The following is a 57,671-nucleotide window of genomic DNA, read 5'->3' on the forward strand; positions in this document are numbered from 1 at the left end:
CATCATTGTTCATGTCAAACAACAATCCTGCCCAACTCCAATCAGTGGCATCAACGCCGCTATAATAGGCGACTTCTGAAAATGAGCCATTACCGTTATTTAGTTGTAGTGTATTTTGTATGTATTGCTGATAAAAATCCTTACTCTGTTTTAATTTATAAACATTGTATCCTTCGAACTCCATTACCGCCTTTACGCGTTTGTCTTCTTCCGGCAACATATCCGTAATAAAAATCTCAACATTGCCATCATTATTGATATCGGCCATATCCACTCCCATTGCGGATAACGATAAGTGGGAAGTCCATTTCTTGATTTCTTCCCTGAAAGTTCCATCTTGATTGTTTATGTATAAATAATCCCTTTCATAAAAATCATTGGAGACATAAATGTCAGGATATAGGTCTTTGTTCAGGTCAGTTATGACTACGCCCAGCCCAAAACCGATAAGGCTGCCATAGATTCCTGCTTTTTCGCTGACATCAACGAATTTTCCATTATCATTTCTCAATAGCATGTCGCCAACACCTTTAAAAATATCCGGAACACCCTCCCAATCCTGAGCCCTAACTTCTCGTTGTTCTGCATAGCCTAAGCTGCTCACCGGGATATTGCTATTGTTCAAGATATATGCATCAAGGTCCCCATCCTTGTCGTAGTCAAAAAAAGTGGCATGTGTAGAAAAGCCTGTTTTAGCTAAGTTGTATTCATTTGCTTTTTCAGTAAATGTCAAGTCCCCATTATTAATATAAAGGTCATTATCATGATTGTTACCTTTCATGTTTCCGGCATTACTGACATAAATATCCAAAAGGCCATCCTGATTAATATCGACCATGGCGACACCGGTAGACCATGGTTTGTTGCCTACGACACCTGCTGCCAAAGAGATGTCCTCGAATTTAAGATTGCCTTTATTCAGATATAGTTTGTTGTCTCCCATATTGGCGGTCATGTAAATATCCACGAGACCATCATTATTGATATCGCCAATTGCAACTCCGCCCCCGTTATAAAAATTGCGGTATTTGAAGATGTTGAAATCTTTCTGATTTTTCACTTCATTTATAAAATCAATTCCAGTTTTCTCAGAGGAAAGTAATGAGAATAGTTTATCGTCCTTACTGTCCTTACCTGGATCCACTTTTGCCTTAGTGGTACAAGAAACATATAAAAAAAGTAATATTAAAAAGCTTACTACTTTAAGGATTTTTTGTTTTGTCATGTTTGTTATTTGCGCTTTTTAAACAAATTATTTTTTGTATTCAAAAGTATTTTAATGACCAATTATATTAATATTTATATTCTAAATATTGAAGTTTTTATATACGGTCTGATTTCATTAAAATTATGGGTTAAAATCCAATGAATTCTTATTTAGGACATTTCGTAAATTTACTGTTCTTAAGGTTTTTATCCTACTTGAAAAGGGGCTAATTTGGTGTGAAATCCCAATATTTAACTCATTGTGTCAACCAAGTATCAGAGTTATGGAACCTGATGCATACCCAGTTAAATAAAACATTGGAAGCGAAAATCCTTAGGCTATCGATGAATGTTGATCATTTGTTCATAGTACATAACGGATCGTTGAAAATCAGTCTTTTTCCAAAAGTGATTTTTAAAAATCGTGTAGCGTTCTTTTGACACCGACTTATCAAAGTATTCTAAGTTATAAAAATCGATCGATGCCAAGAACAAAGAAAAGGCTCGATGGTTTTCGATTGAAGGAAAGCTATACATGCAGGGTGGTCATAAGCAAAAAAACCCCGACGCTAAACGTCAGGGTTTTATTATTGTAATGGATAAATACTAATACCCTGGGTTTTGTACTAAGTTTGGATTGGCTAGTACATCAGCAGTTGGTATGGGAAATATCTCTAAATGTGCGTCACCAGCATCTTTAAGATTCCATGCACGCAAGTATTGACCGAATCTAATAAGGTCTTGCCTTCTTGCCAATTCTTGGTATAATTCTCTACCTCTTTCTGCCAATAATTCTGCCTCACCGGCTGAAGCTAAATCTTCAGCTCCTCTTAAACTTCTTAGGTCGTTGATCATTGTTGTTACATCACTTCCCATTCTATACATAGCCTCGGCTTTCATTAGGTAGGCATCAGCATATCGATATCTAATAAGGTGTCTTCTGCTAGCTCCCCCTTCTTCATTAGGGTGATATTTTAACATTCTTATTCCAGAAGTTTCCAATAGGGCATTATCTCCGGGAGCTGTATACTCTGTTTTCTCAACTTCTCTAGTAAAGACCAAAGGAACACTACCTACTTCTGCTCTTGCGGTCAACGGTGTTCCGTCTTGTTCATATTGTTGGCCAATTAGGAAGCCATACCCAATACCAAGATTATCCGCATTTGCCGTTGTGGCATCTGGCACCCATCCTCTTCGTTCTTCTTGTCCGTCACCTACATAATTGGTATTAGGATCCCCTTCAAACGAATCATAGAATTCTGAGAGCGTAGCAAAACCATTCCAACCACCACCAGTATTGTCGGGGGAGTTAAGGTTGTAATGTAGTGTATGCCACATAGATGGCCCTACATCAGCAGGGGACCACCAAATAGTTTCTACATCATTACTAGGTCTAAAGATGTCAAAGAAGTCTCCAGCAGCTGCTAGTGTATAGTTATCTGCGGTAATTTCATCTACTGCGTTAATGACAACTTGCATATCTGTATCTTCTGGGGATGATCCTAAATAGATATGTTTGTTTAAATAGAGTTTGGCCAATAACAGGTTTGCTGCAGCCTTGGTAGGTGCTGATTTTAAACCAATAGCATCGCCGGCAGTCACTGCAGGAAGATCTACTAGTGCAGCATTCAGGTCTGCTGTTATAAAATCTATCGCAGCTTGCCCAGTTAACACCTCTGGAATTTCACTATTGGGTAAATCAACATCCCTAAAAGGGACTTGTCTCCACATATCCAGTATCCAAGTCATAGCCCAAGCTCTATAAAACCTTGCTTCAGCCTTTAACTCAGTTACGTCGCCACCGGCAGTACTTACACTTTTCTCATTAATAACACGGGTAGCATTAATAGTTATACTGTTAAGCTCCTGCCAAGGTTTAACTATATCCGCAAGTTCCTCGTTCCATGTCTGTTTATGTATAGACAACCACCTGCCATTATCACCCCAATCGGTTCCTCTGGTAGGCACCATGTATTCATCTGAAGAAACTTCATTCAAAGCAAAAAGGCCTTCTTGATTTGCAAGATTTCCTCCAGCAATAATGTTAGAAATATTTGCAACCTCACCTTCAACATTGGCAACACCTGCAAAACCCTCGCTAATCAACGAGTCTGTCCCTTCTATTTCCAAATCGGTACAAGAAAAAATCAAGACGATTGGGAGCGTTAGACACATATAATTTACTATTTTTTTCATAATTGTTTTTTTGTTTTTTAAAAGGTAACGTTTAATCCAAAACTAAATGTTCTTGGTCTTGGGTAGGAAAGATAATCTATCGCAGCAGATGGTAATCCATTTGCAGGGATGTCAGAAGTACTAACCTCTGGGTCTAACCCACTATAATCAGTGATTAAAAACAGGTTCTGTCCAATGGCGCTTAAACGCATACTTTTGAACATTCCCGCTCCGCTTAAAGGCACATTGTAGGAAATCGATGCCGTTTGAAGTCTGACAAAGTCTCCTTTTTCCAAGAAGAAGGTACTTGGGTTCGTTGCGGATAAGATAATCCCATTGTCAACAACACTTTTTAAATTATTCCTATTTCCTATCTGAGGCGATGCAAAAAGTGCATTAGCCGTATTATTATATACATAAAAGCCAAATTGACCTGAGAAAAACAAGGAAGCATCCCAGTTCTTGTAATTTACACTAGTAGATAATCCACTAATGATTTTTGGGAGCCCGGATTTATCCAGTATGGTAGGATTGGCATCTACATTGTAATTTTCATCTACCAAACGAAGGTTATAGGTATACAATGGCTTTCCGTCTGTTAAGACTTGGGAAGTACTACCAGAAAGACCTTGGCCGTATAAATTACCCGCTTGTATATTCGGACCATTGTAGTCGGTAAGTTCATTTTCGTTGTACGAGATATTAAAATTAGCATTCCAGTTGAGATTTTCAGATGCTATAATATCATAATCCAGCCCCAATTCTATACCTTGATTTACGATAGTACCATCAACGTTTTGGAAAACGAAAGGGGAAGTGGCTGGCTGCACTGCGGGTAGATTTAAAAGGATATCCGTTGTCTCTTTTCTATATACATCGATATTCGCGGTAAAGCGGTCATTGCCGAAACCAAAGTCAATACCGAAACCATATTGTGCAGTCTCTTCCCATTTAAGATCGGGGTTCGCAAAAGCAACCTCGGAGGTAGCAGGTTCAGACAGTAGGGAACCGGCATCAATTCCTAGCTGTTTCCATCTTGTTCTGTTGACAAAATTACCATAGCCAAGACCATCTTGGTTACCGGTAATACCCCAGCTTAGTCTTAGCTTAAGGGTAGAAAAAACTTCTTCATTTATAAAATCTTCCTGATTTAGTTTCCATGCAAAAGCCGCAGACGGAAAATATCCATATTGGTTATTGCTACCAAATTTTGAAGAACCATCAGCCCTAAAGGTGGCCGTAAACAAGTATTTATCATACAGCGTGTAATTCATTCTTCCAAAAAACGATTGTAACTCGTCTGTATTGTCAAAGGTATCTACTGAAAAGGCATCGATTGGAATATTAGGTAAACTTTCTGTGTTTTGGTTAATATTCGGAAACAGTCCCAATGTTCTGAATTGATCTCCAGCAGCCGTATCGTCTTGGAAGGTTCCTATTCCATAACCTTGGTAATTGCTTGCAAGATTTTGGGTGGCATCATAGGTTTGTTCAGTAGAACTTACGATTCTGTTTAAATCAGATGATCCATAGCCTTGCCCCAGAATATTTTGACCACTTCTATTGAAATCTTGAAAAGAATAACCTACAAGCAAGTCCAAATTGGAATTTTCAAATTGTTTCTTGTAGTTCACTGTGATCTCCATCAAATTGTTTTGGGTATCCAGATTACTGACTGCTGACTTTCCATTATTCTCAGCACCATTATCAAATGCAAGAATTTGAGGGCCTACAACTTGGCCCCTTGTGGATTCTGATGTGTCAACTCCTAAATTTAGTTTTGCAGAAAGTTCGTCTGTAAAGGAATAATCGAAAGATATATTCCCAAGAAATCTATCCGTATGGGTGTTGTCGTCGTAATAGGCCAAAAGGTTTGCTGGATTTCTGTCCGGTGCAGCACTAGAATTTGCATTTGCATTCCTCGTAGGATTGGAGTAATAGGCGGCAGCTAATAAATCCCCGGTACTTCCTGATGTTCTACTAATGAAAGGAGCATGGTCATTTATTCTTGAAATAGTTGTTTGCACACCAACCTTTAACTTGTCATCAAAGAATCTCTGGTTCCAATTGATCCTGCCCGTGACACGTTCTAAATCTGTGTTTTCAATAATACCAAATTGTTTGGAATATCCGAAGGTAGCCCTAATGTTTCCAGATCCGTAATTTCTGGAATAAGACAAGTTATTGTCCGTTGATGCACTAGTCCTGAATAAAAAGTCTTGCCAATCGGTTGCACCACCGAGGTTAGCACCACCTGCGGCAATGAATTCTTGCGTCGTTAAAAGGTCATAACGGTCTGCAGCCTTAGAAATATTCAAGGTGCTGGAAAAGCCCCATTGTCCATCTGTTCCACCACCTTTTCCGGATTTTGTTGTAATAACCACAACACCGTTCGCTCCTCTAGAACCGTAAATGGCAGTAGCGGAGGCGTCCTTAAGAATACTCATGCTTTCAATGTCACTGGGGTTCAAGAAATTCAACGGGTTTTTAGAGCCACTGGTTCCGGCTCCAACATCCGCACCACTTGCGGAAACACTTTCATTGGAAACAGGAACACCATCAATGACAAACAATGGGCTGTTATTACCTCTAACCGATCCAGTACCTCTTATTCTCAGCGCTATACCTGCACCAGGTTCACCACTGGACTGTGATATCTGGACTCCGGAGGTTTTACCTTGAATCAACTGTTCAGGTGAGGAAATAACACCTTGGTTGAAATCTTTGGAGGTAACTGAGGAAACAGAGCCGGTTGCATCTTTGACCGTAGTCGTTCCATAACCGATTATTATGACCTCTTCCAATGCCTGGGCATCTTCAGCGAGCGTAACAACGATATTGGTTTGTCCGTTTACAGCTATTTCCGTAGTACTGAACCCTACATAGCTAATGACCAAAGTGGCATTTTCACCAACGTTGATGGTGAAATTACCATCAAAATCGGTTTGGGTTCCGTTTGTTGTCCCTTTTTCGACAACACTTGCCCCTGGTAAGGGACCATTGGCATCCGAAACTGTTCCGGATACCTCCTGAGCCTGTGCCCATCCAAAGCAAATAAATGCCCCGACAAGCAGTAAGCTGCGAAGTAATGTAATCTTCATAAAGAATTGATTTAAGTTGAGTTAATTATAATCTAGTTTCTAAATATATATAAATAAATGTTAAAAAACGGTTGTAGGAAATTCAAAACAGTACGAAAACGTTTTCGTGTTGATAACTTTAATTATTTGTGATAATACTAAAAATGGACTTAGAGGAGTGGGGATAAAATAAATATAGTTTTAAAAAAATAGGGATATCCAATCTTGATTCAAATATATGCATTTTATTTTTGTGGGTAATATATAGGTTTTAGTACCAAAAATACCTTAACTTTCATACGGGAAATTTTGTAATTAATTTCGGTGGATACCATAAAATGAGGGCATTTCAGTATGAAAAGGAAGATGACATTAAAAAACATTGCCCGGGAGTTGGGTGTTTCGATATCCACAGTTTCGAAGGCCCTAAAAAACAGTAATGAAATAGGTGCTGAAACGATAGAGAGGGTTCAGGCTTTTGCAAAATTGTACAATTATAGGCCCAATAATCTTGCTATTAGCCTAAAAAATAAACGAACCAATAATATCGGGGTGATCATACCGGATATTGTACATTATTTTTTCACTACGGTATTCAGGGGTATAGAGCAGTATTCAAAAAAGCATGGATATAATGTTATTGCTTGTGTTACTGATGAATCCCTTGAAAGGGAGGTTGTTAATATGGAAATGTTGGCAAATGGTAGTGTAGACGGTTTTATAATGGCCTTATCCGCGGAGACACAAAAAAAGAATCATTTTGATCATTTAAAACGGATCAATGAATTGGAAATTCCTTTGGTTTTATTTGATCGAGTGACCGATGAAATTGAATGTGATAAGGTTTTGATCAATGACCGGGAAGCCGCTTATAATGCTGTCATGAAATTTATCGAAAACGGTAGAAGAAAGATTGCCTTGATTACTACCGAGGATTATTTCAGTGTTAGTCAAGGGCGTGAGGCAGGCTACAGACAAGCTCTTGAATCATTCGGATTGCCTGTGGACGAGGCCCTTATTCTAAAATTGCCTTTTATGGATTTGGATGAAATCCTTATCAATACTTTTTTCGATTCACAAGATATCGATGCCGTTTTGTGTGTGAATGAAATTTTCGCTATCCATTCTATGAATCTCGTTCAGAAAAAGGGCGTCAATGTACCTGAAGAAATGGAATTTATAGGTTTTACCGATGGTATTTTGTCTAAATACGCAAAACCGGGTCTTACATCCATGGCGCAGCACGGATTTCAGATGGGTGAGATTGCTGCAAAAATGCTGATTGATAGGATCCAAAGTGGGCTTAGTGAAAAGGAAGAACCCTGCCGAACCGAGATTATTGAATCTACCCTAATAGAAAGGGAATCCACCATAAATGCAATTCCCGTTTTATAGAGGCAAAAAGAAGGGCGTTTTGCCCTTCTTGATTAACAAATTTGGGATATGAAAGCCTTATTCTACTTCAATGATCATTGAGCTCATGGCCTTGATCCGTATTTTTTTGGCCCCATTGAACTCAGTACCATATAAAATATCCTTTCCGGTAAGTTGATCACCAAGAATTTCTTGATAGGGTTTAAGGTCCAATTCCATGTCTTTGTTGTTCTTGTTTAAAATAATCATGACCTTTTGATTGTCATCATATCGGAACAGTACATAAATCTCATCTTGGTTTTTAGGGGCAAAATGCATCAATTTACCATGATGGATGACAGGTGAATTCTTTCTCCAAGTCATCAACTTTTGAACGAACTGCTGTGCTTCTTTCTCTTTTGGGGATAACCCTTTTCCCGTAAAGGCATTTACTTTGTCTTTATTCCATCCACCGGGAAAATCGGACCGAATGATTCCATGGTCTTCGGTACCGGGGTTTTTCATCAATATTTCAGTACCGTAATAAATTTGTGGTATACCGCGAACCGTGGCAATATAAGTCAGGGCCAATTTGTATTTGTCAAAATCCTCGTTCAATTGGGTGAAGATCCTGCTCATATCATGGTTATCAGGAAAAACCACTAGGTTATTGGGTTCGGGATATAGATAATCCTGCCCTAGGGTTTCGTAAAGGTCTGTCCAGGATGAGGCCCACGTTTTTTCTTTGTTCAATGAAGTAACCAAGGCATTTTGTAATGGAAAATCCATAAGACTCTTTAAATAAGAAGTATAGCCATTGTGGTTTTTCTTTCCTTTTTGCCAATAGGAAACTATGGTTGGCCGTGTCACCCATTCTTCCCCCACAATATTGAAATTGGGATATTCATCCATCACCGCTTTGGTCCAGTCGCTCATGAAATACATGTCGGGATAGGGGTAAGTATCCATTCGAATACCGGAAATACCGGAATACTCAATCCACCAAAGCGTGTTCTGTATCAGGTATTTGGCCATCGATTCGTTGCGTTGGTTCAAATCGGGCATACTAGGCACGAACCATCCATCGAAGAATTGTTTATAATCCATTTTGGATGCATAGGGATCTAGGATAACGGTCTTTTTATGATTGGTCTCAGTATATTCTGGCCATTGGTTGATCCAGTCCTCGGATGGTAGGTCTTGCATCCACCAATGATCCAATCCACAATGGTTGGCAATCATATCCATAATGACCTTCATACCTTTGTCACTAGCTGTTTTACATAACGATTTAAAGGATTCATTACTGCCATACCTGGGGTCTACCTTATAAAAATCAGTGGTAGAATAACCGTGGTAACTATAGGTTTCCATATCATTTTCCAAGATAGGGTTGATCCAAATGGCAGTGAAACCCAAATTTTTGATATAGTCAAGGTTTTCTACGATGCCTTGTACATCACCACCATGTCTTCCACCTTTAAAAGAACGGTTCGCTTTTTCTTTCAATCCATCTACATTGTCATTTGAAGGGTCTCCATTGACGAATCTATCCGGGGTAATCAGGTAAATGGCATCTGAGGAATTAAAACCTGCTACATTTTTGCTTTCCGGATCTCTTTTCAATAATGGGTAGGAGTGAATTACGGGTTCGGCTTCATTTTTAGTAAATCGGATAGTAAGGTTTCCAGGTCGTGCATTCCCATCGATCTTCAAATCTAAAAACAGGTAATTTTTGTTCGGTACCTGTTTGATTTGTTTTAAGGTAACCCCCTTGTATTCATCCAATGAAACGGAATAGGAGGCTATTTCCTGTCCATAAACGAGCAACTCTATTTCATTGTATTGCATTCCGATCCACCAATTGGGTGGTTCAACACGATCTATGGGTTGCTGGGCAAGGCCTATGGAACACTGCAGAAGGCCTATTGAAATAAAAAATAGGATTCTTTTCATCTGTTTTGGATTGTATTAAAAAATGAAAGTACTCTAGAAAATCAATTCACTTTAAATTGGAATATTTCAGAGTTTGATGAATTACCGGAGGCATCTTTTGTTGTCACTTTCCAATAGTAAACCTTTCCGGATATGGCCTCAAAATCAATGCCGCTCGAGGTGGTGTTTCCTAATAAGGTTGATGGCGGATTGTTTTCATCAATATAGATGTCATAAGAATCAATATCGTTATCAACATCACTACCTTCCCAACTTAAGGTAATACTCCCCGCATCAATACTTGAGCCCATGGTGGGGTAAATGACATCTGCGGGAAATGGGGCGTAATTCTCTACGGCCGGTCCTGCGTTATAGAATTTCCAGAGGTTGCTTTCGGCAGTTTCATCGGTGTCGTCCGCTTTGGAGGTAACCGACCAAGAATAAGGGGTTCCCCGCATAAGGGTAATCACGAGTTCGTTTGTACTGGCACTCAAGTTTTGGGAAGTGTTGGTGTCCAAATTTCGGAGATTAACGGTATATGAATCCGTATTTTCAGAAGCATTCCATAAGAAGGTTACGCTACTTTCAGTGTCGGAAATAATGGTACCCTCAATACATTCCGTATTATTCTCAGGAAATATCAATGTGGCAGCCTCTGGGGGAGAAACAATCACAGGGTCTGGGTTGTCATCATTGCCATCGCCTCCGCATGAAATTAAAATACCAATGAGGATTACTGGGAGTATATATTTTACGGTTTTCATCATTTTACGATTTTGTAGTGATAGGTTTTTTGTGCGGTATGTATTTTCAAAACATACAATCCGTTAGGAATGTTCGATACATCGATTTGTACCTGACCGTTGTTAACGTAATGATCCGATGTGGAAATCTGTCGGCCCGAAAGGGTATAGATCTCGACATTTACAGAAGGGTCACTTATGTTTCCAAGTTCTAAATACAACAAACTGTCAGTTACCGGATTGGGATGTACCGATATTTCATTTGCCAAGACAATGGTTTCTTCATAGAAACCTTGGCAATCGTAATCGGTTGAAACACGTATGGTGTTTGTTTGGGCTTCCAAATTCAAGGTAATTTCATTTTGGGAAGTGGTGAAGGATTCCCCATTGAGATTAATGGTATAAACTTTACCGCCTTTTAAGCTCAAGGAAACCTTGCCTGTATTGGTATTTACCTTGGAACTCACTGATAAGTCCTCTGGCTCGGTAATCGACAAATCGTAACATTGCTCGTAATCCGTTTGCCCCTCAATGGTTATGCATAGGGTGTAATCACCAGCGGAAAGTCCTGAAAACTCCGTTGCCGAGGTAAATGCATTTGTAGCATCGGATGTTCCGGAAAGGGTTGCCGAATAGTTGTAATTTTCTTTGGCCGCGATTGTTATACTTCCGTTATTACTGGAACGGCATGTTTCGCTGCTCGATTTAATACTGAAATTATCTACTGCTAAGGAAAATATTTCACAACCATTGACATCAACGGTTGCCCCAAAAGGGGTGTCCGCACAAAGGTCATCGGTATTGGGGACACCATCGGCATCCAGATCGTCGGGATCAATTAATGCGAGACTGGGATTATCCGCAAAAACGATGAATTCCCCAGGTTGAAGTGCAATAGTGCTGGTAGTATTGGTTACTTCCCTGGGGTCATTATTTTTCAATAGATTATACCAAGTTCCCGTTTCTTGAAAATCGGGAACGATCTCTTGTGATGTAACACCAAAATTCCCAACAATGGTAACGTATTTGATTTCATCACCTGTAGCGGTGTTGTCTGTTAGGTGAATGGTTTTTAGTCCAGTTGCTGCATTCACATCCAACGAAAAGTCGGAGGTTTCAAAAATGGGTTCTTTCAATTTTAATGCAATCAGATCTTGCCATGTTTCATAGATAGCAAAGCGGTCGGGCTCATTGGTGTATTCCCAAAGAATCGGTTTGTTCCCCGTTCTACCACCTTCCTCAATAGATATGTCATAACCCAATTCGCCAAATTGCCAGATCATTTTTGGTCCGGGAACCGTAAAAAAGAAAGCTCCTGCGGTCTGCATTCTACTCAAGGCAGTACTTTCATCAGTGACATCATAGGAACCCTCGGAATTACCGTAAAGTAGGTTTTTATACATAAGACGTTCCTCATCATGGCTTTCCATATAGGATACGACTGAAGGTTGGTCAAAACCTTTTGAAACATAGGAAACATTGGAAAAATCGGATTTGCTACTTTCGTTGTAACCCATGGTAGCCTCGTTATAGGGATCGGACATTTTGTTCCATAAAAGGATGCCCTTGCCTTCATCAACCCTATAATTGGCCCATTGTTCTTCTTCCTCGATTTGTCCCAAATGTTCAAAAATCACATAAAAATCCTCGTCGGAAGCCCATTGGTTGTCCGCATAGCCCTTTAACACCTCGACTCTATCTGCCTGTGGGCTATTGGTGCAACTATCGTCTGATGAGGTGCAATTTTGTGTAAAACCTTTGGTAAGGTCCCAACGCATTCCATCAATCTTGAATTCCTCGATCCAATAGGTCACGGTTCGGTTTACATAATCTTTTGTGGCCTGTTGTTGATGGTTGAAATCGTTGAAGACACTATAGGAATGGGTAGCGGTGGCATTAAAGAACGGATTGTCTGCCGATGCCTGTCCGCCAGTGCCCCCATTATCGGTATTCCACATGCGGTAATACGGATTTTGACCAGTAGCGTGATTATAGACCACATCCAAGATTACGGCCATACCTCGGGAATGGCATTCGTCTATAAATGATTTAAAGGCCTCTTTGGTGCCGTAATATTTGTCCAGCGCCATATGGAATGAAGGATTATACCCCCAACTCTCATTACCATCAAATTCACTTACAGGCATTAGTTCAATGGCGTTGATGCCTAATTCCTCCAAATAGTCCAGTCTGTTTTTTACCGCATCGAAAGAATGTAGTGCATCAAAATCACGTAACAAAATCTCATAAACAACCAAATCTTCTTTTGCCGGTGGGGTAAAGTCCGTTGTTTGCCATGTATAGTCTGTTTCATCGGTTCTTAAAACGGTAATCGCTTCGGTTTGACCGGACGGATAGGTAGGCAGGTCAGGATACGTAGTGTCTGTTATATATGCATCATTTCCATAACCGTCAAGAATCAAAGTAGCGTATGGGTCGGCAATGTTGATGTCGAATTCAACCAAATATTGGTATAGATGGTTGTAATTTGGTGTAAGTCCCGTCAATTCAATCCAAAAACGATCTTGGGACGAATCTTTTTTCATCAGATAAGCATTGTCTATCGTCCAATCGTTAAAATCCCCAATGACGTGCACAAATTCCTTTCCTGGTGCATAGAGGACCAAGGTAGCCTTGGTTGGGTCACTTTCGTTAAAATTGATGCCGTCCAAAAGTCCATCGGGAAGGGCTTCTTCCGTAACTGTTGGACTAACGGCCAATGTAAAGTTTTCTGTAAGGGTTTCCGTGCCATTGGCAACGGTCAATTCAAAATTGGTGGTTGAATTTACGGTATAATCAAATGAATATGTTGTTGCCGAAGTAACGGAATTGTCGACCATAGAGCCGTTAGCGGTTAGAACAAAACTTGAATTTGCTGATGCCGTTGCTTCGATGGTAAAATCTGTTCCGCCGGAAACAATGGTTGTTGTTTGGGTAGGGGCTGTCAATACCAATTGGTAACCTCCCACCTCTTTGGTGAAATCCTGTGTTTTTTTATCTCCTGTACCATCTTTGGCCTTTACGAGCATTCCAATTTGGGAAATACCGGTAGCGCCATAAAAGGTTGAGGGAATCATGGTGTAACTATAGGTGCCGTCACCATTGTCGGTCATTTTTTGGGTGTCATCGGAGCTTGTCCACGAACCATTGGTTGGGGAATCTGCTTGGTTTCCATTGCTGTCTGCATACCATGCCCATAAATATACATCAGATACACTCCATGCCGTAAGGTCTAATCCGGAAACCGTAATGGTTATTTCGTCGTTTTCGGTAAACGTTGTGGGTGTTGTGGAAAAAACACCATTTTGAACTTGGGCAAAACCGAAGTTCAGGGAAAGCGTAAACAGAATTAAAGCGTATAACTTTTTCATGTTTTGTAGTTAATGATTCGAATAATGGTAAAAACCCAATTTTTTAATACCTAGGGAAAATAAGGTAAAAAGGGCTGTGTTGAACAGCCCTTTTTTTAAAAATTAAATTTGAGACTTACTATTTGGCAGTAAGTGTGTATGTTAAATCATTGAAATTGATAGAGATGTCGTACACACCTGCTGTAACGATAATATTATTGTCGGATTCTTGATCCAAGATACCATCGCTATTAAAATCACCATAGTCACCACCCCAGTCATCGTTTATACGAAATTTCATGTCACCATCAAGCAAGGTAATATCCTTCAAATCCCATTTGCCTGGGTTTGAAAAATCAGGGACAAACTTTACGTCTGGCCCGTCCCAACCATTTGGTGCGGCTGAGCCCACTACGCCCCAGATTTCGGTTTCTTCAATTGAATATTCAAGTGTGTTGAAGTTAACGGTGACTAAATAATATCCTGCTGTTACAGCGATATTATTCTCATTTTCCGTATCTAAAATACCATCTCCTGTTAAGTCACCATAATTAATATTGGGATCGTCCCAACTATCGTTCATTCTGATTTTCATCTCCCCATCTACGAGTTGAACAACGGTTTTAAACGTATTTGTTGTATAGTCATATGATAACTTTACATCGGGTCCATCCCAAGCATTTGGGGTTGCAGATCCTACTAGCCCCCAATAAAATTCTTCAATACTATAGGAATTATCATTTAAATTGATAGTTATCTTATATGTTCCAGCAGTAACATCAATATTATTATCATTCTCTGTATCTAGAATGCCATCTCCTGTTAAATCTCCATAATTAATATTAGGATCATCCCAACTATTATTTTGACGGAATTTAATTTGCCCATCAATTAAAGAAGCATACGCTACTATAATATTATTCTCATTAGTAGTGTAAAAAGGAACATCTGGCCCATCCCAAGCGTTTGGTGCGGCAGATCCAACGATACCCCAATCAGAAATTTCTATTTCGGAAGAACCACTGGTCTCTTCCAATATTGAAATATTCAAGGTCATAACATCGGAATAAGAATCAACGGCATCTGCACCTTCACCCGAACCAGCAAAGGCCCTAGCCCTAAAATACACTTGACCACTGTCACCGGCCTCCAAACCTAAAAGAGTGGCAAGATTGTTTAAATCTGACACTTTTACCTCAGCATTGGTTACGCTTAAAGTTCCTGAATCATATTCAGTTGTTGCATCATATGCAGCAAAAGTATTGTCGATAGACCCTTGTAATTGGTAGTTGATTTCAGTCTGTACACCAAAATCAACATTATTCCAGACGAATCTTTCAGCTACATTATCCATGGTGCCTGTGGATATCAAATACTCATCGGCGGCTGAAAAAGAGAATGCAACATTTTCTGAGGCCTGTGATAGTGTAAATTTAGGTACTACATCATCATTGTCACAGGAGCTAATAAGCCATGCCCCTAATATGAAGGGCAGAATTTTAAAGAAGTTTTTTATAATAGTTTTCATAGTATGTACTGTTTAGTTATTTTTTAGAAACCAGGATTTTGATTTAAGTTAGGGTTTGCTTCCAAGGCCGATAATGGGATAGGGAATAGGTTGTAATAATCGGGGATGGAAGTTCCCTGTGCGGTGTTTCCTTTCCATGGCCATACATAAGAATTGCCTGTGAATTTTCCAAAACGGATTAGGTCTGTTCTTCTTTGCCCTTCCAAATTCAGTTCCCTAGCGCGTTCATCAAGAATAAAATCGAGGGTTAATTCGGATGATCCAATGGCATTGGCATTAGAGCGTTCTCTAACTGCATTCACATAGTTCAGTGCTTGGGCGGCATCCCCGCCAGCCGCGCCGCGCAATACACATTCCGCATAAATCAAGTAGGCATCGGCCAATCTGTAAAGTGGAAAATCGGTACTTGAAAAAGTAGTCGCAGGAAGTGTTGTTGAAAATCCTGAATTGCGAAACTTTACTGAAGGATAACCGTCTGACCATGCTTTATAGTCGGCCATTTCATAGTTGTGCCCTTCGGTCCAGAAAAGTTCGCCCCTATCGTCATTATCATCGTATAATCCGTACCAAGCTTTGGTGGCCCTATGGCCAGACCAGCCTTCCGCGGCTCCAAAGTTTATAATAGGCATTGTTTCTGTGCCCATACTTCCGTTTACGATATAGGTCGTGTTCCCATAACTCTGACTGGTTTCGGAATCTGCGATTAAAGTGAAAATAATTTCAGGTGAAGCGTCATTGTCCCCTGAAAAATTACTTACAAAATCTGGGGCTAAGGTATAACCGCCTTCATCGATTACCTTTTTGATAAAGGTCAAAGCCTCACTGTATTTATCTTCACCTATATACACTTCGGCATTGAGGTATAGTTTTGCCAATAACATTTGAACGGCGGCTTTGTTGGCCCGGCCATAGATTTTAGTGTTAGACATCAGTGCTTCAGCCTCTAGTAGGTCATTTTCGACGAAAGTGAAAAGTTCTGCTCTGGTAGCTTCAGGTAAAGGGGCGGAAACCCCAATTTCATTCTCAGTCACCAAAACACCTTTACCGAAAGTATCGATGAGATAATAATAGGCGAGTCCTCGTAAAAATTTCACTTCCCCAACTACTTGATCTTGGCCATCAATGCTTACCGAACTTAAAACAGACAATAGGTTATTGGCTTGTGGTATGGTATAATAGATCCTATTATACATATATCCAAAAAACTTATTGTTTTCATCCCAATTGGAAGTAGTGGTCAATTGGTCCAAGCCATCATCGCCCCAACGGTTTTTCATGCCATCTGCAGTAAAATCCTGTAGATTGACGATTCCTCTTAAAAATGGGGATTCCCCAGTGTCACCGCTGATGTCCCCACTACTAGGGCCATCTGGGCCAGAGAGTGCAAAAGAAGCATATAAACGGGATAAAATTCCTGAAACCGCATCGGGATCATTAGCTAATAAGTCGTCTAACGACTGTTCTACCAAAGGTTCTGTGTTCAAATCATCAGTACACCCTTGAACGCTTGCTAGTATGCAAAAAAGAATTAATATTATTTTCTTCATAGTAATTTATATTAAAAGTCCACGCTTAAACCAAGGGTGAATGACCGTGGTCTAGGATAAAAATTGTTATCTATTGCATTAAAGTTCTCAGGGTCCTGACCGCTGTAGTTGGTAATGATAAACGGATTGTTTACAGCACCGTAAACCCGCATTGAAGTGTTTTTCACGATGTCGTCCAAACGATAGCCCAATACGATATTCTCACACCTTAGGAATGTCGCGTCTTCCAGAAAATAATCTGAAAAGGGAACATTGCCCTGTATGTCTACAAAATTGTAATTGGCTGCTCCTGAGTAAAAATCCAAGACATTACTCAAGCTGTTTGAGTTGTTTGGAACGGCCTTGTCGATCCATCCTGAAGTCAATCGTCTGGAATTATAGACCTGTCCGCCGATTTGGCCTCTAAAACTGGTGCTTAAATCGAACTTATTGTAATTGAAGTTAAACCCGAAACCAAAGGTCCAGTTAGGTCGTAAAGGCTCGAAGTATCGGTCATCATTATCGGTTACGCCATCCCCATTAAAATCAGCAAACGCTCCGTGGATAGGATTACCGGCCGTATCATACAATTGCCTGAAAACCCAAGCGGAATAAGGTTGGTAACCCACAGTGTGGTACCCTATGTTAACCCCTGTTCCTGTAGGGATTCCTGAACCGTCAGCAGAAATCCGGGTAACATCCTGAAGATTTGTGACCTCGGCCCTACTATACGAAAGGTTGGAGTAGAATTCCAGATTCGTACTTTCATTACTTAAGAGGGTGGCATTTAAGATTACCTCAAAACCTTTACTTTCGGTTTCCCCAACATTTTTAACAAATGAATCCGTTAGCCCTTGACCCGGCGCTACAGGTACTTTTGCAAGTAGGTCGGAAGTTTCCCTATAGAAAACATCGAAAGAACCATTGATCAATCGGTTTTCGAAAAGTCCAAAATCTATCCCAGCGTTATACGTGGTGGTTTTCTCCCAAGTCAAGTCTTCATTGAAAGGCTTGGCAGAATAAAGTGCAACGCCTTGGAGGTATTGTCCGGTACTGGAACCAGCTTCAAATAATGGAACCGAAGGATAGAAACCTACCGCTCCTGTAATGTCCTGTTGTCCGGTTTTACCCCAACCTAATCGCAATTTAAGGTCGTTAATCACTTGGGAATCTTTTAGGAAATCCTCTTCATTCACTTTCCATGCCAAAGCTGCTGCAGGAAAGTATCCCCATCTATTGTCTTCGCTGAACAAAGAAGAACCATCGGCCCTAAAGGAAACCGTTACCAAATATTTATCCAATAGATTCAGATTGGTTCTACCAAAGTAAGACTGCAGATTAAGTTCATTAAAATAACGGTTGTTCGGGTTTTGCGCATCGATCTGCAATTCGCGAATTCCCGTGTCGTTATTGTAGCGATATTCTTCTTTGTTGCCATCATTCCTGAAATTTTGATAGGAATATCCTCCTTGAACATCAAAGTTGGTCAAGAATCCTTCTTCATATCGTTTTGCATAGACCAAATAAGCATCCATGGTCTGGTTGGTTATACTTTGGTTTTCCCTATAGTTGACCCCGGGATTGAAAACATAATTGGAGTTGATGTCATTATTCGAGGAGTCAAACTTATAAGTCGCCAAGGAATTATCGGAATAAGACTCCTCAATATCCGCTGTTGAAGCTTCAAGACCTAAGTTAAGTACAGCCCGAAGTTCTGGAAGAAAGTGCATTTTATAGTCGAATTCAACGTTACCAAGGATTTTCTGTACCTTTTCAGGACGTGTTCTTTGTAACAGTAATGCCAACGGGTTCCATTGACCATCAAGTAATAATCGAGTGGGATTATCAACATCATCCAAAATGGTGTTTTGATAAAAACCTCCAAAACGATTATCGGGGGAATTATCATAAATAGGTTTTGTGGGGTCCATGTTAACAGCACCTCCCAAGGCACCACCTTCATCAACTGCATTTTTCTCAGAGCTGATACCTTTCGCGTTGATATCAATCTTTAAATGATCGTCGAAAAAAGTAGGTGTAAATTTAACAGAGGCGGTATACCGTTCATAATCATTGGTTTTTACCAATCCTTCGGTGTTGTTGTAGCCAAATGAGAATCTAGTTGGTATTTTATCAAATAGATTGGCCCTAGCACTAAAGTTGTGGTCCGATGAGACTGCAGCCCTATAAATGGCATCTTGCCAGTCTGTGTTAGCGGTTCCCAATAAACCGGAATATGTAGGGTGATATTCATTGATGAATTTGGAATACGTTGGCCCATCCATTAAATCAATTTTACTACTAACTGTACTTATGGTAGTATTTGATGAAAAGTTGAACTTAGGACCTCCTGAAGTACCTTTTTTGGTCGTAATGATAATAACCCCGTTTGAAGCCCTTGAACCATAAATGGCAGCTGCTGATGCATCCTTAAGGATGGAAAAGCTGTCAACGTCATTCGGGTTGATCATGGAAAATGGGTTATTGACCCCAGCCGGATTGGTGTTGTCTATGGGTACTCCATCAATTACGATAAGTGGACTATTGTTCGCGCTTAGCGAAGCCCCACCCCTTATTCGAATATTGGGAGCGGCATCTGGCGAACCCCCTGAACTTGTAATTCGTACACCGGCTGCCTTACCGGTCAAAAGTTGGTCGGTACTAACAATGGCACCTTTGTTGAAATCTTCCGAGGTTACCGCTGTTAATGAACCAGTTGCATCCTTAACGGTTGTGGTACCATATCCTATGACCACAACTTCATCCAATTGCGCCCTGTCCTCTTCCATTACAAGGTCTAGATTAGGACCCGTAACTGGAATATCCACGGTTTTGTATCCGATGTAGGAGAATTGCAATACCGCACCATCGTCTACGGTAAGGGTGTAATAGCCGTCAAAATCGGTCGTAGATCCAGTAGATGTTCCTACGACTACTATACTGACACCGGGTAAGGGGCCTCCAGTTACCTGGTCGGTCACATTACCAGTTACGGTGGTCTGTGCAAAAATCCCTATGGGAATCATAAACACGGCCAGTAAGAGGCACTGTTTGATTTTTTTCATAGAACGTTTCTTAAATTAGTTTTAATTAGATTTGAACTTTAATTTTACTCCTCACTACGAAATTATGTAAATTTTATGTTAATTACCCTTCAGCTCAATGTTTGCGGGCTATTACAACGTTTTCGGGTTGATAACTTTTTAGTTATTTTTGTAGTATTGACAAAAACGGACGCTTTTAAACGTCATTTGTTTATTTTAACCACTTTACTTTTGACAAACCCATATTGTTTATGAAGCCGAAAATGACCTTGAAAAGAATAGCCAAAGAATTGGGTGTGTCTATTTCCACAGTTTCAAAAGCCCTGCATGATAATAAGGAGATAAGCCAGGAGAACCGTGACAAAATCCAAGCTTTTGCCAAGTTCTATAACTATCGTCCCAATAACATCGCCCTAAGTCTAAAGAACAAAAAGACAAAGACCATTGGGTTGATCATTCCTGAAATAGTGCATAATTTTTTTGCAAAGGTCATCAGCGGTATTGAGCATGTGGCCAAATTAAAAGGGTATAATGTACTTATAGCGGTTACTAATGAATCCTTTGATAAAGAGGTCATCAATATGGAGTTGTTGGTGCACAGCAATATTGATGGTTTTATCATGTCCTTATCAAAAGAAACCTTGTTAAATCGGGATAAACACCATTTGCAAGAAACCATCAACCAAGGAATCCCTATTGTAATGTTCGACCGGGTAGTTGATGATATCGATTGTGATAAGGTTATTGTTGACGATTTGGAAGGGGCCAAGATTGCAACACAAAAGCTTATTGATACGGGCTGTAAAAAAATTCTATTAATTACGACCGAAGATTTTATTAATATAGGAAAGTTAAGAACACAGGGGTATTTAGAGGTTTTAAGGGAGAATAATATAAAGCAAGACCCAAGTATTATTTATCGGGTCAGTGATATGGGCAATCTTGAAAGGAAACAGGAAGCCATTGAAGAGGACATCAATAAAATATTCGACAAGGTTAGTGGTATTGACGGAATTTTTGCCGTTAACGAGATTTATGCCATTACGGCATTGAATGTTGCGCGTCAAAGAGGACTTCGGGTGCCGGAAGATTTGTCGGTAGTCAGTTTTTCAGACGGCATCCTTTCCCAGCATTCACGGCCAAGTCTTACCACCATTAGCCAGCACGGATTTAAAATTGGGGAGGAGGCCGCTACCTTATTAATAGATAGGTTGAGTCATGAGGATGAAGAGAAGGAATTTAGGACCAAAATTATAAAAACTGAGCTTATTGAAAGGGATTCAACTAGATAGAGTATTGGAAATCAAAAAAAACTTTTTACTTTTGGCCCAATCAAAACTTTAATTTTACTTCTCAACTATAATAAGTTTTGAATAGGCTTTTGGTAATTTTAACTGGTAAATTCTTTTTGACCAATAGTTTTAATATTTCAGGCATACTATTCAATCGTTAGGACATTTTTTCATTCCATGTGGTTCTAAATGGAATGTCACTTGTCTTTTTCATTACGCAAAAATTAAAAATGAAGAAAAAAGGATTTATTTTCGATTTGGATGGCGTTATTGTCGATACCGCCAAATACCATTATCTGGCATGGAAGAAGCTTGCCAATGAATTAGGGTTTGAATTTACGGAGGACCAGAATGAAATGTTCAAAGGGGTAAGCCGAAAACGTTGCCTGGAGATTTTATTGGAAATCGGTGGGGTAAAAGCCACGCAGGAACAATTTGATGCCTGGATGGTGGAGAAAAATGAGGACTATCTAACTTATATCGATAAAATGGATGCCTCTGAGGTTTTGCCTGATGTCCCTAAAATCCTAAACTTCCTTAAAGAGAATGAAGTGCCTATAGCCCTAGGGTCTGCGAGCAAAAATGCAAAGCCCATTTTGGAAAAGGTGGGGTTGTTGCATTATTTTGATTATCTCGTTGATGGAAACAGTGTGACCAAGGCTAAACCGGATCCAGAGGTTTTTCTTATTGCCGCCCAAAAATTGGGGGTCGATCCCAAGGATTGTATCGTTTTTGAGGATGCCGTTGCAGGCATTCAGGCAGCTAATAGTGCTGACATGACCAGTATTGGTATTGGTGATGCGGGTATCTTGGCGGATGCGGATTATAATTTTAAGGATTTCACTGAAATCGATTTGGGTTTTATAAAAAAAATTATTGAAAAGTAGATGAATCAAGAATATATTAAAGCGGACAATTGGTCGATCATAGAAGAAGGTTTTGACCAAGAAACGGTAAAGTCATCAGAAAGCCTTTTTAGTCTGGGTAATGGGGCGATGGGGCAAAGGGCCAACTTTGAGGAACGGTATTCCGGTCCTACTTTTCAAGGCAGTTATATCGCAGGGGTCTATTATCCCGATAAGACCCGTGTAGGTTGGTGGAAAAATGGGTATCCCGAGTATTTTGCCAAGGTGTTGAACGCCCCGAATTGGATAGGAATCGATGTCCTTGTCAATAAGGAACCGTTGGATTTGTTTACCTGTACATCAGTCGATGACTTCCGTCGGGAACTGAATATGAAAGAAGGTTGGTACAAGCGTAGCTTTAAGGCCACCCTCCCCAATACGATAAGGATTCAGGTTGAAATCACCCGGTTTTTAAGCCTTGAGTTGGATGAAATTGGAGCGATCGATTACGCTATAAGTCCATTGGATCAAGATGCCGAAATCACTTTTATACCTTATTTGGACAGTGGTATTACCAACGAGGATAGTAACTGGGATGATAAGTTCTGGAATACGACCTCAGTAGATTCCAAAGGTGATAGGGCCTATATCCAAGCCCATACCATGAAGACCGATTTTAAGACATGTACCTTCATGGGGGCGGAATTGCACCTTGATGGGAAAAAAGTAAATATCGATCCCGAGGTCTCCCAAAAGGAAACCTGGATCGGGCATGCCTATACCCAAGGGGTAAAGCAAGGTGAGAGGCTAACACTGATTAAGTTTGGAGGGTACACCGTATCCCGAAACCATAAAGCGGATACCTTGGTAGACGCCGCAGATATGGTATTGGATAAAGCCTTTGAATTAGGTTTTGAAGCTTTGTTTCAAAGTCAGAAAAAAGCTTGGGCAGCCATTTGGCATATGAGTGATATAACCATTGAAGGCGATGTGAAGGCCCAACAGGGTATTCGTTTCAATATATTCCACCTGAACCAAACCTATTTAGGTACCGATTCCCGATTGAATATAGGTCCCAAAGGATTTACAGGGGAAAAATACGGAGGAAGTACCTATTGGGATACCGAAGCCTACTGTATTCCTTTTTATATGGCGACCAAGAATCAAGAGGTTGCCAGGAATTTATTGAAATATCGTTACGATCATTTAGAGAAGGCTATCGAAAATGCCCAGAAGTTGGGATTTGAAAAGGGGGCAGCCCTTTACCCTATGGTGACCATGAATGGTGAGGAGTGTCACAATGAATGGGAAATCACTTTCGAGGAAATCCATAGGAATGGAGCCATTGCCTTCGCGATTTTCAATTATTATCGTTTTACGGGGGATTATTCCTATATCCCGGAAATGGGGTTGGAGGTCTTGATCGGGATTGCCCGATTTTGGTACCAACGTGCCAATTATTCGGAGGCCAAGGAAAAGTATGTCATTCTCGGGGTAACGGGTCCGAACGAATATGAGAACAACGTGAACAACAACTGGTACACGAACTATTTGGCAAAATGGTGTATCGATTATACGGTGGAGCAGTTGCATAAGGTCAAAGATGGGTATCCTGAGGATTATCAGCGTATTAAAGGTCATACCCAATTGACCACGATGGAAACCGATAAATGGGAGGAAGTCGCTAAAAATATGTATTTCCCTTATTCAGAGAAGTATGGGGTTTACTTGCAGCAGGATGGCTTTTTGGACAAAGAGCTGATTCCGGTGGAACAATTGGATAAATTGGAACGACCGATTAACCAGAAGTGGAGTTGGGACCGTATTCTAAGGTCCCCTTATATAAAACAGGCCGATGTGCTTCAGGGTTTTTATTTCTTTGAAGATCATTTTACCTTGGAGGAACTGGAGAAACATTTTGATTTTTACGAATCCTTTACCGTTCATGAATCGTCACTTTCTCCCTGTGTTCACAGTATCCAAGCCGCTAAATTAGATCGTATGGATCAAGCCTATCGGTTTTATCTCAGAACGTCAAGGTTAGATCTCGATGATTATAACAAGGAAGTTGAGGAAGGACTCCATATTACATCAATGGCAGGTACTTGGATGAGTATTGTTGAAGGCTTCGGGGGACTGCGGGTCATTGATGATAAATTATCCTTTACCCCAAGAATCCCTAAGGAATGGGAATCCTATTCCTTTAAAATAAACTTTAGAAATAGGGTCATTAAGGTTACCGTATCGGAAGGTGAAACCAAATTTAAATTGGAAGGAAACGAGCAAATGTCCATACGATACAAGGGGAAACGACTCGAATTGAATCCTAATGAGGAAATTTCGGCTTAAATGAACAATTCCAGCATCTTTAGCGCCATGCTTGTGATCCTCATGATTCAAGGGTGCGCCAAACAAAATGAAAACAAACAAATGGTAGCCAAAAAAAAAGTTAGAAAAGAAGTTGTTTATCAGGTATTTACACGGCTTTTTGGCAATACGAATACAACCAACAAACCTTGGGGAACCATAGAAGAGAATGGTGTTGGCAAGTTTTCTGACTTCTCGGAAAAGGCATTGAAGGAAATCAAGGATCTTGGGGTAACCTATATTTGGTATACCGGTGTGCCACACCACGATGTGATCACTGATTACAGTGCCTACGGAATTTCTAATGATGATCCCGATATTGTAAAGGGAAGGGCAGGTTCGCCCTATGCCGTTAAGGACTATTACAATGTGAATCCCGATTTGGCCGATAATCCCAAAAACCGATTGGCAGAGTTTAAGGCATTGATCGATAGAAGCCATAAGGCCGGACTCAAAGTGCTTATCGATATTGTTCCGAACCATGTGGCCCGTAATTACGAAGGAAAATCAACACCCGACGGTCTGGAACCCTTCGGTGCTTCGGATGATACTTCGGTTGAGTATAAAAGGGATAATAATTTCTATTACATTCCCAATGAGGCCTTTAAGGTCCCGGAATGGCAAAATGGTTATTTGCCCTTGGGCGGTGAGGCACATGCATTGGCCGATGGTCACTTCGATGAAAACCCGGCAAAATGGACCGGCAATGGGTCACGAATGGCGCAACCCAATATGAATGATTGGTACGAGACCGTAAAGATCAATTACGGTGTTCGCCCCGATGGTTCATACGATTTTGATAGGCTTCCGGAAGGTTATGATTTAAAGGATTACCCTAAGCACTATGAATTTTGGTCCAATAAGGACGTACCCAGTTCTTGGGTGAAATTCAAGGATATTGCCTTATATTGGTTGGAAATGGGTGTTGATGGGTTCCGCTATGATATGGCCGAGATGGTTCCGGTGGAGTTTTGGAGCTATATGAATTCGCATATTAAAATGAGCAACCCCAATGCTTTTCTATTAGCCGAGGTCTATAATCCTGATTTGTATCGTGATTATATCTTTAAGGGGAAAATGGATTATCTTTATGATAAGGTAGAGATGTACGATTCCTTAAAACATATTATGCAAGGCCATGGATGGACAGACCATATTCCGGTCGTAGCGAATAATTTAAAGGATATTGAACATCATATGCTCCATTTTTTGGAAAATCACGATGAGCAACGTATTGCGAGTCCCGATTTCGCTGGCGATGCCAAAAAAGGAAAACCAGCCATGGTTGTTTCAGCAACCATAAGTACATCACCGACCATGATCTATTTTGGACAAGAGGTGGGTGAGCCTGGGAATGAGAATGCCGGATTTGGCCAGCCTACACGTACTTCGATCTTTGACTACATTGGTGTACCCCATCACCAACGTTGGATAAACGACAAGAAATTTGACGGGGGGCAATTATCCGATGAAGAAAAGGACCTACGACAATTTTACAAATCCTTGTTGAACTTTACCATCAACAGCGAGGCCTTAATGGGCAATTATGGGGATATCCATTATTACAATAAGGACCATACCGAGAATTATAACCACAGGGTGTTGTCCTTCGTGAGATGGTCTGCCAACGAAAAATTAGTGGTGGTTTCCAATTTCGATGCTACTGAAACTTATGGGTTTGAGTTGAAAATACCCAAGGAAATTATCTCAATGTGGTTGCTTAAGGACGGAATATACGGTTTAAAAGACCAATTGTATCTCAATTATGAGCCCAAACTTATTGTTGAGGGTGGTGTGGGTAAGGTACTGATCAAGATTGCACCCTTGGAATCTTTTATTTTGAAATTAAATTTGGATTGAAAAACATTTTTTTTGGTCAGAAAATGTATCTTACCTCTGTGATAAGATTTAATCCGTATACATTTAATTTGAAAAAGACCAAATGAAAAAACCGATTGTTTATTTTTTACTCGTAGTATCCTTAGTACTTACCCAAAGTTGCAATATGAATAATGAACCCTTGGTCATAGGCCATCGTGGGGCGATGGGTCATGAAACCGAAAATACGGTAGCATCGATACAAAAGGCCTTGGAATTGGGGGTCGATATGATTGAAATAGATGTGTTCAAGATCAAAAGTGGGGAAATCGTCGTTTTTCATGATGATACCGTAGATCGTTTGGCCAATGCAACAGGGAAAATTGAGGATTTCGATATTTCCCAAATAAAACAAATGGTACTCGAGGGCAACCAACCCATTCCCATGCTTCAGGATGTTATTGAAGCGTTGGATGATGATGTTCGGTTGAATATAGAACTCAAAGGGGCAGGGACAGCCGATAAAGTCAATGCCATTGTCAATGAATTTCTGGAAAACAAGGGATGGGACTTGGATAAATTCATAATATCCAGTTTTGATTGGGAGGAATTGAAATCCATGAGGGCTGTCAATAAGGATATTCCGATAGCCATTTTAACCGGTGATGATATTGCGGGATCCATTGCGCTCGCCAAGGAATTGAATGCCGAAGCGGTTAACCCGAGTTTTAAGGGTTTGGATATGGATTCGGCCAAGCAAATCAAGGATGCTGGGTTCAAAATTTACACATGGACGGTCAATAAACCGGAAGATATCGACCTTGTAAAGTCGTTCGATGTAGATGGTATTATCACAAATTATCCAGAGCGGATCAATTGATGTTCGATGTAATTATAATAGGCGGTGGCGCATCTGGGTTCTATGCCGCAATCCATATCGCCGAGACAAATCCCGACCTTAAAATAGCCATATTCGAGAAAGGAAAGGAAGTCCTTAAGAAAGTCAGTATTTCCGGGGGAGGACGATGTAATGTCACCAATGGGGAATCTGACCCCATGGCCTTGTCCAAAAACTATCCAAGGGGATCCAAAGAACTTATAGGTCCTTTTTATGCCCATGGCCCACAAGAAACAAGGCAATTTTTTGAAAGTCGGGGTGTACCTTTAAAAACGGAGGATGATGGTAGGGTTTTTCCCGTATCCAATTCCTCCAATTCAATTATTGATTGTTTTCTAGGGGAAACCGATCGTTTGGGTATTGCCGTTTACAGACAAAGTTCGGTCACTGCCATTGAATCTAAAACAAGCATGGAAAATGATGTAACCTGGAAGGTTACTACCATTAAAAAAGAGTATTTCTGTAAAAGGTTATTGGTGGCTGCCGGTAGTAATCCGAAAATTTGGAAACTGTTGGAGGGCTTGGGCCATACTATTGTACCTCCCGTACCCTCCTTGTTCACTTTTAATATCAAGGATGACCGCATTTCGGGAATACCCGGTGTAAGTACGCCTGCCCATGTTGAGGTTCTTCCGAAGAATGGGTTTAAACCCGAGATTAAGGTAAAGCTTAAAAGTAAGCGAAACGAGAAACCCTTATTTAGTACCGAAGGTCCTGTCCTCATTACACATTGGGGGCTTAGTGGTCCAGCCATATTACGGTTGTCCGCTTGGGGGGCCCTTCAATTGCACGATAGTAAATACCGTTTTCCGATTAAGGTCAATTGGCTTCCAGAGTATCACCAGAATTCGGTTTTATCCTTGTTGATGGAGGTCAAAGAGGTCGAGGCCAAGAAAACGGTTGTTCGTACGAAAGTGTTTGAAATCCCCAAACGATTATGGACGGGTTTGGTAAACGCATCTGGCATCGCCAAAGAGGATAAGTGGGCTGAGGTGACAAAAGAGAAATTACAACAGCTTGCCGGCCAATTGACCAATTGTAGGTTTATGGTGGAAGGTAAAAGTGTTTTTAAGGATGAATTTGTAACCGCTGGAGGGGTAAATTTAAAGGAGATCAATTTCAAGACCTACGAAAGTAAAATTTGCAAAGGACTCTATTTTGCAGGGGAAATCATCAATGTGGATGCCATTACCGGTGGATTCAATTTTCAGAATGCCTGGACAGGGGGGTATCTCGCTGCGATGGCAATCGCAAACGATTTGAATGCCCAATGAACTATACAGCCCTTTCTACTTTGTCCTCTATGCAATAACAATCTGATAGCGCATAAACTTCAAGTGGCAGCAACCCTTACGCAACCATAGGACCTTAATGAAATTATGGGAATTATCGGCAGATTAATTCAATTCCCAGATGCTGTAATTCAGAACGGTGGCAAAGCAAACCCATAGCAAATAAGGAATCAGTAACCAGGCTGCATATTTGCTTACGATCCTGAACCAACGCATGGTCAAGACAATAAGACAGAGTAAGGCTATAATAACCACAAGGCCCCAAAAAGGTTGTTTGAAACCGAAAAAGACGATACTCCATGCGGCATTTAAAAGTAACTGAAAACCAAAATGATACAAGGCTGTCTTTACCCATAAATGGTGAAAACCTTTGGCCCAAACAATGCCTGCCGAAACCCCCATCATTATGTAGAGCGCGGTCCAAACCGGTGCAAAAAGCCAACTGGGAGGATTAAAACTGGGCTTGTTTAAGGTGACGAACCAATCATTTACCGAGCTTTGGGTTGCAAAACTGGATAAAAAACCGACCCCTAGGCAGATACCCACCATTATGGTAATATAGATTAGCTTTCTTCTCACTTGGTTGATTATTATCCTCTAAAATAAGTATTAAATCCATTGGAAATACAACTAATTCACTTAAAAACTATCTTTGCATAAATTGTGTTTTAATGACGTATACAGAATTCCTCCCTTCAAAATATACCAAAACGGTAGCGGAAGGGACGGTAACCTATAAAGCTCCCAGCAATATTGCCTTAGTAAAATATTGGGGTAAAAAAGCAGACCAAATTCCCGCGAACCCTTCCATAAGTTTTACATTGGACGCTTGTGCCACAACCACTGCGATGACCTATTCAAAACGAAAGGAAAAGGGAACTGACTTTTCTTTTGAGTTATGGTTTGAAGGAAAGCCCAAGCCAGATTTTAGACCTAAGATAGAGGCATTTTTTAGTCGTATTGAAAGCTATATTCCTTTTTTGAGGGAGTATGATTTAAAGATTGAAACCTCCAATTCGTTCCCCCATAGCAGTGGTATCGCCTCCTCGGCTAGTGGTATGGCGGCATTGGCCTTGGGGCTTATGCATATCGAGAAGCAATTAGATCCAGGAATGGATGATGGTTATTTTCAACGAAAGGCCTCTTTTTTGGCCCGCTTGGGGTCGGGGAGTGCTTGTCGCAGTATTGAAGGGGATTTGATTCAATGGGGTAACCATAAAGGTATTACAGGTAGCTCAGATCTTTTCGCCATCAAATATCCTTATCAAGTACATGAGGTGTTCCATAAATACCACGACACTATTTTGTTGGTAGACAAAGGTCAAAAACAAGTCAGTAGTACGGTAGGACACGATTTAATGCATGGACATCCCTTTGCAGAACAGCGCTTTACCCAAGCGCATGACAATATAGCCAAATTAAAGGAGGTTTTCGCGACGGGGAATTTGAATGATTTTATACGGATTGTGGAAAGTGAGGCGCTGACGTTGCACGCTATGATGATGACCAGTATACCCTATTTTATCTTAATGAAACCGAATACCTTGAAGATCATTGAAAGAATCTGGGCATTTAGGGCCTCTTCGAAGACCCATCTTTGTTTCACTTTGGATGCGGGTGCGAACGTGCACGTATTGTATCCACAAGAAGAGAAGAAGGAAGTACACCAATTTATTAAGGATGAGTTGGTTGTATATTGCGAAAACGGACAGTATATTTGCGACAGAATTGGCTTTGGAGCTAAAAGATTATTACCTTAGAAGTAATAATTTATAAGGATAAACAGCGTTTGTTATAAGAACTACCGGGAATTGGTTAAGCGGTTTTTTTGATAAGACCGATTATTTTGTTTATCTTTATTTATAATTAATTAAACAAAACGGATTGGAAAGTAATGTTCTTGACCGTTTTTAGAAGTAAAGAGACAAACAACCGGAATTTTGGAATTAGCGATAGGATGATGTACATGTCACCTATTGATTCTTATTTTATACTATGAAAGGACCATTATTTTATTCTAAAATCCTTCTATTTGGGGAGTATGGCATCATCAAGGATTCCAAAGGACTTTCCATTCCCTATAATTTTTTTAAGGGAGCCTTGAAAAAGGATGGAAATGCATCCTTGGAAGCCTTAAAGTCTAATGGGTATTTAAAGGATTTTGTTGTTTATCTCGAGGGTATTGTGGAAAAAGATCCTGAATTGGTCACTTTTGATTTTGAAAACTTAAGAGACGATGTAGCCAGTGGCATGTATTTCGATAGTTCTATCCCACAAGGTTACGGGGTAGGTAGTAGTGGGGCCTTGGTCGCTGCCATCTATGATAAATATGCATTGGATAAAATTACCGTTCTTGAGAATTTGACTCGTGAAAAGCTATTGCGACTAAAGGCCATCTTTGGAAAAATGGAATCTTTTTTTCATGGTAAATCATCAGGTTTGGATCCTTTGAACAGTTACCTAAGTTTGCCAATCCTTATCAATTCCAAGGATAATATCGAATCCACCAGTATACCTTCCCAAAACAAAGAGGGTAAAGGAGCTGTTTTTTTACTCGATAGTGGCACCACAGGGGAAACGGCACCATTAGTTCATCTGTTCATGGAAAAAATGAAACAGGATGGGTTTCGGAAAATGATAAAGAACCAGTTCATTAAACATACCGATGCCTGTGTTGAGGACTTTATAAGTGGTAATGTAAAATCCCTATTTGGCAATTTAAAACAGTTGTCGCATGTGGTCCTTGACAACTTCAAACCTATGATTCCGGCAAAGTTCCATCAACTTTGGCAACAGGGCATCGAAACCAATGATTATTATTTAAAACTTTGTGGTTCTGGGGGTGGTGGTTATATTTTAGGTTTTACCCAAGATATCGATAAGGCCAGAAATGTACTCAAGGATTATAAATTAGAGGTGGTTTATAACTTCTAGTATTTTAAACACATGCTTAGCAGAAAGAACAAGCTCTTACTACTGAAGTTATTGAGCCTGTTTTCTATTGTGCGTGGTTATAATATTTTGGTGATAGTATTGGCCCAGTATTTGGCTTCAATCTATATTCTGGCACACCAACTTCCATTGCGCAGCGTGGTCTTTGATCTTAATCTTTTTTGTATTGTACTATCCTCTGCCTTGGTTATCGCTGGTGGATATATTATCAACAGTTTTTATGATTCGGAGAAAGACCTGATTAACAAACCTAGAAAGAGTATGCTAGACCGGTTAGTGGGGCAGCGCACCAAACTTTCAGCCTATTTTACCCTTAATTTTCTCTCCGTATTTTTCGCAAGCTATGTATCCTTCAGGGCGGTTTTGTTTTTCTCGGCTTATATTTTCGGCATTTGGTTGTATTCCCATAAACTAAAAAAAATACCTTTTTTGGGTAATTTTATTTCAGCAACATTGGCCATTGCACCCTTTTTTGCGGTATTTGTTTACTATAAGAACTTTGACACGGTAATATTCGTACATGCCATATTCCTTTTTCTATTGATATTGGCCCGGGAAATGATCAAGGATCTCGAGAATATTGCTGGTGACCTCGCCCAGAATTATAAGACCATTCCCATTTTATATGGGGAAAGAACCTCAAAGACAACAATTACCATTTTAATTTCATTGACCCTGATTCCATCATTTTTACTCATCAATAATTTTGATGTGGGTTACATGTACCTTTATTTTATGGCATGTATCTTTTTTTTGGGGGTTTTTCTTGTTCTTTTATGGAGGTCAAGAACGAAGTTTCATTATGTTTGGTTGCATAATATTTTAAAGCTGATTATTGTTCTTGGGGTTTTCAGTATTTTATTGATTGATATTCATCTGGTGTTAAATCGTATTTTATAATGGATAACGTATTGAAAGTAGCCCTCGCCCAAATTGCGCCCGTTTGGTTAGACAAGTTAGCGACCCTTAAAAAAATCGAGGCAACTATTGTTGCGGCAGCCAAGGAGAATGCGGAACTCCTTGTTTTTGGGGAGGCATTGCTGCCAGGCTATCCTTTTTGGTTGGCCTTGACCAATGGGGCAGGGTGGGACTTGAAAATAAACAAAGAACTTCACGCCCATTATGTACGAAATGCCATTCAAATTGAAGCCGGCGAATTGGATGGTGTTTGTAAATTGGCAAAGGAACACCACATGGCCATTTATTTGGGCATTATTGAAAGACCAAAGAATCGGGGCGGGCATAGTATTTATTGTTCCCTGGTCTATATTGACCAAAATGGGAAAATCCAATCGGTGCACCGCAAATTACAGCCTACTTATGATGAGCGATTAACATGGGCCTCAGGCGATGGGAATGGGTTGCAAGTGCATGCCCTGAAGCAATTTAAAGTGGGTGGACTCAATTGTTGGGAGAATTGGATGCCATTACCTCGAACGGCTCTGTATGGTCAGGGTGAGAACCTGCATATAGCCGTTTGGCCTGGCAGTGACCACAACACCAAGGATATTACCCGTTTTATCGCTAGGGAATCGAGAAGTTATGTGATTTCGGTATCCTCATTAATGAGAAGGGAGGATTTCCCAAAGGATACCCCACATCTCAATGCGATTCTGGAAAATGCACCTGATGTTCTGGCCAACGGGGGGTCATGTATGGCCGGTCCCGATGGGGAATGGCTTTTGGAGCCGGTGCTTAATGAAGAAGGACTCCTTTTTCATACGTTGGATTTTAATCGGGTCTATGAAGAACGTCAGAATTTTGATCCTGTAGGGCACTATTCCAGACCTGATGTCACAAAACTTATTGTGAATCGCGAAAGACAATCGACAGTTGAATTTGAAGATTGATATTATTTAATCAATCCTTATTGAATTCATTACCTTTGCAAAAAATTGGAAGATAATGGGAAGGTCAGATTCAAATAAAGACAGTAAGGCATCAGGGCGTCAGGGCGGTACTTTTAGAAAGAAGAGTTACGCAAGGGGTAACGCACCGATTAAAAAGAAAACCGAGCCTCAAAAACCGTCAGACCCCAATTTAATCCGTTTAAACAAGTATGTGGCAAACTCAGGGGTATGTTCCCGAAGGGATGCCGATATCTATATTGCTGCGGGTAATATTACCGTTAACGGTAAACCTATAACCGAAATGGGCTATAAGGTGAAAAAGACAGATACCGTTAAATTCGATGGGCGTTTACTTAACCCCGAAAAGAAAGAATACGTTTTATTGAACAAACCCAAGGATTTCTCTACTACCATTCGGGATGAAAGAGGTAGACGTAATGTCAATGGCCTAATCTCCAATGCGTCCAAGTCGACTTTATTACCTGTTGATAAGATGGGTAAAGAGGAGACTGGACTTTTACTGTTCACCAATGATGGTGATATGACCAAAAGATTGAAGAATCCTAAAAATGGTCTTCGTAAAATCTACCATGTGGTTTTAAACCGGGAACTTCGTAGTGCCGATTTGAAGAAAATACAGGATGGGGTGATTTTGGATGAAAAACCCGTACGTGTACAAGACATTAGTTTTATTGATGATGCCCCAAAACGCGAAGTGGGGATTGAGATATTCAGTTCAAAACATAAAATTGTCGAACGTATTTTTGAGCATTTGGAATATGAAGTGGCTAGAATAGACCGGGTAGCTTATGCCGGATTGACCAAAAAGGATCTCCCAAGGGGTCATTGGCGTTTTTTAACGGAACAAGAGGTCATTAACCTTGGTATGATTCGTTAGTACGTTTTTACTATTGTATTTGAAATTGGGAAAAATGGGGAGCTTTGTACAGGTCGACTTATTTTTCCTCAAACAAAAGCCAATAATCTGGATCTAGTATGATGCTGTCAGGTTTGCTATCTACATTGATTTCGAACACTTCAGACTGTTCGTCCACTTCTACTTTTACGATCTTTATTTCATCGTCCTCTACAATACCAATTTCGAGAGGAAAACGGAATGTATGATGCTTTTGTACTTGTTCTAGATTGATTTTCACCTTACCATTCCCGTACACCCATTCCCATTTAATTTCGGGGTGGCCTTTGGTGAACAACCATTGTTGAAAGAATGATTCTAGGTTTTCGCCTGATGCTTTTTCCATTGCTTTTTGGAAATCAGCCGTAAGCACATTCGAATTTCGATAGGTCTTATAGTAATCGCGTATTCCTTTCCAAAATACATCATCACCCAATTTATGGCGAAGCATATTCAATACCCAGCCTCCTTTTTGATAGCTGTTTATACTTAAGACACGCATAGGGTCTTTTATGGTAAGGTCTACGATCGGGGACGGATTTTGCCTGTAATAATCTATGACTTGTTTTCTGTCCAAGGCCAATTCATCTTTTCGTTTTTCATCCCCATAGACATCTTCTAAATACAAAATTGAAAAATAGGTAGCGAAACCTTCACTCAACCAAACATGGTTCCAGTTGTTTTCGGTGGCCGAATTACCAAACCATTGGTGTGCAATTTCATGCGCTATCAAAGCCTCAACAGTATTTTTACCGGTCACGGAATCTTCAAAATAAGCGATAGTACCCGCATTCTCGAGTCCACCCCACTGCGTTTTGGCCTGCATATTGGCCAATTTCGCGAACGAATACGGACCAATATGTTCTATAAAATAGGCAAGGACTTTTGTGGCAACGTTATAATCGGAAAATCCTTCGAGACGGTTTTCAGGATAGACCCAGGCCGAAACGGGAATACCGTCAACAATATCCAATAATTTCGTTGCGAATTTGGTTACGCCGATGGTAACGACCTTCATGGCAACCGGAGCAGGTTCTTTGTACACGGTTAATTTTAAACCATTTCCTAGATTGCTTTCCTCTATTTTTTCACCTGTGGCAACCACATCATAATCCTCAGGTGCGGTAATTCCAAATTGAATACTGGCCTTATCGTATGGGTGGTCGACCGAAGGCAACCAATGACGGGCCAAATTGGGCCAATTGTCCCCAAAAAAGGAACGACGTCCAAATTTGGTTTTATCGATGACAAGTCCTCTCTGTGGAATTCCCCCATAAAGAACCTTAAAGGTTTTGATTCCTTTACTTTTGGATGATGGGGTGATAACTATCCTATTGTTCCCAAACGTGTAATTGGCTGTCTTATCACCTTCAAAAACTCCGGTAACCTCCATGCCATAGATGCCAGATTTGCCCACAAGGTCCAATGCGAATGAATCTGCCTTCGCTTTAAACAAAACATGGATTGTAGCCTCTCCTTTAATTTGGTCGGTAGTGTCATTCAAGGTGAGATTAAAGATATAATCCTGGACATCTACCTTTTCGTTTTTTGGATAGAGGTCTTGTGCTGTGATCTGCACAATACCCAATGGCAAAAATGCCGCGATCCAGATGTAATTTTTAAGGTTTACTAAAAACGGTTTCATTCTATTTTATTTTGAGGGGCATAGTGCAAGTAAAGTTATAATGTTTTTTTCATCTTTTCGCGAATTCCATCCAAACACAAATTACCTAAACTGCCTTCATGGGTGTGCTCAATATCACGTTTAGGTGTAAAGGTGCCTTGGTTGATTTCCATGCCCATTTTTTTATACGCGTCACGAAAGGGCATTCCATTTTGTACCAATTCGTTCAACGTATCCACACTAAAGAGGTAATCGTATTTGGGATCTTCGAGAATGGTGTTATTGATCCTTATTTCCTTTAGGCTAAAGGTTAAAATTTCCAAACAGGCTTTTAAATCCTGTATAGCAGGTACGATCACTTCCTTGACCAATTGGAGGTCTCTATGATATCCGCTTGGGAGATTGTTGGTGATCAATATCAATTGATTGGGTACTGCTTGTAGTTTGTTGCATTTGGCCCGCACCAATTCGAAAACATCGGGGTTCTTTTTATGGGGCATAATACTACTTCCCGTGGTGAGTTCGTCAGGAAAGGAGATAAAATTGAAATTTTGACTCATATAGAGACAAATGTCCATTGCCATTTTCGAAAGGGTTGCAGCAATACTACTCATGCCAAAAGCTGTTGTTTTTTCAACCTTTCCACGGCTCATTTGCGCAGCGACAACATTGTATTTCATGGTTTCAAAACCCATTTCCTTGGTTGTGAAAGACCTGTCGATAGGAAAAGAGCTTCCATAACCGGCAGCACTTCCCAACGGATTTTGATCGGCTACTTTATAGGCGGCATCGATAAAATAAAGATCATCAATCAAACTTTCGGCATAGGCAGAGAACCATAGTCCGAACGAGGAAGGCATGGCAATCTGAAGGTGGGTATACCCCGGTAACATGATTTCCTTATGTTTTTCGGCCAAATCCATGAGCAAATCGAAAAGGATGACCGTTTCACTTTTGATTTCTTGCAACTCATTCTTTAAATAGAGGTGCATAGCTACCAAGACTTGGTCGTTTCGAGACCTTGCGGTATGTATTTTTTTACCGGTGTCACCCAATTTTTCGGTAAGTACAAACTCTATTTTGGAATGCATGTCCTCAAAAGAATCCTCAATGGTGAATGTACCTTCTTCGATGGTTTTGGTAATATTGTCCAATTCATTGACCAAATCTGATGTTTCCCCATCGGTCAACAAACCGATTTTCCCCAACATTTTGGCGTGTGCTTTAGACGCGATGACATCGTATTTTGCCAATAGCAAATCCAATTCGCGGTCATTGCCTACAGTGAAATGATCTATTTTTTTGTCAGTACTAAATCCTTTGTCCCAGAGTTTCATTTGTTAGTTATAAGTTTTTGGAATATAGTTAAAAGTCACTATACTTTTTGATTAAGGTTATGGTTATTTTCTGGATTTCATCACATAAATCAAAGATGCTTTCGAGCTCATCCTTGGTGAGAAATCCAATTCTTTTTGAAATTTCCAATTGTGTTTTCAGTTCGTTGATAGACCCGTTAGAGATTTCTAAGAAGTTACGAAATACTTTTTTGATTTTCTACCGGCCCCTTCGGCTATATTACTTGGTATGGAAACCGCACATCTTCTAATCTGACTTGTTAGACCGAATTTTTCCTCAAGGGGAAAAGAGGCTGTTGCGGTATAAACCTTTTCAACCAAGTCCATTGATTTTTGCCAAACAATAAGCTCTTTGTAATTGTACATCCAACTTCTATTAACTTCTAACTTAGGAACTATTGACCAATAAGGAATCCTTGTAATAATTTAATGTAAATAGCGATGCCTTCTTCGATTTCATTCACGTAAATATACTCATCTGCGGAATGGGAACGGGTACTGTCACCGGGACCTAACTTCATCGATTGACAAGTAAGTGCTGCTTGATCCGAAAGGGTGGGAGAACCATAGGTTTCCCTTCCCAATTTTATGCCGGATTGTACCAATGGGTGGTTTTTGTCTATAGAGGATGAATTCAATCGAAGCGACCGTTCTTGTAATTCACAGGGTGCCTCTGCTTTCAATATATTGGCTATTTCCGTATTGCTGTAGCAATCGTTGACCCTGACATCGATGACCAGATCGGTATGGGCAGGAACCACATTATGTTGGGTGCCGGCATTGATTTGGGTTACGGTTAGTTTTACCTCGCCCAAGGCTTCGGATACCTTTCCAAACGTATAGTTTTTGAACCATTCCAAAACTTTTATGGTCTTGTAGATCGAATTGTCGTCGTTCGGATGGGCGGCGTGTGACGGAGTACCTTTTACAACGGCATCAAAAACAACCAATCCTTTTTCTGCAATGGCCAAATTCATCAGGGTTGGTTCACCTACAATGGCAACATCGATTTTGGGTAAACTAGGAAGTAATCCCCTTAGACTTTTAGGACCCGCATTTTCTTCCTCTGCCGTGGCGGCAATCAACAGGTTATGGCTTAAGTCCTCTTGATCATAGAAGTTGGTGAAAGTCGCTATTAAGGATACCAAGGCTCCACCGGCATCATTACTTCCCAAGCCATAGAGTTTGCCATCCACAATCTGGGGGTCATAGGGGTCTCGGGTATAGGCTTTGTTAGGCTCAACGGTATCGTGATGGGAGTTTAAAAGCAATGTGGGCTTGGTGTCATCCCAATATTTGTTTTTCGCAAATACATTGTTGTTTTCCCGTTGGAACGGGATATCAAATGCCTTGAACCAATTTTCAATGGCCTCGGCCGTTTGGTGTTCTTCCCCGGAAAAAGATTGGATGGAAATAAGCTCCTTTAATAGTTCTATTGCTTTTTCAGTGAGCTTTTGCTGTTCTATTTTCATAAGGTTATTGTTGTAAATAAGGATGTTTGGGGTTGTAACATTGAAATATCACCGACACAAACTTTGCCCACATGGTTGTTCAGTGCATGAAAACAGTTTTCCATTTTGGGAAGCATTCCATCGACTATGGCCTTGGTCTTTAATAAGTCGGAATAGGTTTCTGTGTTGATATGTTGAATTACAGAATTTTCATCTTCTACCTCTTTTAAGACCCCTTTTTTCTCAAAACAATAGTATAGTGTTGTTTCAAAAAGGGCACTCATCCCAATAGCGATTTCAGAAGCTATGGTATCTGCATTGGTATTCAAAAGTTGACCTTTTCCATCATGGGAAATAGCGCAAAAAACTGGGGTAATACCCGTGTTGATCAAGGTGTCCAGAAAATCTGAATCTATACGGTCAATATCCCCGACGAACCCAAAATCAATTTCCTTGACAGGTCTTTTATGTGCCTTGATGGTATTGCCGTCAGCTCCGCTAAGTCCAAGGGCATTGGTACCCAGTGCCTGTAGTTTGGCGACAATATTCTTATTGGTGAGTCCACCATATACCATAGTGATGATTTCAAGGCTTTTGGCGTCGGTAATACGTCTGCCATTCGACATTTGGGATTCAATTCCCAATTGGGCAGCCAATTTTGTGGCCAATTTGCCACCACCATGGACCAATATCTTCAATCCTTCCAATTTCGAGAAGTTCAGTAAAAACTGTTCCAACTCAACTTGGTTCTCGATGACATTGCCACCTATTTTTACTATGGATAATTTTTGTTTCATTCTAAATCTTCAAGTATTTTCTTCAAAACAAGCTGCGCCGCATAGGTTCTATTGTTGGCTTCTTCTATGACCAAGGATTGCTCACTGTCGAGTACACTATCCTCTACGATTACATTTCTTCGAACGGGCAGGCAGTGCATAAATTTGGCATCTCCCAATTTGTCTTTGGTAATCATCCAATCAGTGTCTTGGTTGAGGACCATACCATAATGGGAATAGCTACTCCAATTCTTGGCATATACAAAATCGGCATTTTCGAAGGCCTTCTTTTGGTCGTACTCAATCGGTGTGTCTTTGGTGATATTTGGGTCCAATTCATACCCTTCAGGATGCGTGATTACAAAATCGGCATCTTGCAACTGCATCATTTGAACAAATGAATTGGCTACGGCATGCGGCAAAGCTTTAGGATGTGGAGCCCACGAGAGAACCACTTTTGGCCTTTCTTTGGTGTTGTGTTCGGCCAACGTAATGGCATCGGCCAAGGCTTGTAAGGGATGCCCGGTCGAACTTTCCATATTCACAATGGGTACGCTGGCGTATTGTTTAAATCCGTTCAAAACCTCTTCCGCTTCGTCTATGACCTTATCCGTCAGGGAGGCAAAAGCACGAATGGCGATAATATCACAATACTGGGAAATTACTTGGGCGGCTTCCTTAATATGTTCCGATGTACCTTGGTCCATAATAGTACCATCCCCATATTCCAAGGCCCAACCTTCATTGCCGAAATTCATCACCATGACCTCCATCCCCAAGTTCATGGCGGCCTTTTGTGTACTCAATCGGGTTCTGAGACTATTATTGAAGAACAAAAGACCGATGGTTTTGTTAGAACCTAAGGCTTTATAGGCATTTGGTTTTTTCTTTAATAATCGAGCCTCTTTAATCCAGTTAGGTAATGCATCGATATCCGCAATGGAGAGGTAGTTTTTCATGGTGATATTATTTTATTTTGGTATGCTTACTGATATCCATTAAGGCATCCGATATGAAATTGTCTTTTAATCCGTTTACGATCCAGGTTTCAATACCTGCTTTTTGGGCAATGGCAGCCGCCTCTACTTTTGATTGCATTCCTCCTGTGCCATGGGAGGACTTTGAAGCACTTATTTCTTTGGATAAACCGTGCGTTCCTAAAACCGTTGAAATGGTTTCGGGAGTTCCATTTTTAAAAGATTCCTTGGTGTAAATACCATAGGTGTTCGTAGCGATCATCAATAAATCCACTTTGAGTAAAGCAGCGGTCAAGGCGGCTAGTTTATCATTATCCCCGAATTGAATCTCATCGGTGGCGACGGTATCGTTTTCATTGATGATGGGAATAAAATTGTTCGCAACCAAGACATTGATGGTGTTTTTGATGTTCGCCTTGGCGGCGGCATTCTCAAAATCGGAATAGGACAATAGGCATTGGGAGGTGAAAAGTCCCAATTCGCGAAAATTCTCTTGAAAAATCCGCATTAAATGGGGTTGGCCAATGGCGGCCAAGGCTTGTTTCACATTCAGTTCTTCCCCATGATGCTCCAATTTCACGAATTGTTTGGCTGCGGCTATGGCACCGGAGCTTACGATAATGAATTCATATTCATCTTTTAAAGCTTCAATCTGTCGGCCGATATCCTCGATTTTCCCCCTGGAAATCTGATTGGTTTCCTTGGTCAAGGTATTACTGCCTATTTTTAATAAGATTCTTTTTTTGTTCATTGCATTTTTTCTTCGATCTGTCAGAATTCAAGAAAAACCGTCAGGTCTATGTTACCGTACTTGTCCACTTCCTTTTACATACCACTTATTGGTTACCAAATGTTGTAATCCGATAGGACCTCTTTGGTGTAATTTATCGGTACTTATGGCCAATTCGCCACCAAGACCAAATTGTCCACCATCTGTAAAGCGGGTTGATGCATTGTGATAAACCGCCGCAGTATCGACACTGTTCATGAATTCGGTGGCGGTAGTTTCATTTTTTGTTATGATGGCCGCAGAATGTCCACCCCCATATTGGTTGATTTTCGCAATCGCTTCTTCCAAATCGGTTACCTGGCCTAAGAGGATCTTATAATCCAAAAACTCTTCAAACCAAATGGCATCATCCATAATCTTGGAAGTGTTCCCAAGACCTTCTAAATGCCCATCGACCCATATAGCGACATTGCTTTCCAATAACTTCGCAATCAGTTTTTCCAAAAAGGCTGATTTGTTTGGTAATCGATCATGTATCAAAACCTTGTCTAAAGCGTTGCATGCCGAAATTTTAGTGGTCTTTGCATTGATAATGATGTCAAGGGCCATGTCTTGGTCGGCATCAATATCCACAAAGGCAAAATTATTTCCTCGCCCACTGATAATTACGGGACAGGTCGCATGTTGTTTTACAAAGGCAATCAATTTTTCACCACCTCGGGGCACGATCAAATCCAATTTCTGGGTCGGATTTTCCAAAAATGCTTGGGTTTCACTTCGATTGAACTGCAAATATTCGACCCATGCAGTTGAAACGTCGTTTTCTTCCAAGGCTTTGTGCCAAAGATCGACCAAGACCAAGTTGCTGTTCAAGGATTCCTTGCCTCCCTTCAATAGGATTTTATTGCCCGATTTAAAGGCAATACCGGCAGCCTCTATCGTTACATCCGGACGGGATTCATAAATGATCAGTACGGTTCCGAATGGGGCGGTTCTGTTACTGACCGACATGCCGTTTTCATGTTCAAAATGGAATCGTTCTATGTTCAAGGGGTTATCCAATTGCTCCAATTCCTGCAGGGACTTGATCATGCCCATGATCTTGTCGTCATCGACCTTTAGGCGATCGTACATGGCAATATCCTCGCCACTGTAACTTTCCATGTCCTTTTTATTGGCTTCCAAAAGGGTCTTTTTTTCCTTTTGTAACCATCGTATCATGGAATTCAGAACGGCATTCCGTTGCTCAATATTCAGTAGTAAACTCATGATAGGGCCATTTTCAATTTATCGAAAAATACATCCAAATCCGTCTTTGTGATATTCAAGGCTGGTAAAATTCGCAATACATGTTTGTCTTTTGCACCGCCGGTAAATAAATGGTGTTCATAGATTAATTTTTTACGGAGTTCGGCAACCTCAAAATCAAATTCGAGACCGAGCATCAATCCTTTTCCCTTGGTTCGTTTTACCTGTGGGATTTTTTTGGCTTCCTTTAAAAAATATTCCCCGAGATGATGTGCATTGGCCATGAGATGTTCTTTTTCCATAACCTCGAGTACGGCTAATGAAGCAGCACAGGCAAGATGGTTACCTCCGAAGGTAGTACCCAGTAAACCGTAGGAAGCTTCTATTTTTTCGTGGATCAATACACCCCCCACCGGAAAACCGTTACCCATACCTTTAGCGATGGTAATAATATCGGGTTGTATGTTATGGTGTTGGAATGCAAAGAATTTTCCACTACGTCCATAGCCGGATTGTACCTCGTCCGCGATAAGGATCACATTGTTTTTCTTGCAGAGATCCGCTATTTGTTGATAGAATTCCACGGAAGGTTCATCCAGACCACCAACACCTTGTATCGTTTCAATAATTACGGCGCAGACATCCCCTTTGTTGATTTCGTTTTCAAAGGCATCATTATCATCAAACGGTAAAAAGGTTACTTTTTGCTGTTTGTTCAAGGGGGCATTGATTTTTTCATTATCGGTTGCGGCTACAGCGGCCGATGTTCTCCCATGAAAACTATTCTTAAAGGCGATGACCTTGGATTTACCCGTTTGGAAAGAAGCCAATTTCAAGGCATTCTCATTGGCTTCGGCCCCAGAATTACATAGAAAAAGGTTATAGTCCCCGCATTGTGAAAGCTCTCCAAGTTTGGTAGCCAATGCTACTTGTAACGGATTTTGAACGGCATTGCTGTAAAATCCGATTTTATCCAATTGGTCCTTGATTCGTTTTACATAATGTGGGTGTGAATGCCCAATGGATATTACGGCATGACCTCCATAAAAATCCAGATATTCTTGCCCTTTGTCATCAGTAACCACAATACCTTTTGCGGAAACAGGAGTTACGTCATAGAGGGGGTATACATCAAATAATTTCATTGGTTATCTTTTTTAAATTCACTGATTTTATCAAAGGAAGCCACGATACCTTGGATAAGTGAAGAACTTAGTCCATGGTGTTCCATTTCGTTCAGTCCTTGGATGGTACAGCCCATAGGGGTGGTTACCTTATCTATTTCCTCCTCAGGGTGATTTCCGGATGCGATCAACAATCCGGCCGCCCCATCACAGGTATGCATGGCCAGTTCCTGTGCCTCCTTGGCATCGAAGCCTAATTGAATGGCCCCTTGGGTCGTGGCGCGTATCAAACGCATCCAAAAAGCGATTCCGCTGGCACAGATAACGGTGGCAGCCTGCATTTGTACTTCAGGAATTTCCATCGAATGCCCCATTCGGTTAAAAATGGCCTTGGCCAATTCAATGCGTTTCTTACCCTTCTCATTGGCACAAATACAGGTCATTGATTTACCGACGGAGATAGCCGTATTAGGCATACTTCGGATAATATTATAGTCTTTGCCCAATATGTTCTCCATCTTTTCAATACTGTATCCTGTAATGGTTGAGATGATGACGTGGTTCTCTGTGAGAAGGTCCTTCAGATCCGTCAATAATTGTGCAATGTGCAAAGGCTGTACCGCAAAAATCAATATGTCCGAATTTTTAACGGCTTCTTTATTGTCGGTTGTAACCGTTACATTGCCGTATTTTTCAAAATGTTCAATATCGGTGATATTTCTCTTGGTAAGGTACATTTTGGTGGCACCGTTACTTTTCAAGATTCCCTTGGCAATGGACAATCCCAGGTTACCGGCTCCTATTATGGCTATTTTCATGAATACTATCTTTTGTATTCCCACAGGTGGGAATCTATTTAATCCTAATTAACTGTTTAAAACAGGTCTCGACTGGGCTCAACCAGACGATGATTTCTAAAATACCCCTGCTTTCAATTGCAATCCTTCACTTTCCATAAAGCCAAACATCAGGTTCATGTTCTGTACGGCTTGACCCGATGCCCCTTTTAATAAATTATCGATGGCAGAGGTAATCAAAAGCACATCATTATGTTTATGTAAATGGATATGGCATTGGTTCGTGTTCACCACTTGTTTTAAATTGATGGGTTCCTGGGTCACTTGGGTAAATTTCGCATGGGCATAGAAGTCCTTATATAATGTAAAGGCTTCTTCCAATGTTCCTTCAAAGGGGGTATATGCCGTGGCCATTATGCCCCTGGTGAAATTGCCCCGCATGGGTAAGAACATGATTTCCCCTGGCTTTTCTTGCAAGGATGCTATACTTTCATTGATTTCGCCCAAATGCTGATGGGTAAAGGGTTTGTACCAGGAAACATTTCCATTTCTCCAACTAAAATGGGTGGTGGCAGACGGACTAACACCAGCCCCGGTACTTCCGGTAACGGCATTAACATGTACTTGGGCCTTTAATAATTGGGCTTTGGCCAATGGCAGGAGGGCCAATTCAATAGCCGTGGCAAAACATCCGGGATTCGCTATATATTTCGCATGGGAAATGCTTTCCTTCTTTAATTCAGGAAGACCATAAACAAATTCCTTTGTTTCGTAAACCCTATCCTTGTTCAATCTAAAATCGTTGCTAAGGTCAATAATACGGGTTGTATCCGAAAATTTGTTCCCGTCTAGGAATTTGGTCGAATTGCCATGTCCCAAACATAGAAAAACAACATCCACATCCAAATTCACCTTACCCGTAAACTTCAAATCGGTCAACCCCAACAAATCGGGATGGGCAGTGGTTATCTCCTTATCTGCCCTAGTGGTGCTGAATACGAAATCTATTTCCACCTTCGGGTGGTTCAATAGAATTCGGATCAATTCACCACCCGTATAACCGGATCCACCGATAACACCTGCTTTAATCATTGTTGTGATTTACGTGATTGTATATTTTTCCTGCATTCGATATTATTTTGATAAAGCCCTTGGCTTCATCGGCCGTCCATCCCTTGTGCATCTCACCATAGCTGCCAAAGGAAGCATTCATCAAATCGTGTTTGGATGAAATTCCGTTCAATCTAAATTGGAAAGGATACAGACTTACGAATACATCGCCGGAAACGTTCTTTTGGGTGTCGGTAAGGAACGCTTCGATATTTCGCATAACCTCATCAAGATAATTGCCCTCATGCAATAGCATGCCATAGAAATTGCCTTGTTGCTCTTTTTGGAATTGCTGCCATTTACTTAGTGTGTGTTTTTCCAAAAGATGGTGTGCTTTGATAATGATAAGGGCGGCAGATGCCTCGAAGCCAACCCTTCCCTTTATTCCGATAATGGTATCACCCACGTGAATATCCCGTCCGATAGCATATTTTGAAGCCATCGCTTCCAATTTTTCGATATTGGCCACAGGATTGTCTTTTTTGCCATCAATGGCAACCAATTCCCCTTTTTCGAAAGTCAACGTCACCTCTGAAGGATTCTTTTCCTGTAATTGGCTAGGGTAAGCACTGTCCGGTAGGGGTAAATTTGAAGTTAGCGTTTCTTCACCGCCAACGGAAGTACCCCAAAGTCCTTTGTTAATGGAATATTTGGCTTTGTTCCAAGGATAGTCGACCCCGTTTTTCTGCAAATATTCTATTTCATATTCCCTGGAAAGCTTATTGTCCCTAATAGGGGTGATAATCTCAATTTCTGGAGCAATGATCTGAAAGATCATATCGAATCTGACCTGATCGTTACCAGCGCCTGTGCTGCCATGGGCAATATATTCGGCACCAATGCTTTTTGCATAGTTTACGATCTCGATGGCCTGTACGATTCGTTCAGCGCTCACCGATAGGGGGTAGGTGTTGTTCTTGAGTACGTTTCCGAAAATCAAATATTTGACGACTTTTTCATAAAAAGTCTTTACGGCATTGATAGAGGTATAGGTTGTTGCTCCCAACTCCAATGCTTTTGAATTGATGGTCGCAATCTCCTCGTCGGAAAATCCGCCGGTATTTACACTTACCGCATGGACTTCAAATCCTTGTTCTTTTGATAAATACTTTGCACAGTACGAAGTGTCCAAGCCTCCACTGTATGCTAAAACTAATTTTTTCATGGTTATTGGTTTTTTTTATTCCCTTATATGGGGTCTAATTTTTATGTTTCTTTTTTAAGAATAGCTGTTCCTTGATCTTTTTTAATCTTTGGAAGGCTTTGCTGTTCACTTTTTCTTTTTCCTGGGCAGCTTGTTTTTTGGCCGGGTCGTATAACATACCGGTACATAAGCACATTTTTCGCTCGGTACGGGTAAGAATGTCGAAGTTTTTGCAGGTTTGGCAGCCTTTCCAGAATTGTGGGTCATCGGTAAGTTCTGAAAATGTCACAGGTTGGTAACCCAACTCGTAATTTATTTTCATAACGGCTAACCCTGTGGTTATCCCAAATATCTTTGCATCGGGAAATTTACTGGTTGAAAGTTCAAAAATGGCCTTTTTGATTTTTTTTGCCATTCCCAGATTTCGATAGTCAGGATGGACGATAAGTCCGGAATTGGCCACATATTTTTCGTGGCCCCAAACCTCTATATAGCAGAAACCTACAAATTTGCCCTTATCCAGTGCGATAACAGCATTTCCATTTTCTAATTTTTGCAGAATGTATTCTGGAGTTCTTTTGGCAATACCTGTTCCCCGAACCTTGGCCGATTCAGCAATGGTGTCACAAATAATCTCTGCGTATTTAAAATGGGATTCGTTAGCAATAACAATTTCCATTGTTACTAATGGTATTAATAAATTTGAAAAATGATTTGTTTGAAGATTTTGCGGAAATGGACTCACCTATTCCCATAATAATATACACCCTTACGGGCGGCGACGTGTAGGTGTGAAAGAACGATTTGGAGCAGATGTCCAAATAATCGTAGAAATATGTAATTCGTTCTTCATGATGGGTCAAATGTACAAATTAATTTGAAACAGCAAGGTTTGTGGTTTAATTTTTGCGAAAAAGTAGTTTTTGGCCATGATGCCTGAATAATTCGAAAATTAAAAATCCATACACAACAATATATTCAATAGCTAGGAGTCCCAAATGCTCTTTGAAATCAGTTTGTGTATAGGCGTAATAACTTAGAATTACGACCATGGACCAAGCTAAGGGAAACTTGTATTCGGTAAAAATAGCAAGTAAGACCATAAAAACAATATACCATGGATGAACAATGGTAGCCAAAAGGTAGTAGGTGGTAAGGATATAGAGCATTGAGGAAATCAACACCGATAAATTCTGGTTTTTTCTTAGGAAGGTGATTAGTACAACAATGGATATTGTGATGAATGGTATGATCCTTCCATACGTTTTAATCAATTCCCAGGGCTTGACATCAAACCGCACGGCTATTTCCTTGATCAGGTTGTATAGACCGGAATTGAATTCGAAATTGGAGAACCAGAGTCCGACCGTTTGCGAATAATTCACAATGAATTCGGAAGAGATAAAAGGAATAAGGATGACTAGTAGGGTCGCCATTATCACGGCATAGAATTGGAGGCTTTTTTTAAATCCGAAATGTTTCAGGAAAAGGGGTAGAAACATTAGTGGAATCAGTTTTATGGCAATGGAAAGCGCATAGATGACTGCAGCCAGTATCCATTTTTTAATGGACAACAAATAAAGTGAAGTCACAAAAAAGAAAAGCATCACTCCCTCAAAATGTAGGTTTCCCGAAAGCTCTATGATGACCAAGGGGTTAAGGAAATACCAAAAAATCAGATGGGGGGAAAGATTTAGGTTCTTGAGTAGTTTACGTCCAAAGTAGAGTATTCCAATATCCGAAATGATGATAAGGGAACGCATTGCTATTACGGAGCCAAGAATGCTTTGTCCACCCAACCAAGTTGCCAAAGCAAAAATAAATTGATTCAATGGCGGGTAATTGCTGAAGTGTTTTGCACTTAATTCACCCATTCCCTGATAAAGTATGTCGGCATTGGAAATAAGTAAATCCTGATTAACAATCAAAGTATTGGGGACCTCCAGGTACGGATTAATGAAATTTCGCACCAGCTCACCATCCCAAATAAAGCGGAAATAATCTTGGGAGAGGTTGGGTTCAATGAAGAGGAAGATAAGTCTAAAAAGCAGTCCTACCCCCAGTAGGAACCTAAAGTTCCATTTTTCAAATTGAATGAGTTTATAGCACAAGAAGAACAGCGCACCACACAAAGAAATCAACTTTATAAAGTCGGTGCGTTCTAAGTGATATGCGAATGTATAATAAAAACCTAGGCTCAGTAAGGCCAACAATATCGGAATCTTATGAAGTTTCCAATACGTAAAAAGCTGGGTAGGCATTTAGTCTTAAATTGGTTTATTGCAAATAACTGAAAAAAAAGAGTAATACAGAATTAGTACCGATTAATGTTGAAACTTAAGGGGGGGTTACTGTTATTAGGCTCTTGAAGTAAGTGATTTGTAGAAGACAAAACCAAAACCACTAAATAGCATAAAATGGAAAGGGAATAACCCGAAATCATTTAAGGGAACGGCACTGTACATCCCGAAGAGGAAATATATCATCAGGGCAAACTCCAGAATCATGTTCGGCGAAAGTTTTTTGGTGAGGTATTTATTGCCTTTCCAACTATCGGTAATACTGTTCAAGTTGAATTTAGGGGTTCTTACAAACTCACTTCGCTTACCCATATGTCCTTCCAATACGGCAATGGAGTTATGCAATGAAAACCCTAGGGCAACCGAGAAAAAGGTAAAGAACAACTTAATGTAATCGACAAAATTATCAAAGCTACTTCCCTGTATGCTTTTGTAGGTGAACCAATAACAAACGAAAAGAATGATCGTACTTACGACAAAGAAACTCAATACATCAAAGGCCCAATCCAATTCTGGGTACAATGCCTTAATATACATGGCCGGGATACTTAATAACGATACCAGGAATACACATAGGAACATTGAACTGTTCAACAAATGCATGACGCCATGGAATTTGGTTTTAAAGGAAATATTTTTGGCCGTAATAACTTTCCAGACCGATTTTCTGAAGTTTTCGGCACCACCTTTGTTCCAACGGAACTGTTGTGATCGGGCAGCACTGATTACAACGGGTAATTCCGCAGGGGTTTCAACATCCTCCAGGTACTTGAATTTCCAATTTTTCAGTTGGGCCCTATAACTTAAATCGAGGTCTTCCGTTAAGGTGTCCCCTTCCCAGTTTCCGGCATCCAAAATACATTCCTTACGCCATATGCCCGCAGTGCCATTGAAATTGATAAAATGCCCTTTCGCATTCCTGCCAACTTGCTCCAAGGTAAAATGAGCATCCAAGGCAAAGGCCTGTATTCTTGTCAATGTGGAGTAATCGCGGTTGATATGTCCCCATCGGGTCTGTACCACTCCAATTTCCTTATCCTTAAAATAAATAACAGTTTTCTTTAACCAATCGGGATCGGGTAGAAAGTCAGCATCGAATATGGCAATAAAATCACCTTTGGCTATCTCTAGACCTTCTTTGAGTGCCCCGGCTTTAAAGCCTTGACGGTTTTCCCTTCGAATATGTTGAATATCCAGCCCGCTTTCCTGTAATTCTCTTATTTGTTCCGCGGTAATATTGACAGAACTGTCGGTTGAATCATCAAGAACCTGGATTTCCAACTTACTTTTGGGATATTCGATCTTTGCGATGTTCTCCAATAGTCGCTCCATAACATATTCCTCATTGTAGACCGGAAGTTGAATGGTTACAAATGGAATTTCTTTTGGATCTAAAAGATTGAATTTTGGCGCTGTCTGATTTTGGCGCTTATAGCCTAGATAATTGACCAACAGGTTCAATTGTGCCAAACTGTAAAAAAATATCAATAACAGCGCAAAGCTGTAAATGGTAATGATTATATAAGAGATTATAAGACCCATATTACTTGATGCTGTATTTAAAAATCCAACCAAGAATTTTTATGCCTGCAAATATACTACCTTTTACGGTACCCGAGACCTTGGAGACTCCTATTCTTTTTTTGTAACGCACTGGCACTTCGATATATGTCATCTTCCTTTTTAGTGCCTTTAATTGCATCTCTACAGTCCACCCATAGGTTTTGTCTTCCATTTTCAAGGCTAGCAACTTGTCATATTTTATTGCTCTAAACGGTCCTAAGTCGGTAAATGTTGCCCTAAAGAACAATTTCATTAGGCTGGTAGCCAGCCAATTGCCGAAAACCTGTTGGGGTGTCATACTTCCGGGTTCCCTTAAATGCTTCACCCTGGCGCCGATCACAAAATCAATATCTTGTTCTATAATAGGTTGCACAACCTTCGTCAATTCTTGTGGGTAATCGGAATAATCACCATCAATAAACACGATTATATCCGGTTTAATTGATTGTTGTGCCACGTATTGCATACCACAAAGACAGGCATAACCATATCCCATCTTGGTTTCGGTCAAGACCGTGGCCCCGGCTTTTTCTGCCGTTGTTGCGGTGTCATCGGTTGAATTATTGTTGACTACGATGATTTCTGAAACCGATGCCGGTATTTCGTGTATGACCTGTGCAATGGAATCAGCTTCGTTATAGGCGGGGATAATAACTATTATGTGGGTCATTATTTTAGATCGGATAGTTTGTTTTCTCGACGAAAATCAATAAAACTGTACCATTCCTTGATTTTGTTTCCATTTTGATATTTTTCAGCAGAGACCAGTTCTTCGTTTTTATATTTTAGGCAGTATCCGTTCTTCTTTCCTTTATAGAGCTGGCATTTGTGGTAGATCCTTCCTTTTGTGTCATAAAACAACCACCAATTATCCATTTTGCCATCCAAATAATTCCCTTCTTTGATTCGAATTCTGTCAGGGCGGTAAAAATACCAATACTTTTCCCTTTTATCGTATTTAAAGTGACCCTGTTCTGAAATTATGCCATTCTTATGATAGAATTTCCAGTATCCTGTTTTTTCCCCGTCAACGAGCCATCCTTCCGATTTTGGTTTGCCGGATTTATAGAAATCCTTGTAATATTTCGGCGGATTATTGTTTGTTGCCGGAACAATGAAGGCAAAAAAGAATGCTATCAGTATACTATGGGGCATTTCTACTTCCTATTGACCAATTCCATCAAATCGGGATCATTGCCCAATAAAATCTGTGTTGGATTTATTCGGCCTTGTTCAGGGCCATTCTCCAATTTCAATACCCCTCTCGGGCACACAGCGGAACAAACACCACAACCCACACAACTGGAACGAACGATGTTCTCCCCTTTTTGGGCATAGGCCCTTACATCGATACCCTGTTCGCAATAGGTTGAACAGTTGCCGCATGAAATACATTGTCCGCCATTGGTGGTTATTCTAAATCTTGATTTAAACCGCTGGACAAATCCCAAATAGGCTGCCAAAGGGCATCCGAAACGGCACCAAACACGATTCCCGAATATGGGATAGAAGCCTGTACCGATAACACCTGCAAATACGGCTCCTATCAAAAAGCTATAGGTATCCATGATACTTTGAACTTTTATACCTAGTACCGTACCTGTTTCGGCAAAAAAGCCATAAAGGGTAAAACCTGTCATCACCAAGGCAAATAGTAAGACCCCATGAATCAACCAGCGTTCAACTTTCCATGAAAAGAGCGATTTGCTTGAATGTTGCCTATAGGGGTCCCCTAAGGTTTCGGCCAAACCTCCACAACCACAAACCCAGGAACAATACCAACGTTTGCCAAAGAAATAGACCATTACCGGAACAATGACGACGGTCAAGACAATTCCCCAAACAAGTATGAATAGGCCAATGCCACCACTATTGAGCAATGATTTTAGATTCCATTGGAAAAAGAAATCATAATCCAACGGAAAGGCATTCTTAAAATCATAATAGGGCATTTGAAGGCGTACCATGATCTCAGGAATCAAAAAGGCAAATACGATCTGGAAGAACAATACCGATGTCGTCCTGACCATTTGATACATATTATGGCGGTATTTTATATACATACGCACGGCCATGACAACCATGACCACACAATACATAAAACCATAAACAAACCATTGTCCGGCAAGATTCCCACTGAGTGATTGACTGATGGGGTCTACCAGATAGGTCCAATTCACCGCATATTCCGAACGGAAATAAAGGATAAGGTAAAAGGAAACCAGGAAGATAAAGACCATCCAGGCAATCCAACCCCTATTTGTGGCATTTTCATGATAAATACCGTTGTTCTTTATGCCTTTCTTACCTAATAGAACCACATTGGGGAGAATGAACATCAGCGCACCGATAATGCCAAGTCCAAAAGTCAAAAACCACATCAATCCCTTATGTTCGACAATGAAACCACTCCCGGAAATCTTGCCGAGTTCCGCTGCCATATCATGTGGCTTGGTATAGATAATCTTTTTGTATTCCTTGTTTTTACGATGTTGCGCATTGGCCGTCTCGAGGGCATGGGTGACTTTTGGCGCAAACGAAAACATACCCTCAAAATTTTGACCGACTACGTTTTCTTGTATATCTGAAATGAACAAATCACTTTTGATTCCTTTTTGGCCAACAAAATCCTCAAACTGTTTTGGGGATAGGCTGTAGGTGCCTACAACAGGTAAAGCGGCAAAAATGGTCAGACCCATCAAAAATATGATAAGGCCTATGTTTTTTATTATTTTCATCGGGTCTTAGGCTGTTTTAAAAATTCGTTTCCAACTTTTCTTTTTGGGTGTTATGCCGGTTCCCATTTCAGTATTGAATTTGGCAACGATTTCAGTCTCGTGTTGAGCATAGAATTCGGGGTCGAAATTAGCGTCTTTCAAATATTCCATTACATAGTCCACATTTCGTTCTTCGGTAAGCCATCGGTCAAAAATTTCATGGCGCATACGTATTCCGAAGGTATTGATTCCTAAAAATTTATTCGTGTCGGAGTGATAGGCGACGGTGATACATATCTTTTCTTTTGGATGTCGCCAGTGAAAGTGTTTTTCAGAATCCTTCTTTGTTTTTTCGCTGAATACCCAACCGTAGGTTTGATATTCCACATCCAGAAATTTGGCCGAATTGAACCAGTGACCTGGATTATATTCGGTTTTGTTGCCACAGATGGTCTGGGCTACGGTCTCTCCCATCATACGTCCTGTATACCAAACAGCCTCAATAGGTCTGCGGCTCCCAATAGCTTCGTGTTGTTCGGCACAGTCCCCAATGGCATAGATGTCAGTGATGTTGGTTTCAAGCATGCGATTGACCTTTACACCGCGGCCAATTTCAATTCCGCTGTCTTTTAAAAAATCAATATTTGGTGCTACACCAGCGGTAAGTCCGACAAATTCACATTCAATAACATCGCCTTTATCGGTTTTTATAGCCTTGACCCTGCCGTTTTCATCTGGAAGAATTTCGGTTAAATTGGTAGCCAATCTTAAATCGATATGATGTTCTAGTATATGTTCATTGATCATTTGTGATTCCCCGGAAGGAAGAACACCATTCCAAAAACTGTTTTCCCTAACCAAAAAAGTTACGGGAATATCCCTAGAGCGAAGCATTTCGGCGAGTTCAATACCGATTAATCCGCCACCAACGATGACAGCCCTTTTGCAGATTGTATTATTGGGGGCGTATTTTTCAACACCGTCGAGATCCTGTTTGGAGTATAAACCCTGTACCCCTTTTAAATCTTGACCCGGCCATCCAAATTTATTAGGTTTGGACCCTGTGGCAATAATCAATCTGTCATAACGAATATCCGCACCGTCTTTTATGCGTAGTGTTTTTTCTTGATGGTTAATGTCCTCGACATAGGCATTTATGAGCTCGATCCTGTTCTTTTTCCAAAACCAATCTTCATAAGGTTGTGTATGTTCGAATTTCATGTGGCCCATGTATACGTACATCAGTGCGGTTCGAGAAAAGAAGAAATCCGTTTCGGCAGAGATGATACTTATACGTTTATCGGAAAGCTTTCTAATGTGTCTGGCCGCTGTAACCCCGGAGATGCCATTACCTATGATAACGATGTGTTCCATATGATTTTTGATGGTTGTTTGGTTTTAAGTCGTAACTAAATATAGGAACTTAATCCATATTCCGATATTTTATGTTTTTAATTGATTTCCAGTCGATTTAAACAATCCTGGATTTTTACGATCAAAGCACGTATTTATTAATTGTAGTATATTTAAAAACTTAATCGAAGCGGAATGAGGCAATTGGGGTTATTGATTTTTTGTTTGTTGCAATTTTCCTGTACTAGCCAGGTCATGGAAAAAATAAATGGGGTCAGTTTTGTCGCTTCGCGGGAGAAAGTGGGGCAACAACATGTTGATGAAATTCTGAATATCAACGCCAATCATGCCGCTGTTATGCCTTTTGGTTTTATACGTGAAATAAATTCACCCGATATTATTTTCGACACCGAACGGCAATGGTTCGGTGAAACCAAAAGTGGCGCCAAACAGTATATTCGGATGTTGCAAAAAAATGGTGTTCAAGTAATGCTAAAGCCACAAATCTGGATTTGGAGGGGAGAATTTACAGGGACTCTGAGGATGCAAACTGAAGAAGATTGGCAAGTCTTGGAGGCATCCTATGAAAAATTCATACTGGCTTATGCCAATTTGGCCCAAGAAACCCAAACCGCTATTTTTTGTATTGGAACGGAGTTGGGGCAATTTGTAAAAAAAAGACCTGTATTTTGGAAAAATTTAATTGTGAAAATCAGGGAAGTGTATAAAGGTAAGCTGACGTACGCCGCAAACTGGGATGAATATCCTGGGACCCCATTTTGGGAATATGTCGATTTTATCGGTATTGATGCCTATTTCCCATTATCTGAAGAACGTACTCCTACTGTTACGCAATTGAAAAATGGGTGGAAGAAGCACAAGGAAAGGATGATGCAATTGTCCAAGGAAAAAGGCAAGCCCATTTTATTTACCGAATATGGTTACCGAAGTATCGATTATACGGCCAAGAAACCTTGGTTGGTAGACCGAAGTGTTGAAAACGTCAACCTCGATGGTCAGGTAAATGCCAAAAAAGCCATCTTTGAGGAGTTCTGGGGCGAGGATTGGTTTGCGGGTGGTTATGTCTGGAAATGGTTCATTGATCATGATAAGGCAGGGGGCGGTAAGGATAACCGGTTTACCCCCCAGAATAAACCAGCCCAATTGGTGATCAGTGATTTTTATAAACAATATTGATTTGCAACTACCAAAAAGGTAGGGATATAGTTCAATATGACCTGTGTTTTCAAAAACCTGTCATAATTGTATTAATAAATCGGCAACGCCGTAAATGTATTTGCAAATGGCAAGTATTTTGACAAACTTTGCCGAAACCCTGTACTGCGTGACGTATATAAATAAATTGGTGGTAATAGTTTTGGTATTGGCTTCTTTCGAAAGTGCGATTTCCCAAGAGAACCTAGAGACTGTTGTTGCTAAAAATGGAGATGGTATTCTCTCTATTTTGAGAAATGAAGGTATCGATATCGCTAAGTACTACGAACAGTTTCTCGAACTGAACCAAGATAAATTAAATAATGGTAGCCGTTTATCCGTTGGTGAGACGTATGTGATGCCATATGCCCCCGATTCTTTTAAGAACAGGGGGGTATTGGTGCAAATAGGCCATGGCGGGGAAAGACCGATTTTTGATGAAGAGTTGGCCACTTTAAGACGTAAGGACAGTTCCTTGATCAATACGGTATATTATTTGATAGAACATGATGGAGGGGAAGGTACTAAGGTTCAAGACCCACTTAAGGATGGTATCGCTGTGAACATGGCAAGGAAGTTGCTCCAAAGTGGGGCAAGGGTGTATTTGTTTACCAGTGAAGCGAAGGATTCTTTGGATTTGATAGATTATGTTGGGGAGATAAACAAAAAATACCTGAGACATAATGGGGATTATCAAAGGCTAGTGGTGATGAATGTTGACGATGTGAATTCAAAAACAAAGACCGATGTAATGGTTTACCATTATGCGGAGAGTGTGGAAAGTAAGAGATTTGCTGCCAACATATTGAAGGTTTTTGGTGGGAATGTTGTAAAACAAGGGCCCTTGGAAGATTATTCCAAGGTTTTTACAGATTTTAAAAGTATCGCATTCGCAAAGAATATTTTACCTCCCATTACCTTAATAAATATGGGTTCAAAACCTGCCGATGATGAAAAAACCATGAAGGTAACCTCCGATAGGGAAAATATAGCCAACCTAATTACCAATGGAATTTTATCGGATTATTCCAATACGGAATTTGAGGAAAATGAGTAAAAAGGTGAAAGTGAAAATTAATAATTACATATTTCCGGTAGTGTTTTTCATGGCTATGATAGCCACAGGACAGGATGCCTATATCGCTGTAAAGGCGGAAAAGGGTGATGGGGTATATTCCCTTCTGCGAAAACAGGGGGTCGACCCATACGAGACTTTCGATGATTTTGTTGCCTTGAACTCTGAAAACCTTCGTGATAGTGTCCATTTATACGAGGGAAGAACCTACTTTTTGCCCAGTGTCGATTCAACATCCACAACTAAAGCCGATAAAGTTGAAGCACCAAAATTGGAGGGTAGTCTTTCCTATCCCTTATTCGGGGATGGGTATTCCGAGGTCGCCATCAAAAGTACCCGCTTGAAAGGAGCGGTTTATTATTTGATCTCAGGGCATGGAGGCCCGGATCCGGGTGCAATGACAAAATATGGGAACACTTTTATTTCAGAAGATGAGTACGCCTATGATTTAACCTTGCGGTTGGCTAAGGAACTTATGGCCCATAGTGCTTTGGTCTATGTCATTATCCAGGACAAGGATGACGGTATACGTGATGATCGGATTTTGGAAATGGATAGGGATGAGGTCGCTTTTCCGGACAAGACAATACCATTGAATCAGACGGCCCGGTTAAAACAGCGGGTTGATATTGTGAATGACCTTCATAAAAAACATAAGGGGCAATTCCAAAGACTCATAGTGACCCATGTAGACAGTCGTAGCAAGGGGCAGAATATCGATGTTTTTTTCTATCATCATGCAAAAAGCAAGAATGGAAAGAAATTGGCCGAAAGTATACACAATACGTTTAAGGAGAAATATAGAAAATACCAACCCAATCGTACTTATACCGGTACTTTTCAAGACCGGACTTCGCTTTATCTTGTGAAAAAAACCCATCCGGCAATGACTTTTATTGAGATTGGGAATATCAGAAACAATAAAGACCAAAAAAGGATATT

Annotated in this window: 43 protein-coding genes and 1 pseudogene (2 of these 44 only partly in view); 15 read left to right on the forward strand and 29 right to left on the reverse strand. The window is 40.5% G+C overall.

What is annotated here, in order from left to right:
* The 3 genes from HPE56_RS04885 to HPE56_RS04895 all read right to left on the reverse strand — a co-directional run.
* Window positions 1-1,225 carry the 5' portion of a VCBS repeat-containing protein gene (locus HPE56_RS04885; RefSeq protein ID WP_188242657.1) on the reverse strand. It extends 2,135 nt beyond the left edge of the window, so only the first 1,225 of its 3,360 coding nucleotides appear in the window; the start codon lies at window positions 1,223-1,225; its stop codon lies beyond the left edge, outside the window.
* A gap of 587 nt (window positions 1,226-1,812) precedes the next feature.
* Window positions 1,813-3,402, reverse strand: a complete 1,590-nt coding sequence (locus tag HPE56_RS04890; RefSeq protein WP_188242658.1) for a RagB/SusD family nutrient uptake outer membrane protein — start codon at window positions 3,400-3,402, stop codon at window positions 1,813-1,815.
* A 17-nt stretch (window positions 3,403-3,419) separates the two neighbouring features.
* Window positions 3,420-6,482 (reverse strand): SusC/RagA family TonB-linked outer membrane protein, encoded by a 3,063-nt coding sequence (locus HPE56_RS04895; RefSeq protein ID WP_188242659.1) that lies wholly within the window; start codon window positions 6,480-6,482, stop codon window positions 3,420-3,422.
* A 333-nt stretch (window positions 6,483-6,815) separates the two neighbouring features.
* Here HPE56_RS04895 and HPE56_RS04900 point away from each other — a divergent pair, with 333 nt between their 5' ends.
* Window positions 6,816-7,856: a LacI family DNA-binding transcriptional regulator gene (locus HPE56_RS04900; protein ID WP_188242660.1), complete on the forward strand. Its 1,041-nt coding sequence runs from the start codon at window positions 6,816-6,818 to the stop codon at window positions 7,854-7,856.
* Window positions 7,857-7,913: 57 nt separating this feature from the next.
* Here HPE56_RS04900 and HPE56_RS04905 read toward each other — a convergent pair whose 3' ends face one another.
* The 6 genes from HPE56_RS04905 to HPE56_RS04930 all read right to left on the reverse strand — a co-directional run bounded on the left by HPE56_RS04905 (window position 7,914) and on the right by HPE56_RS04930 (window position 19,961).
* A complete protein-coding gene (locus tag HPE56_RS04905) occupies window positions 7,914-9,770 on the reverse strand; it encodes a glycoside hydrolase family 13 protein (protein WP_188242661.1) in 1,857 nt (618 codons plus the stop codon).
* A gap of 41 nt (window positions 9,771-9,811) precedes the next feature.
* Complete coding sequence (locus tag HPE56_RS04910; protein WP_223170193.1) at window positions 9,812-10,516, reverse strand: fibronectin type III domain-containing protein; 705 nt, start codon at window positions 10,514-10,516, stop codon at window positions 9,812-9,814.
* Window positions 10,513-13,863, reverse strand: coding sequence for an alpha-amylase family glycosyl hydrolase (locus HPE56_RS04915; RefSeq protein ID WP_188242662.1), 3,351 nt, complete (start codon window positions 13,861-13,863; stop codon window positions 10,513-10,515). The genes HPE56_RS04910 and HPE56_RS04915 overlap by 4 nt, the downstream gene beginning before the upstream one ends.
* Before the next feature lie 118 nt (window positions 13,864-13,981).
* On the reverse strand, window positions 13,982-15,370 hold the full coding sequence (locus HPE56_RS04920) for a SusF/SusE family outer membrane protein (protein ID WP_188242663.1): 1,389 nt from the start codon (window positions 15,368-15,370) through the stop codon (window positions 13,982-13,984).
* A 23-nt stretch (window positions 15,371-15,393) separates the two neighbouring features.
* Complete coding sequence (locus HPE56_RS04925; protein ID WP_188242664.1) at window positions 15,394-16,917, reverse strand: RagB/SusD family nutrient uptake outer membrane protein; 1,524 nt, start codon at window positions 16,915-16,917, stop codon at window positions 15,394-15,396.
* Window positions 16,918-16,928: 11 nt separating this feature from the next.
* Window positions 16,929-19,961, reverse strand: coding sequence for a SusC/RagA family TonB-linked outer membrane protein (locus HPE56_RS04930; RefSeq protein ID WP_188242665.1), 3,033 nt, complete (start codon window positions 19,959-19,961; stop codon window positions 16,929-16,931).
* Window positions 19,962-20,191: 230 nt separating this feature from the next.
* Here HPE56_RS04930 and HPE56_RS04935 point away from each other — a divergent pair, with 230 nt between their 5' ends.
* The 6 genes from HPE56_RS04935 to HPE56_RS04960 all read left to right on the forward strand — a co-directional run bounded on the left by HPE56_RS04935 (window position 20,192) and on the right by HPE56_RS04960 (window position 28,434).
* The gene (locus HPE56_RS04935) at window positions 20,192-21,232 is read left to right on the forward strand and encodes a LacI family DNA-binding transcriptional regulator (RefSeq protein ID WP_188242666.1); all 1,041 of its coding nucleotides are present in this window, start codon (window positions 20,192-20,194) and stop codon (window positions 21,230-21,232) included.
* 230 nt (window positions 21,233-21,462) lie between these two features.
* Window positions 21,463-22,119 carry a beta-phosphoglucomutase gene (gene pgmB, locus HPE56_RS04940; protein WP_188242667.1) on the forward strand — a complete coding sequence of 219 codons (657 nt, stop codon included), beginning with the start codon at window positions 21,463-21,465 and terminating at the stop codon, window positions 22,117-22,119.
* The gene (locus tag HPE56_RS04945) at window positions 22,120-24,426 is read left to right on the forward strand and encodes a glycoside hydrolase family 65 protein (RefSeq protein ID WP_188242668.1); all 2,307 of its coding nucleotides are present in this window, start codon (window positions 22,120-22,122) and stop codon (window positions 24,424-24,426) included.
* Between the two features lie 81 nt (window positions 24,427-24,507).
* Window positions 24,508-26,304 (forward strand): alpha-amylase family glycosyl hydrolase, encoded by a 1,797-nt coding sequence (locus tag HPE56_RS04950; protein WP_449405376.1) that lies wholly within the window; start codon window positions 24,508-24,510, stop codon window positions 26,302-26,304.
* An 82-nt stretch (window positions 26,305-26,386) separates the two neighbouring features.
* A complete protein-coding gene (locus HPE56_RS04955) occupies window positions 26,387-27,142 on the forward strand; it encodes a glycerophosphodiester phosphodiesterase (RefSeq protein WP_188242670.1) in 756 nt (251 codons plus the stop codon).
* Window positions 27,142-28,434 (forward strand): BaiN/RdsA family NAD(P)/FAD-dependent oxidoreductase, encoded by a 1,293-nt coding sequence (locus tag HPE56_RS04960; RefSeq protein WP_188242671.1) that lies wholly within the window; start codon window positions 27,142-27,144, stop codon window positions 28,432-28,434. The genes HPE56_RS04955 and HPE56_RS04960 overlap by 1 nt, the downstream gene beginning before the upstream one ends.
* 123 nt (window positions 28,435-28,557) lie before the next feature.
* Here the strand turns inward: HPE56_RS04960 and HPE56_RS04965 are convergent, their stop codons facing one another.
* The gene (locus tag HPE56_RS04965) at window positions 28,558-29,001 is read right to left on the reverse strand and encodes a TspO/MBR family protein (RefSeq protein ID WP_223170207.1); all 444 of its coding nucleotides are present in this window, start codon (window positions 28,999-29,001) and stop codon (window positions 28,558-28,560) included.
* Window positions 29,002-29,123: 122 nt separating this feature from the next.
* On the opposite strand from HPE56_RS04965, the gene HPE56_RS04970 reads away from it, so the two are divergent.
* From HPE56_RS04970 to HPE56_RS04990, 5 genes are all read left to right on the forward strand, one after another.
* Complete coding sequence (locus tag HPE56_RS04970) at window positions 29,124-30,212, forward strand: diphosphomevalonate/mevalonate 3,5-bisphosphate decarboxylase family protein (protein ID WP_188242673.1); 1,089 nt, start codon at window positions 29,124-29,126, stop codon at window positions 30,210-30,212.
* A gap of 235 nt (window positions 30,213-30,447) precedes the next feature.
* Window positions 30,448-31,386 (forward strand): mevalonate kinase family protein, encoded by a 939-nt coding sequence (locus HPE56_RS04975; protein ID WP_188242674.1) that lies wholly within the window; start codon window positions 30,448-30,450, stop codon window positions 31,384-31,386.
* Between the two features lie 12 nt (window positions 31,387-31,398).
* Entirely contained in the window at window positions 31,399-32,304 is a 906-nt protein-coding gene (locus HPE56_RS04980) for a geranylgeranylglycerol-phosphate geranylgeranyltransferase (protein ID WP_188242675.1), read from the forward strand.
* Window positions 32,304-33,254, forward strand: a complete 951-nt coding sequence (locus HPE56_RS04985; RefSeq protein WP_188242676.1) for a carbon-nitrogen hydrolase family protein — start codon at window positions 32,304-32,306, stop codon at window positions 33,252-33,254. Before HPE56_RS04980 ends, HPE56_RS04985 begins: the two co-directional genes overlap by 1 nt.
* Before the next feature lie 55 nt (window positions 33,255-33,309).
* Window positions 33,310-34,152: a pseudouridine synthase gene (locus HPE56_RS04990; RefSeq protein ID WP_188242677.1), complete on the forward strand. Its 843-nt coding sequence runs from the start codon at window positions 33,310-33,312 to the stop codon at window positions 34,150-34,152.
* Window positions 34,153-34,210: 58 nt separating this feature from the next.
* Here the strand turns inward: HPE56_RS04990 and HPE56_RS04995 are convergent, their stop codons facing one another.
* The 19 genes and pseudogenes from HPE56_RS04995 to HPE56_RS05085 form a co-directional block, all read right to left on the reverse strand.
* Window positions 34,211-35,815, reverse strand: coding sequence for a M1 family metallopeptidase (locus HPE56_RS04995; protein ID WP_188242678.1), 1,605 nt, complete (start codon window positions 35,813-35,815; stop codon window positions 34,211-34,213).
* Between the two features lie 35 nt (window positions 35,816-35,850).
* On the reverse strand, window positions 35,851-37,131 hold the full coding sequence (argH, locus tag HPE56_RS05000; RefSeq protein ID WP_188242679.1) for an argininosuccinate lyase: 1,281 nt from the start codon (window positions 37,129-37,131) through the stop codon (window positions 35,851-35,853).
* Window positions 37,132-37,159: 28 nt separating this feature from the next.
* Window positions 37,160-37,515, reverse strand: a pseudogene (locus HPE56_RS20630) (four helix bundle protein).
* 29 nt (window positions 37,516-37,544) lie between these two features.
* The gene (locus HPE56_RS05010) at window positions 37,545-38,621 is read right to left on the reverse strand and encodes a M20 family metallo-hydrolase (RefSeq protein WP_188242680.1); all 1,077 of its coding nucleotides are present in this window, start codon (window positions 38,619-38,621) and stop codon (window positions 37,545-37,547) included.
* Complete coding sequence (gene argB, locus HPE56_RS05015; protein WP_188242681.1) at window positions 38,618-39,397, reverse strand: acetylglutamate kinase; 780 nt, start codon at window positions 39,395-39,397, stop codon at window positions 38,618-38,620. The genes HPE56_RS05010 and argB overlap by 4 nt, the downstream gene beginning before the upstream one ends.
* Window positions 39,394-40,335: a Rossmann-fold NAD(P)-binding domain-containing protein gene (locus HPE56_RS05020; RefSeq protein WP_188242682.1), complete on the reverse strand. Its 942-nt coding sequence runs from the start codon at window positions 40,333-40,335 to the stop codon at window positions 39,394-39,396. Before HPE56_RS05020 ends, argB begins: the two co-directional genes overlap by 4 nt.
* A gap of 7 nt (window positions 40,336-40,342) precedes the next feature.
* Window positions 40,343-41,104 carry a glutamate 5-kinase gene (proB, locus tag HPE56_RS05025; protein WP_188242683.1) on the reverse strand — a complete coding sequence of 254 codons (762 nt, stop codon included), beginning with the start codon at window positions 41,102-41,104 and terminating at the stop codon, window positions 40,343-40,345.
* A gap of 51 nt (window positions 41,105-41,155) precedes the next feature.
* The gene (locus HPE56_RS05030) at window positions 41,156-42,352 is read right to left on the reverse strand and encodes a glutamate-5-semialdehyde dehydrogenase (RefSeq protein ID WP_188242684.1); all 1,197 of its coding nucleotides are present in this window, start codon (window positions 42,350-42,352) and stop codon (window positions 41,156-41,158) included.
* Window positions 42,349-43,476, reverse strand: coding sequence for an aspartate aminotransferase family protein (locus tag HPE56_RS05035; protein ID WP_188242685.1), 1,128 nt, complete (start codon window positions 43,474-43,476; stop codon window positions 42,349-42,351). The genes HPE56_RS05030 and HPE56_RS05035 overlap by 4 nt, the downstream gene beginning before the upstream one ends.
* Window positions 43,473-44,273, reverse strand: a complete 801-nt coding sequence (gene proC / locus HPE56_RS05040) for a pyrroline-5-carboxylate reductase (protein WP_188242686.1) — start codon at window positions 44,271-44,273, stop codon at window positions 43,473-43,475. The genes HPE56_RS05035 and proC overlap by 4 nt, the downstream gene beginning before the upstream one ends.
* A gap of 96 nt (window positions 44,274-44,369) precedes the next feature.
* Window positions 44,370-45,344, reverse strand: coding sequence for an N-acetyl-gamma-glutamyl-phosphate reductase (argC, locus tag HPE56_RS05045; RefSeq protein WP_188242687.1), 975 nt, complete (start codon window positions 45,342-45,344; stop codon window positions 44,370-44,372).
* A complete protein-coding gene (gene argG / locus HPE56_RS05050; protein WP_188242688.1) occupies window positions 45,337-46,527 on the reverse strand; it encodes an argininosuccinate synthase in 1,191 nt (396 codons plus the stop codon). Before argG ends, argC begins: the two co-directional genes overlap by 8 nt.
* Before the next feature lie 34 nt (window positions 46,528-46,561).
* Window positions 46,562-47,185, reverse strand: coding sequence for a GNAT family N-acetyltransferase (locus HPE56_RS05055; RefSeq protein WP_188242689.1), 624 nt, complete (start codon window positions 47,183-47,185; stop codon window positions 46,562-46,564).
* Window positions 47,186-47,405: 220 nt separating this feature from the next.
* Window positions 47,406-48,767, reverse strand: a complete 1,362-nt coding sequence (locus HPE56_RS05060) for a mannosyltransferase (RefSeq protein WP_188242690.1) — start codon at window positions 48,765-48,767, stop codon at window positions 47,406-47,408.
* Window positions 48,768-48,863: 96 nt separating this feature from the next.
* The gene (locus HPE56_RS05065; protein WP_188242691.1) at window positions 48,864-50,348 is read right to left on the reverse strand and encodes a cellulose synthase family protein; all 1,485 of its coding nucleotides are present in this window, start codon (window positions 50,346-50,348) and stop codon (window positions 48,864-48,866) included.
* A 1-nt stretch (window position 50,349) separates the two neighbouring features.
* Complete coding sequence (locus HPE56_RS05070; RefSeq protein WP_188242692.1) at window positions 50,350-51,039, reverse strand: glycosyltransferase; 690 nt, start codon at window positions 51,037-51,039, stop codon at window positions 50,350-50,352.
* Complete coding sequence (locus HPE56_RS05075) at window positions 51,039-51,524, reverse strand: toxin-antitoxin system YwqK family antitoxin (RefSeq protein WP_188242693.1); 486 nt, start codon at window positions 51,522-51,524, stop codon at window positions 51,039-51,041. The genes HPE56_RS05070 and HPE56_RS05075 overlap by 1 nt, the downstream gene beginning before the upstream one ends.
* A 2-nt stretch (window positions 51,525-51,526) precedes the next feature.
* Window positions 51,527-53,107, reverse strand: coding sequence for a 4Fe-4S binding protein (locus tag HPE56_RS05080; RefSeq protein ID WP_188242694.1), 1,581 nt, complete (start codon window positions 53,105-53,107; stop codon window positions 51,527-51,529).
* Between the two features lie 6 nt (window positions 53,108-53,113).
* Window positions 53,114-54,460, reverse strand: coding sequence for an NAD(P)/FAD-dependent oxidoreductase (locus HPE56_RS05085; protein WP_188242695.1), 1,347 nt, complete (start codon window positions 54,458-54,460; stop codon window positions 53,114-53,116).
* Between the two features lie 174 nt (window positions 54,461-54,634).
* Between HPE56_RS05085 and HPE56_RS05090 the strand changes: the two genes are divergently transcribed.
* From HPE56_RS05090 to HPE56_RS05100, 3 genes are all read left to right on the forward strand, one after another.
* A complete protein-coding gene (locus tag HPE56_RS05090) occupies window positions 54,635-55,636 on the forward strand; it encodes a glycoside hydrolase family 113 (protein WP_188242696.1) in 1,002 nt (333 codons plus the stop codon).
* 106 nt (window positions 55,637-55,742) lie between these two features.
* Window positions 55,743-56,711 (forward strand): N-acetylmuramoyl-L-alanine amidase, encoded by a 969-nt coding sequence (locus tag HPE56_RS05095; RefSeq protein WP_188242697.1) that lies wholly within the window; start codon window positions 55,743-55,745, stop codon window positions 56,709-56,711.
* A gap of 49 nt (window positions 56,712-56,760) precedes the next feature.
* Window positions 56,761-57,671, forward strand: partial view of an N-acetylmuramoyl-L-alanine amidase family protein gene (locus HPE56_RS05100; protein WP_188242896.1) — the 5' portion only. The gene runs 91 nt beyond the window's last position; only the first 911 of its 1,002 coding nucleotides appear in the window; the start codon lies at window positions 56,761-56,763; the stop codon falls past the right edge of the window.

Source organism: Maribacter aquimaris (assembly GCF_014596745.1).
Taxonomy (GTDB): Bacteria; Bacteroidota; Bacteroidia; order Flavobacteriales; family Flavobacteriaceae; genus Maribacter_A; species Maribacter_A aquimaris.

Excerpts from the sequence above, each read along its gene's own strand:
- HPE56_RS04890 (WP_188242658.1), bottom strand. The coding sequence starts at position 3,402 with ATGAAAAAAATAGTAAATTATATGTGTCTAACGCTCCCAATCGTCTTG.
- HPE56_RS04895 (WP_188242659.1), bottom strand. The coding sequence starts at position 6,482 with ATGAAGATTACATTACTTCGCAGCTTACTGCTTGTCGGGGCATTTATT.
- HPE56_RS04900 (WP_188242660.1), top strand. The coding sequence starts at position 6,816 with ATGAAAAGGAAGATGACATTAAAAAACATTGCCCGGGAGTTGGGTGTT.
- HPE56_RS04905 (WP_188242661.1), bottom strand. The coding sequence starts at position 9,770 with ATGAAAAGAATCCTATTTTTTATTTCAATAGGCCTTCTGCAGTGTTCC.
- HPE56_RS04910 (WP_223170193.1), bottom strand. The coding sequence starts at position 10,516 with ATGATGAAAACCGTAAAATATATACTCCCAGTAATCCTCATTGGTATT.
- HPE56_RS04915 (WP_188242662.1), bottom strand. The coding sequence starts at position 13,863 with ATGAAAAAGTTATACGCTTTAATTCTGTTTACGCTTTCCCTGAACTTC.
- HPE56_RS04920 (WP_188242663.1), bottom strand. The coding sequence starts at position 15,370 with ATGAAAACTATTATAAAAAACTTCTTTAAAATTCTGCCCTTCATATTA.
- HPE56_RS04925 (WP_188242664.1), bottom strand. The coding sequence starts at position 16,917 with ATGAAGAAAATAATATTAATTCTTTTTTGCATACTAGCAAGCGTTCAA.
- HPE56_RS04930 (WP_188242665.1), bottom strand. The coding sequence starts at position 19,961 with ATGAAAAAAATCAAACAGTGCCTCTTACTGGCCGTGTTTATGATTCCC.
- HPE56_RS04935 (WP_188242666.1), top strand. The coding sequence starts at position 20,192 with ATGAAGCCGAAAATGACCTTGAAAAGAATAGCCAAAGAATTGGGTGTG.
- pgmB (WP_188242667.1), top strand. The coding sequence starts at position 21,463 with ATGAAGAAAAAAGGATTTATTTTCGATTTGGATGGCGTTATTGTCGAT.
- HPE56_RS04945 (WP_188242668.1), top strand. The coding sequence starts at position 22,120 with ATGAATCAAGAATATATTAAAGCGGACAATTGGTCGATCATAGAAGAA.
- HPE56_RS04950 (WP_449405376.1), top strand. The coding sequence starts at position 24,508 with ATGGTAGCCAAAAAAAAAGTTAGAAAAGAAGTTGTTTATCAGGTATTT.
- HPE56_RS04955 (WP_188242670.1), top strand. The coding sequence starts at position 26,387 with ATGAAAAAACCGATTGTTTATTTTTTACTCGTAGTATCCTTAGTACTT.
- HPE56_RS04960 (WP_188242671.1), top strand. The coding sequence starts at position 27,142 with ATGTTCGATGTAATTATAATAGGCGGTGGCGCATCTGGGTTCTATGCC.
- HPE56_RS04965 (WP_223170207.1), bottom strand. The coding sequence starts at position 29,001 with ATGGTGGGTATCTGCCTAGGGGTCGGTTTTTTATCCAGTTTTGCAACC.
- HPE56_RS04970 (WP_188242673.1), top strand. The coding sequence starts at position 29,124 with ATGACGTATACAGAATTCCTCCCTTCAAAATATACCAAAACGGTAGCG.
- HPE56_RS04975 (WP_188242674.1), top strand. The coding sequence starts at position 30,448 with ATGAAAGGACCATTATTTTATTCTAAAATCCTTCTATTTGGGGAGTAT.
- HPE56_RS04980 (WP_188242675.1), top strand. The coding sequence starts at position 31,399 with ATGCTTAGCAGAAAGAACAAGCTCTTACTACTGAAGTTATTGAGCCTG.
- HPE56_RS04985 (WP_188242676.1), top strand. The coding sequence starts at position 32,304 with ATGGATAACGTATTGAAAGTAGCCCTCGCCCAAATTGCGCCCGTTTGG.
- HPE56_RS04990 (WP_188242677.1), top strand. The coding sequence starts at position 33,310 with ATGGGAAGGTCAGATTCAAATAAAGACAGTAAGGCATCAGGGCGTCAG.
- HPE56_RS04995 (WP_188242678.1), bottom strand. The coding sequence starts at position 35,815 with ATGAAACCGTTTTTAGTAAACCTTAAAAATTACATCTGGATCGCGGCA.
- argH (WP_188242679.1), bottom strand. The coding sequence starts at position 37,131 with ATGAAACTCTGGGACAAAGGATTTAGTACTGACAAAAAAATAGATCAT.
- HPE56_RS05010 (WP_188242680.1), bottom strand. The coding sequence starts at position 38,621 with ATGAAAATAGAACAGCAAAAGCTCACTGAAAAAGCAATAGAACTATTA.
- argB (WP_188242681.1), bottom strand. The coding sequence starts at position 39,397 with ATGAAACAAAAATTATCCATAGTAAAAATAGGTGGCAATGTCATCGAG.
- HPE56_RS05020 (WP_188242682.1), bottom strand. The coding sequence starts at position 40,335 with ATGAAAAACTACCTCTCCATTGCGGATATCGATGCATTACCTAACTGG.
- proB (WP_188242683.1), bottom strand. The coding sequence starts at position 41,104 with ATGAACAAAAAAAGAATCTTATTAAAAATAGGCAGTAATACCTTGACC.
- HPE56_RS05030 (WP_188242684.1), bottom strand. The coding sequence starts at position 42,352 with ATGAGTTTACTACTGAATATTGAGCAACGGAATGCCGTTCTGAATTCC.
- HPE56_RS05035 (WP_188242685.1), bottom strand. The coding sequence starts at position 43,476 with ATGAAATTATTTGATGTATACCCCCTCTATGACGTAACTCCTGTTTCC.
- proC (WP_188242686.1), bottom strand. The coding sequence starts at position 44,273 with ATGAAAATAGCCATAATAGGAGCCGGTAACCTGGGATTGTCCATTGCC.
- argC (WP_188242687.1), bottom strand. The coding sequence starts at position 45,344 with ATGATTAAAGCAGGTGTTATCGGTGGATCCGGTTATACGGGTGGTGAA.
- argG (WP_188242688.1), bottom strand. The coding sequence starts at position 46,527 with ATGAAAAAATTAGTTTTAGCATACAGTGGAGGCTTGGACACTTCGTAC.
- HPE56_RS05055 (WP_188242689.1), bottom strand. The coding sequence starts at position 47,185 with ATGGAAATTGTTATTGCTAACGAATCCCATTTTAAATACGCAGAGATT.
- HPE56_RS05060 (WP_188242690.1), bottom strand. The coding sequence starts at position 48,767 with ATGCCTACCCAGCTTTTTACGTATTGGAAACTTCATAAGATTCCGATA.
- HPE56_RS05065 (WP_188242691.1), bottom strand. The coding sequence starts at position 50,348 with ATGGGTCTTATAATCTCTTATATAATCATTACCATTTACAGCTTTGCG.
- HPE56_RS05070 (WP_188242692.1), bottom strand. The coding sequence starts at position 51,039 with ATGACCCACATAATAGTTATTATCCCCGCCTATAACGAAGCTGATTCC.
- HPE56_RS05075 (WP_188242693.1), bottom strand. The coding sequence starts at position 51,524 with ATGCCCCATAGTATACTGATAGCATTCTTTTTTGCCTTCATTGTTCCG.
- HPE56_RS05080 (WP_188242694.1), bottom strand. The coding sequence starts at position 53,107 with ATGAAAATAATAAAAAACATAGGCCTTATCATATTTTTGATGGGTCTG.
- HPE56_RS05085 (WP_188242695.1), bottom strand. The coding sequence starts at position 54,460 with ATGGAACACATCGTTATCATAGGTAATGGCATCTCCGGGGTTACAGCG.
- HPE56_RS05090 (WP_188242696.1), top strand. The coding sequence starts at position 54,635 with ATGAGGCAATTGGGGTTATTGATTTTTTGTTTGTTGCAATTTTCCTGT.
- HPE56_RS05095 (WP_188242697.1), top strand. The coding sequence starts at position 55,743 with ATGGCAAGTATTTTGACAAACTTTGCCGAAACCCTGTACTGCGTGACG.